Source organism: Mannheimia indoligenes (genome assembly GCF_036880405.1).
Lineage (GTDB): Bacteria > Pseudomonadota > Gammaproteobacteria > Enterobacterales > Pasteurellaceae > Mannheimia > Mannheimia indoligenes.
The window spans coordinates 1-57,671 of record NZ_JBAJJM010000023.1; the positions used below are offsets into that span (position 1 = coordinate 1).

The 57,671-nt window shown below is 40.9% G+C and carries 52 protein-coding genes (1 of these 52 running past the window's edge); 22 read left to right on the forward strand and 30 right to left on the reverse strand.

All coding sequences use genetic code 11. The annotated features are described in order from the left end of the window. The 3 genes from V6W77_RS10500 to V6W77_RS10510 all read right to left on the reverse strand — a co-directional run. A partial coding sequence (locus V6W77_RS10500; RefSeq protein ID WP_334254593.1) for a beta strand repeat-containing protein occupies positions 1-4,025 on the reverse strand: 4,025 nt, incomplete at its 3' end. Positions 4,026-4,309: 284 nt separating this feature from the next. Next, the gene (locus tag V6W77_RS10505) at positions 4,310-4,540 is read right to left on the reverse strand and encodes a zinc ribbon domain-containing protein (RefSeq protein WP_334254594.1); all 231 of its coding nucleotides are present in this window, start codon (positions 4,538-4,540) and stop codon (positions 4,310-4,312) included. 23 nt (positions 4,541-4,563) lie between these two features. Next, positions 4,564-5,283, reverse strand: a complete 720-nt coding sequence (locus V6W77_RS10510) for a hypothetical protein (RefSeq protein ID WP_334254595.1) — start codon at positions 5,281-5,283, stop codon at positions 4,564-4,566. A 368-nt stretch (positions 5,284-5,651) separates the two neighbouring features. Between V6W77_RS10510 and dnaK the strand changes: the two genes are divergently transcribed. The 5 genes from dnaK to V6W77_RS10535 all read left to right on the forward strand — a co-directional run bounded on the left by dnaK (position 5,652) and on the right by V6W77_RS10535 (position 11,518). Next, on the forward strand, positions 5,652-7,550 hold the full coding sequence (gene dnaK, locus V6W77_RS10515) for a molecular chaperone DnaK (RefSeq protein WP_025235209.1): 1,899 nt from the start codon (positions 5,652-5,654) through the stop codon (positions 7,548-7,550). A 128-nt stretch (positions 7,551-7,678) separates the two neighbouring features. Continuing rightward, positions 7,679-8,104 (forward strand): VapD, encoded by a 426-nt coding sequence (locus V6W77_RS10520; protein WP_334254596.1) that lies wholly within the window; start codon positions 7,679-7,681, stop codon positions 8,102-8,104. Between the two features lie 25 nt (positions 8,105-8,129). Further along, positions 8,130-8,438 carry a hypothetical protein gene (locus tag V6W77_RS10525; protein ID WP_428981790.1) on the forward strand — a complete coding sequence of 103 codons (309 nt, stop codon included), beginning with the start codon at positions 8,130-8,132 and terminating at the stop codon, positions 8,436-8,438. 184 nt (positions 8,439-8,622) lie between these two features. Further along, entirely contained in the window at positions 8,623-9,762 is a 1,140-nt protein-coding gene (gene dnaJ / locus V6W77_RS10530; protein ID WP_334232158.1) for a molecular chaperone DnaJ, read from the forward strand. A gap of 247 nt (positions 9,763-10,009) precedes the next feature. Then, positions 10,010-11,518 (forward strand): catalase, encoded by a 1,509-nt coding sequence (locus V6W77_RS10535; RefSeq protein ID WP_025235205.1) that lies wholly within the window; start codon positions 10,010-10,012, stop codon positions 11,516-11,518. Between the two features lie 62 nt (positions 11,519-11,580). On the opposite strand, the gene V6W77_RS10540 is transcribed toward V6W77_RS10535, so the two are convergent. From V6W77_RS10540 to rluC, 7 genes are all read right to left on the reverse strand, one after another. Then, positions 11,581-11,802 carry a sulfurtransferase TusA family protein gene (locus tag V6W77_RS10540; protein WP_025235204.1) on the reverse strand — a complete coding sequence of 74 codons (222 nt, stop codon included), beginning with the start codon at positions 11,800-11,802 and terminating at the stop codon, positions 11,581-11,583. A gap of 18 nt (positions 11,803-11,820) precedes the next feature. After that, positions 11,821-12,849, reverse strand: a complete 1,029-nt coding sequence (locus V6W77_RS10545; protein ID WP_334254598.1) for a YeeE/YedE family protein — start codon at positions 12,847-12,849, stop codon at positions 11,821-11,823. Positions 12,850-12,946: 97 nt separating this feature from the next. After that, complete coding sequence (locus tag V6W77_RS10550) at positions 12,947-14,281, reverse strand: cation:proton antiporter (RefSeq protein WP_025235202.1); 1,335 nt, start codon at positions 14,279-14,281, stop codon at positions 12,947-12,949. Between the two features lie 110 nt (positions 14,282-14,391). Further along, positions 14,392-15,540 carry a succinyl-diaminopimelate desuccinylase gene (dapE, locus tag V6W77_RS10555; protein ID WP_334254599.1) on the reverse strand — a complete coding sequence of 383 codons (1,149 nt, stop codon included), beginning with the start codon at positions 15,538-15,540 and terminating at the stop codon, positions 14,392-14,394. A 191-nt stretch (positions 15,541-15,731) separates the two neighbouring features. Beyond that, positions 15,732-16,082, reverse strand: coding sequence for an ArsC family reductase (locus V6W77_RS10560; protein ID WP_334254600.1), 351 nt, complete (start codon positions 16,080-16,082; stop codon positions 15,732-15,734). 14 nt (positions 16,083-16,096) lie between these two features. After that, positions 16,097-16,945, reverse strand: coding sequence for a dihydropteroate synthase (gene folP / locus V6W77_RS10565; protein WP_334254601.1), 849 nt, complete (start codon positions 16,943-16,945; stop codon positions 16,097-16,099). Then, positions 16,946-17,908 carry a 23S rRNA pseudouridine(955/2504/2580) synthase RluC gene (gene rluC / locus V6W77_RS10570; protein WP_334248417.1) on the reverse strand — a complete coding sequence of 321 codons (963 nt, stop codon included), beginning with the start codon at positions 17,906-17,908 and terminating at the stop codon, positions 16,946-16,948. It abuts the gene before it with no gap. A gap of 99 nt (positions 17,909-18,007) precedes the next feature. Between rluC and V6W77_RS10575 the strand changes: the two genes are divergently transcribed. Further along, complete coding sequence (locus tag V6W77_RS10575; protein WP_334232173.1) at positions 18,008-18,919, forward strand: mechanosensitive ion channel family protein; 912 nt, start codon at positions 18,008-18,010, stop codon at positions 18,917-18,919. A gap of 86 nt (positions 18,920-19,005) precedes the next feature. Then, complete coding sequence (gene rraA, locus V6W77_RS10580; RefSeq protein WP_025235196.1) at positions 19,006-19,503, forward strand: ribonuclease E activity regulator RraA; 498 nt, start codon at positions 19,006-19,008, stop codon at positions 19,501-19,503. A gap of 57 nt (positions 19,504-19,560) precedes the next feature. Here rraA and V6W77_RS10585 read toward each other — a convergent pair whose 3' ends face one another. The 4 genes from V6W77_RS10585 to menB form a co-directional block, all read right to left on the reverse strand. Further along, on the reverse strand, positions 19,561-20,268 hold the full coding sequence (locus V6W77_RS10585) for a tRNA1(Val) (adenine(37)-N6)-methyltransferase (RefSeq protein WP_334232176.1): 708 nt from the start codon (positions 20,266-20,268) through the stop codon (positions 19,561-19,563). Between the two features lie 64 nt (positions 20,269-20,332). Continuing rightward, a complete protein-coding gene (locus V6W77_RS10590) occupies positions 20,333-20,839 on the reverse strand; it encodes a Dps family protein (protein WP_334254602.1) in 507 nt (168 codons plus the stop codon). A 176-nt stretch (positions 20,840-21,015) separates the two neighbouring features. Next, on the reverse strand, positions 21,016-23,418 hold the full coding sequence (gene mrcB / locus V6W77_RS10595; protein ID WP_334254603.1) for a penicillin-binding protein 1B: 2,403 nt from the start codon (positions 23,416-23,418) through the stop codon (positions 21,016-21,018). 81 nt (positions 23,419-23,499) lie between these two features. Beyond that, positions 23,500-24,357 carry a 1,4-dihydroxy-2-naphthoyl-CoA synthase gene (gene menB / locus V6W77_RS10600; protein ID WP_025235192.1) on the reverse strand — a complete coding sequence of 286 codons (858 nt, stop codon included), beginning with the start codon at positions 24,355-24,357 and terminating at the stop codon, positions 23,500-23,502. Positions 24,358-24,854: 497 nt separating this feature from the next. Here menB and V6W77_RS10605 point away from each other — a divergent pair, with 497 nt between their 5' ends. Beyond that, complete coding sequence (locus tag V6W77_RS10605; protein WP_334254604.1) at positions 24,855-27,860, forward strand: glycoside hydrolase family 2 TIM barrel-domain containing protein; 3,006 nt, start codon at positions 24,855-24,857, stop codon at positions 27,858-27,860. 51 nt (positions 27,861-27,911) lie between these two features. On the opposite strand, the gene V6W77_RS10610 is transcribed toward V6W77_RS10605, so the two are convergent. Further along, positions 27,912-29,273 carry a patatin-like phospholipase family protein gene (locus V6W77_RS10610; RefSeq protein ID WP_334254605.1) on the reverse strand — a complete coding sequence of 454 codons (1,362 nt, stop codon included), beginning with the start codon at positions 29,271-29,273 and terminating at the stop codon, positions 27,912-27,914. Positions 29,274-29,459: 186 nt separating this feature from the next. On the opposite strand from V6W77_RS10610, the gene V6W77_RS10615 reads away from it, so the two are divergent. Then, positions 29,460-30,011, forward strand: a complete 552-nt coding sequence (locus V6W77_RS10615) for an NADPH-dependent FMN reductase (RefSeq protein WP_334254606.1) — start codon at positions 29,460-29,462, stop codon at positions 30,009-30,011. Between the two features lie 73 nt (positions 30,012-30,084). Here V6W77_RS10615 and V6W77_RS10620 read toward each other — a convergent pair whose 3' ends face one another. After that, entirely contained in the window at positions 30,085-30,978 is an 894-nt protein-coding gene (locus V6W77_RS10620) for a LysR family transcriptional regulator (protein ID WP_334254607.1), read from the reverse strand. A gap of 162 nt (positions 30,979-31,140) precedes the next feature. On the opposite strand from V6W77_RS10620, the gene V6W77_RS10625 reads away from it, so the two are divergent. From V6W77_RS10625 to V6W77_RS10640, 4 genes are all read left to right on the forward strand, one after another. Next, positions 31,141-32,952 carry a monovalent cation:proton antiporter-2 (CPA2) family protein gene (locus tag V6W77_RS10625; RefSeq protein ID WP_334254608.1) on the forward strand — a complete coding sequence of 604 codons (1,812 nt, stop codon included), beginning with the start codon at positions 31,141-31,143 and terminating at the stop codon, positions 32,950-32,952. 153 nt (positions 32,953-33,105) lie between these two features. Further along, positions 33,106-34,167, forward strand: a complete 1,062-nt coding sequence (locus tag V6W77_RS10630) for an NADH:flavin oxidoreductase/NADH oxidase (RefSeq protein WP_334254609.1) — start codon at positions 33,106-33,108, stop codon at positions 34,165-34,167. Between the two features lie 24 nt (positions 34,168-34,191). Beyond that, on the forward strand, positions 34,192-34,851 hold the full coding sequence (locus tag V6W77_RS10635) for an NAD(P)H-dependent oxidoreductase (protein WP_334254610.1): 660 nt from the start codon (positions 34,192-34,194) through the stop codon (positions 34,849-34,851). Positions 34,852-34,984: 133 nt separating this feature from the next. Beyond that, positions 34,985-36,043 carry an NAD(P)-dependent alcohol dehydrogenase gene (locus V6W77_RS10640; RefSeq protein WP_334248405.1) on the forward strand — a complete coding sequence of 353 codons (1,059 nt, stop codon included), beginning with the start codon at positions 34,985-34,987 and terminating at the stop codon, positions 36,041-36,043. A gap of 127 nt (positions 36,044-36,170) precedes the next feature. On the opposite strand, the gene V6W77_RS10645 is transcribed toward V6W77_RS10640, so the two are convergent. The 3 genes from V6W77_RS10645 to V6W77_RS10655 are packed head-to-tail and all read right to left on the reverse strand — an operon-like array spanning position 36,171 to position 37,749. Next, positions 36,171-37,061, reverse strand: coding sequence for a LysR family transcriptional regulator (locus V6W77_RS10645; RefSeq protein WP_334254611.1), 891 nt, complete (start codon positions 37,059-37,061; stop codon positions 36,171-36,173). After that, positions 37,061-37,483, reverse strand: coding sequence for a type II toxin-antitoxin system VapC family toxin (locus tag V6W77_RS10650; RefSeq protein WP_334254612.1), 423 nt, complete (start codon positions 37,481-37,483; stop codon positions 37,061-37,063). Before V6W77_RS10650 ends, V6W77_RS10645 begins: the two co-directional genes overlap by 1 nt. Beyond that, positions 37,483-37,749 (reverse strand): type II toxin-antitoxin system prevent-host-death family antitoxin, encoded by a 267-nt coding sequence (locus V6W77_RS10655; protein WP_334233625.1) that lies wholly within the window; start codon positions 37,747-37,749, stop codon positions 37,483-37,485. The genes V6W77_RS10650 and V6W77_RS10655 overlap by 1 nt, the downstream gene beginning before the upstream one ends. 231 nt (positions 37,750-37,980) lie before the next feature. Here V6W77_RS10655 and V6W77_RS10660 point away from each other — a divergent pair, with 231 nt between their 5' ends. Together V6W77_RS10660 and V6W77_RS10665 are read left to right on the forward strand one after the other, a co-directional pair. Next, positions 37,981-38,829, forward strand: coding sequence for an MBL fold metallo-hydrolase (locus V6W77_RS10660; RefSeq protein WP_334254613.1), 849 nt, complete (start codon positions 37,981-37,983; stop codon positions 38,827-38,829). Positions 38,830-38,876: 47 nt separating this feature from the next. Then, the gene (locus tag V6W77_RS10665; RefSeq protein ID WP_334254614.1) at positions 38,877-39,536 is read left to right on the forward strand and encodes an NAD(P)-dependent oxidoreductase; all 660 of its coding nucleotides are present in this window, start codon (positions 38,877-38,879) and stop codon (positions 39,534-39,536) included. 48 nt (positions 39,537-39,584) lie between these two features. Here V6W77_RS10665 and V6W77_RS10670 read toward each other — a convergent pair whose 3' ends face one another. Genes V6W77_RS10670 through V6W77_RS10680 form a run of 3 tightly spaced genes read right to left on the reverse strand, consistent with a single transcriptional unit; the run spans position 39,585 to position 42,237 of the window. Continuing rightward, positions 39,585-40,385: an ABC transporter ATP-binding protein gene (locus V6W77_RS10670; protein ID WP_334254615.1), complete on the reverse strand. Its 801-nt coding sequence runs from the start codon at positions 40,383-40,385 to the stop codon at positions 39,585-39,587. Continuing rightward, positions 40,385-41,371: a FecCD family ABC transporter permease gene (locus tag V6W77_RS10675; protein WP_334254616.1), complete on the reverse strand. Its 987-nt coding sequence runs from the start codon at positions 41,369-41,371 to the stop codon at positions 40,385-40,387. The genes V6W77_RS10670 and V6W77_RS10675 overlap by 1 nt, the downstream gene beginning before the upstream one ends. A gap of 11 nt (positions 41,372-41,382) precedes the next feature. Further along, on the reverse strand, positions 41,383-42,237 hold the full coding sequence (locus V6W77_RS10680; protein ID WP_334254617.1) for a heme/hemin ABC transporter substrate-binding protein: 855 nt from the start codon (positions 42,235-42,237) through the stop codon (positions 41,383-41,385). 124 nt (positions 42,238-42,361) lie between these two features. Between V6W77_RS10680 and V6W77_RS10685 the strand changes: the two genes are divergently transcribed. The 6 genes from V6W77_RS10685 to trpS all read left to right on the forward strand — a co-directional run bounded on the left by V6W77_RS10685 (position 42,362) and on the right by trpS (position 49,107). Next, complete coding sequence (locus V6W77_RS10685; RefSeq protein ID WP_334254618.1) at positions 42,362-44,521, forward strand: TonB-dependent hemoglobin/transferrin/lactoferrin family receptor; 2,160 nt, start codon at positions 42,362-42,364, stop codon at positions 44,519-44,521. 526 nt (positions 44,522-45,047) lie between these two features. Next, positions 45,048-45,692 (forward strand): RNA pyrophosphohydrolase, encoded by a 645-nt coding sequence (gene rppH / locus V6W77_RS10690; RefSeq protein WP_025235176.1) that lies wholly within the window; start codon positions 45,048-45,050, stop codon positions 45,690-45,692. Between the two features lie 2 nt (positions 45,693-45,694). Further along, complete coding sequence (locus V6W77_RS10695) at positions 45,695-46,483, forward strand: sulfite exporter TauE/SafE family protein (protein WP_334232208.1); 789 nt, start codon at positions 45,695-45,697, stop codon at positions 46,481-46,483. A 7-nt stretch (positions 46,484-46,490) separates the two neighbouring features. Next, positions 46,491-47,288: a prolipoprotein diacylglyceryl transferase gene (lgt, locus tag V6W77_RS10700; RefSeq protein WP_334254619.1), complete on the forward strand. Its 798-nt coding sequence runs from the start codon at positions 46,491-46,493 to the stop codon at positions 47,286-47,288. A 67-nt stretch (positions 47,289-47,355) separates the two neighbouring features. After that, positions 47,356-48,021, forward strand: a complete 666-nt coding sequence (locus tag V6W77_RS10705) for a phosphoglycolate phosphatase (RefSeq protein ID WP_334233609.1) — start codon at positions 47,356-47,358, stop codon at positions 48,019-48,021. Positions 48,022-48,075: 54 nt separating this feature from the next. Then, positions 48,076-49,107, forward strand: a complete 1,032-nt coding sequence (trpS, locus tag V6W77_RS10710; protein ID WP_025235172.1) for a tryptophan--tRNA ligase — start codon at positions 48,076-48,078, stop codon at positions 49,105-49,107. Between the two features lie 62 nt (positions 49,108-49,169). Here the strand turns inward: trpS and V6W77_RS10715 are convergent, their stop codons facing one another. From V6W77_RS10715 to V6W77_RS10740, 6 genes are all read right to left on the reverse strand, one after another. Further along, positions 49,170-49,721: a Crp/Fnr family transcriptional regulator gene (locus tag V6W77_RS10715; RefSeq protein WP_334254620.1), complete on the reverse strand. Its 552-nt coding sequence runs from the start codon at positions 49,719-49,721 to the stop codon at positions 49,170-49,172. 61 nt (positions 49,722-49,782) lie between these two features. Next, on the reverse strand, positions 49,783-51,156 hold the full coding sequence (locus V6W77_RS10720) for a sulfatase family protein (protein WP_334254621.1): 1,374 nt from the start codon (positions 51,154-51,156) through the stop codon (positions 49,783-49,785). A 1-nt stretch (position 51,157) separates the two neighbouring features. Next, the gene (locus V6W77_RS10725; RefSeq protein ID WP_334254622.1) at positions 51,158-52,660 is read right to left on the reverse strand and encodes a tripartite tricarboxylate transporter permease; all 1,503 of its coding nucleotides are present in this window, start codon (positions 52,658-52,660) and stop codon (positions 51,158-51,160) included. Between the two features lie 14 nt (positions 52,661-52,674). After that, positions 52,675-53,130 carry a tripartite tricarboxylate transporter TctB family protein gene (locus tag V6W77_RS10730; RefSeq protein WP_283386498.1) on the reverse strand — a complete coding sequence of 152 codons (456 nt, stop codon included), beginning with the start codon at positions 53,128-53,130 and terminating at the stop codon, positions 52,675-52,677. A 53-nt stretch (positions 53,131-53,183) separates the two neighbouring features. Next, positions 53,184-54,149 (reverse strand): tripartite tricarboxylate transporter substrate binding protein, encoded by a 966-nt coding sequence (locus tag V6W77_RS10735; protein WP_334232221.1) that lies wholly within the window; start codon positions 54,147-54,149, stop codon positions 53,184-53,186. A gap of 120 nt (positions 54,150-54,269) precedes the next feature. Next, positions 54,270-55,367 (reverse strand): anaerobic sulfatase maturase, encoded by a 1,098-nt coding sequence (locus tag V6W77_RS10740; protein WP_334254623.1) that lies wholly within the window; start codon positions 55,365-55,367, stop codon positions 54,270-54,272. Between the two features lie 129 nt (positions 55,368-55,496). Here V6W77_RS10740 and V6W77_RS10745 point away from each other — a divergent pair, with 129 nt between their 5' ends. Further along, entirely contained in the window at positions 55,497-56,312 is an 816-nt protein-coding gene (locus tag V6W77_RS10745; protein WP_334254624.1) for a sulfite exporter TauE/SafE family protein, read from the forward strand. A gap of 100 nt (positions 56,313-56,412) precedes the next feature. Here the strand turns inward: V6W77_RS10745 and V6W77_RS10750 are convergent, their stop codons facing one another. Continuing rightward, on the reverse strand, positions 56,413-57,168 hold the full coding sequence (locus tag V6W77_RS10750) for a M48 family metallopeptidase (protein WP_334233605.1): 756 nt from the start codon (positions 57,166-57,168) through the stop codon (positions 56,413-56,415). Between the two features lie 54 nt (positions 57,169-57,222). Further along, on the reverse strand, positions 57,223-57,671 hold the 3' portion of the coding sequence (gene ppa, locus V6W77_RS10755) for an inorganic diphosphatase (RefSeq protein WP_025235170.1). Its footprint extends 79 nt past the window's final position; 449 of the gene's 528 nt are visible here — the last part of the coding sequence; its start codon lies off the right edge, out of view; the stop codon is at positions 57,223-57,225.

Below are 57,671 nucleotides of genomic sequence, written 5' to 3' on the forward strand. Positions count from 1 at the left end.
TCTACACCGTCTTTACCATCACGACCTGCTGCACCAGTTTCACCTTTAGCACCATCTTGACCGTCACGACCATCTCTAATAGTGATATCTTCTGTTTGACCATCAGGGTAGGTAATGGTAATGGTATATGAATCACCATCTTTTCTGGTTTCAAACTTCGTGCCTTTTACCAGAATATCACGGATGCCTTCTTCAGATGTGCTACCCGTTACTGTTACACCATTGTCACCAATAAAGTTTACTTGGTTTGCGTTTTTAACCGTGTCTAAATAGTTATTGCCACTTGCAGACACAATCCAACCCATATTGCGTAAATCGCCTACAGTTGCAACAGTGTTGTTGTGTACTGCTGGGTTATTTAAGTTAAGTAGAGTATTTGTGTTTGCTGCAACAGTACCTGGACCATTTACATTAACAGTCTGCGTACCTAAGCCACTCACCACATTATTAATTGCAGTTGCTGCCCCAATCGCATTTGGTGCTGCCGTTGGGTTAGTAACGTTGATAACCAGTTGATCTGCAGGAATAGGATCACCTGTTGGGTTACCATCTGCATCTACTTTAAAGAATTGATCACCTACTTTCACTACAGGGTTACCATTTTTGTCAGTAAACTGAACTGGTAAGCCTGTTACATGGTAAGTTACATTGCTTGCTTTACCATCTGTATTAGTTACAACCGCTTTAGTATTACCACCATTAACGAAGTTAATGATGTCATCTTTGTTCACACGGTCTTTTTCATCACCGTTATTTTGAACTAAGAAGCTGCTGTCTGCGGCTTTAACTTTTAAGTCAATCTCCGTTGTATTTTGCTCAGTGGTCGAAGCCTTGCCTGTAATCTCAACAGAGCCGTCAGATGAAATGAAGTTTACTTTATCGCCCCATTTCACATCATCAAGTTTATTGCCTGATGCCTGTACTTCCCACGCACCATTATTCACTACTTGATATAACTGTGAACCATTGATTGCATCGGTAGAAGTTGCGTTAATTAAACCTGCTGCAACATTTTGGATACGGCGTTCTGCATTTGGCGCACCTACAGAAACCACACCTGTTGATGTGCTACCTGCAAAGCCTGAGTAAGTAACAGTATTGATCACTGCATTGCTTACTGCACCAATACCATCTGTGCTAGTACCTTTTTGGGTATAAGCAGATTCTGAACCTAAGAATACAGAGTTCTCTGCTGTTTCTGTCACTCGGTTACCAACAACAAAAGTTTCTTTTGTTGCTACAGTATTGTTATTACCTACTACACGAGAACCTGACGCATCAACTGTGCCAGCTAAACCACTTGTGGTTTGTAATTTACCAGCAGAATCATAGGTTGCTGTTGCACCAATTTGGTTATTGTTACCAAATGCACCAGTATTGGTTGATGTTTGACCAACTGCGTTGTCGTTACCTAGAGTATAAGAGCCTGCGCCAGAAACGATAGAAGGGTCACCAATTGCACCCGCATTTTCTGCATTGACTAAGTTACCTGTACCGATAGCGATAGCTTGGTCAGCAGTTGCTTTAGAGCCTTGACCGATAGCAATAGATTGGTTACCTGATGCTACCACTTCCGAACCAATACCAACGGCATTACTGATGGACTTGCCATTAAAGTCAGAACCACCGTTAACAAAGTTACCGATTAATACGTTTTTCGTATTGTTTGCCGTATTATGTCCAGACTGAGGTCCCATAATAATAGAACGGTCAGATGTCGAAGTAGAACCTGCTAAGTGGCCCATTAAAATATTGTTATCACCAGTAGTATCACGACCAGCTAAGTTACCCATCACAGCGTTACCATCACCGCTTAAGCGTTGACCTGCACCATCACCTACAAGGATATTAGCACCGGCGCCAAAGCCAGGGAAAGTTGTATTTCTACCGTCATTAGATTTTACAGCTTCACCAGCACTCGTACCAATAGCGATGTTACGGGTAGAATTGGTATCAACTACATTTTTTAATGCGCCCGTACCAATACCAACACCACCGTAGGCTGCAGTATCTTTACCTGCTTCTTTACCAATATAAACGCTAGGAGAGCGTTTGCTATCCTCTAACACGCTTGCTTGGGCAGTTTTTGATGCTTCAGACTTTAATGCACCGGCTTCATAACCGATAGCCACAGAGTAATCTTTGGTTGATGCTTCACCTGCATTGGAACCAATGTTGACATTGTGGATATTCCATTGGTCACGTACGTTAATACCAGCATTTTCACCAATAGAAATGTTGCGTCCACCAATAGCCTGTGCACCATCACCAATAGCGATGTTATTTTGTTTACCAATCAATGCACGAACTACAGGATTTGCAGGATTTGATTTATTTGCTTCATAGAAAGCAACTAAGGCATCTTTGCTTACGAATGCACGATTTGTACGAGGGTCAATAATATTTGCCCAGTTATCCGCACCTGTTAAATCAGCCGCACCAGCAACTGAGTTTTTGCCCATTGCGATAGAGCCGATTGTATTTGCTTTTGCAACAGAACCAAGTGCAATGGTATGGTTTTCTTTACCAAGAGAATCACGACCGATTGCAATAGATTGACCACCTGCAGCACTTGAATTCATCGCACCTGCGAAGGCATAAGTACCATTAGCATTTGCACCGTTACCTATTGCAGTTGAAGAGTTACCAGTTGCATTTGCACTATCACCCACTGCAGTTGCAGAGCCTTTAGTTGCTGTAGCTAAACGACCAATAGCAACTGTTGCATTTTCTGTTGCATTTGCGCCATTACCTACTGCTACTGCAGAAGTTTTGCTTGCAGTTGAGTTTGCACCCACCGCTACAGAAGACTCGGCCGTTGCGTTAGTATTAGAACCTACAGCAACTGCTGATAAACCAGATGCTGTTGATTGGTTACCTGCTGCAATAGAGAAGTTACCACTTGCAAGTGCATTAGCTGTTAATGCAGCTGCATTTACGGCTGATGCAACAGCACCCACACCAAGCGCTACAGTATTAACATTTTTAGCTTCTGCATTAGTACCAAGTGCAGTAGCACTTCCACTAGACGCTTTGGCACCTGAACCTACCGCTGTTGCCTGTTGTGAAGTTGCTTGAGTTGCAATACCAATTGCCACAGCACCCATTGCAGTTGCACCACCAGACTTATCAGCACCAGCTAAGTTAGTAGCTGGGTTGCCACCAATATTATTACCATCATTTACGTGTAGATAGTTTTCAATAACTGCTGGTGTTGTTACTTTATTTGCAATAGCATTCACAGCTGCAATTACAGAATACAGCTGTGAACCATTAATCGCATCCGTTGAACTTGAAGAAATAGTACCTGCAGCAACATTCTGGATCTGACGATATGTATATCTATCTGTACTTGCTGTGTTATCAACCCAATATGAACTTGCACCATTACGTGTTGATGTACGATTACCTTCAACAAATGCATTCACTGCCTGTCCTGAACCTACGGATAGTACAGAAGTATCACTCGTCGCCTTACCAGCGAATTCATAGGTTACACCACCGATAGTCACACGCTGAGACTCAGTGCCTGTATTACTAGTGCCTGCAATAGAATAAGCACCTAAAGCAACACTACCTGTTTTTTCAGTTCCTGTACCTTGCTCTACTTTTGCACCATACCCTAATACAACTGCGGCTGCAGTACTTTGGATACTCGTATTACCACCAATAGCAACCGAGTGATGGTTTGGTGCTGTAACATTAGCATAAGTATTAGTACCCGAGTAAGCTCGTGCTCCCCCCTCTGGACCCGAATTATCTGTTGTTTCACCCAAAATAACGGTTGAATAATCCCCAGCAGACCAACCACTTTGAGCAACAGGTACAGTAGCTGATGTGCTATTAGATAACACCAATCCGACTACTGTGGCCAATAAACTCAGCTTTAATGTTTTACCCAAGCTAGAACTTGGCTCAACACTCGTTATTGTAGATGACACTTTGCCTTGGTTTTTCGCCAATTCTGAGGCTACTTCCATTCTCTGGGTTGTTCGATTAAAAATAACCTTGAAAATTTTGTTCATAAGTTTAATACCTTAAAAGTAAGTATTTAATATAAAATCCATTTTTATCGACTAAATAAAAAAACAGACTAGTCTGATATTTAAATAGCTAAAAAAACATCCTTAAAAATCAAACAACAAGGAAATTTAGCCATTTTATAAATTAATAGTATTACTCCAAAAATTCCATATTATTTACTCAATTTTACTTAGCCCTAACGTGCACAGAGAAAGAGGCTGTAAAGCCTGTAAAAAAACAAAGGGCATTCATATCTGATGAATGCCCTACTTCGTTAAATACGCCATTAATTTACAATGAAATTTGCCACTCCAATCACGCTCACAAAAACCGCCAGCCAAATCAATTGTAACTTCATACTTTTACGATTAATTTCCTGATTATGTAGCCTACGCTGCTCTAATTTTTGCCGATAAATTTCTAAATCTGCTTCTTTAAATGAAAAACCACAATGCGGACAGCTTTCTACGCTGTCGCTGATACGTTTTCTGCACTCCGGGCAGCGGTGTAATGCCATAGTTTCCCCTTACAAGCGGTTATTTATTTCGAAAAATTTTCAATATAGATACGATAATAACTTTGATCATTTCGATTAAAGAAAATAAAATTATCATTATCTTTTTGTTTCTCCCCCATAATATAACCATTATCACTATTGGTTGAGAGAATATAATATTTTTGGTTCTCTATTTCTATATAATCATAGGTAGTACGTAAGCCAGCTCTTAAATAACCAATGTGTAGAGCTAATAGCGAAAAATAGAGGAAGATAAAGAGATTAAAGATATGGAGATCTCCTTTTAATATCATCTTTCTGACATCAAGATCAAGTTTCGTATCATTCCACTTTTTCTGGAAAAATAAAACACTTAGTGCGGTAACAAAAACATAGGTAATTGAAATGGAAATAGGCACAATACCCGTAAACACGTAGAAAGTGAGAATAACCGGTATGGTAAAAACAGAAACCAATACAATAACTCTTAACCAGCCTAAATGTTGAAAATAATGTAGTTTAAAAACTTTATTTATTAAAGCGTAGCCTAAAGCATAGCAGAAAAAGAGTAACACCGAAACAATGAATACATAAGCAAGACTTCTTGCCATACTGGCATTACCAACTTCAACGTGCCACCAAGGATAGCCGTGAAAAAGTGCTTGTCCCCAGCCATAGCAATAAGCTGTCGAAAAGCTGATGATAGTTAAAAATGCAAGAGAAAATGAGGAGTTTATAATTTTATTAATGTGAGTCTTGAGCATAACAACTTCTCTACCTTCACGAAAACCATAAAGAAGGAATGATACATTTTTTGACAACAAAAAGGAATATTCAATTGACTTTTTTAGATATAGATCCGATCTCATACTATAAATTGTAACATTTATTACCCATTTATTTTCTATGGGATTAATCCACCACAAACAAGCAAGCCTTGTTTTTTGAAGGTTGGTTTGTCGGCAACAGAGAAACTGTGAACAATCCTATAAATAATTTTTTCCAAAATTTTACAATTTTTTTTACTTTTCCTCTTGAACCGTTAAATTTTGCCCCTATTTATGGTTTCGTCTGAACGGGAAATTATCCCGTTTCTTTGTGAAACTGAATTTATAATTAGAGGAATCATAAAATGGGTAAAATCATTGGTATTGACTTAGGTACAACAAACTCTTGTGTTGCGGTAATGGACGGCGACAAACCACGCGTAATTGAAAATGCAGAAGGTGCACGCACAACGCCATCAATTATTGCTTACACAGATAAAGAAACCTTAGTGGGTCAGCCGGCAAAACGTCAGGCAATTACTAACCCGAAAAATACTTTATTTGCAATCAAACGTTTAATCGGTCGTCGTTTTACCGATGCTGAAGTACAACGTGATATCGAAATTATGCCGTTTGAAATCAGCAAAGCAGATAACGGCGATGCGTGGGTAACCGTAAAAGGCGAAAAATTAGCACCACCGCAAATCTCTGCTGAAATTTTGAAAAAAATGAAGAAAACTGCAGAAGATTTCTTAGGCGAGCCGGTAACTGAAGCAGTAATCACTGTGCCTGCATACTTTAACGATGCACAACGTCAAGCAACCAAAGATGCCGGTCGTATCGCTGGTTTAGATGTAAAACGTATCATCAACGAACCAACAGCAGCAGCCTTAGCTTACGGTTTAGATTCGAAGAAAGAGAACCAAACTATCGCAGTTTATGACTTAGGTGGTGGTACATTCGATATTTCAATCATCGAAATCGACAACTTTGACGGCGAGCAAACCTTTGAAGTGCGTGCAACCAATGGTGATACTCACTTAGGTGGTGAAGACTTCGATAACCGTGTGATCAACTACTTAGTGGAAGAGTTCCAAAAAGAACAAGGCGTTGATTTACGCAACGACCCAATGGCAATGCAACGTGTGAAAGAAGCGGCAGAAAAAGCGAAAATCGAGCTTTCTTCAGCACAAGAAACTGAAGTAAATCTTCCGTACATCACAGCGGATGCAAGCGGTCCAAAACACTTAAACATCAAAGTAACTCGTGCAAAATTAGAAGCGTTAGTGGAAGATTTAGTTAATCGTTCATTAGAGCCGTTAAAAACCGCATTAGCGGATGCGGGCTTATCGGTTGGCGAAATCAACGATGTGATTTTAGTGGGCGGTCAAACCCGTATGCCATTAGTACAGAAAAAAGTGGCTGATTTCTTCGGTAAAGAACCTCGTAAAGATGTGAACCCGGACGAAGCGGTGGCAATCGGTGCAGCAGTGCAAGGTGGTGTATTAAGCGGTTCTGTAACAGACGTATTGTTATTAGACGTAACTCCGCTTTCATTAGGTATCGAAACAATGGGTGGTGTAATGACGACCTTAATTGAGAAAAACACGACGATCCCAACCAAAAAATCGCAAGTGTTCTCAACGGCGGAAGATAACCAATCTGCGGTAACTATCCACGTGTTACAAGGTGAACGTAAACGTGCAGCGGATAACAAATCTTTAGGTCAATTCAACCTTGAAGGTATTAACCCTGCTCCACGCGGTATGCCACAAATTGAAGTAACTTTCGATATTGATGCGAACGGTATCATTAACGTGTCTGCGAAAGATAAAAATACAGGTAAAGAGCAACAAATCAAAATCCAAGCATCTTCAGGCTTAAGCGATGAAGAAGTAGAACAAATGGTGCGTGATGCGGAAGCGAACGCTGAAGCAGACAAAAAATTTGAAGAGTTAGTTCAAACCCGTAACCAAGCAGACGGTATTGCTCACGCAACCCGTAAGCAAATCACTGAAGCAGGCGATGCGTTAAATGCAGACGACAAAGCGAAAATTGAAGCTGCTGTTGCAGAGTTAGAAACTGCGGCAAAAGGCGAAGATAAAGCTGACATCGAAGCGAAAATCGAAGCGTTAATCAAAGCCTCAGAACCGCTAATGCAAGCCGCTCAAGCAAAAGCCCAAGCAGGCGAGCAACCACAACAAGCTCAAAAAGATGATGGTGTGGTAGATGCGGAATTTGAAGAAGTGAAAGACAATAAATAATCTTTCCCAGACCTGTAGGGGCGAAACATCTTTCGCCCCTTTTGCATAACGTGAACGTAGGGGAAAATTGCAATTTGCCCCTACAACAAGCGGTCAAATTCTAAGGAAATTTTGCAAAAGGCGGAACTATGAGCAGATACCTAATAACCTTCGATATGGACACCAATTGTCTAAAAGAAAACTATCACGGTAACACTTTCAATAATGCCTATTATGATATTCGTAATGTGCTAAAACAGCACGGCTTTGAAAATCTTCAAGGGAGTGTTTATTTAGGTAATGAAGGTATTAGTGAGGCTCACGCAACCATTGCAATTCAAGAGCTTACTGCAAAATTTAAATGGTTTTACCCTTGTGTATCGAATATCAAATTTTATCGGATTGAAAGCGATTTAAACGCAGATTTTATCGCTTACAATGTGCATAAAGCACGAGAGAAATTTGAAAAGCAGTTACAGGTTTTAGAACAAACATTAGTTGATACAGGCTTAAGCCGTATTCAAATTGATGAAATTCTGAAAAAACAGATATTTAGTTTAGAAGAACAACCGTAACAAACGGTCAAATTCTAAGGAAATTTTGCAAATGCTTAAGCTCTACCCTACAACTAAAAAAGTGCAAATTCCGTTTTATAAAATCTACAATCACAAAACAGGCGAAACGGTTATTGCAACGGAAACTGAAAACGGCAATGAGCCGATTTTGATGGAAGATTTTATGTGGTTTGAGAAAGTTCCAACCACTGAAGATCTACTTTCAGAAACGTGGTCGAGCATTGAAAACCGCTCCAAGCAAGGCTTGTTAAAACGAGCCTACACTGTGGATTTTGAAAAACATTTACCTGACGGCAAAGTCGAAATTTATATTGCGGTGAATCCGCATTGTTAATATAACTAGAGATCTGATCCCCCTCTTTAGAAAAGAGGGGTTAGGGGAGATTTGATTACGATTTCAAAGTTTCGTAGGAGCGTAAATCACTTCTGCCAAATCTCCCCCTTCCCCTCTTTGCTAAAGAGAGGAGTAAAACAAGCGGTCATTTTTTATAAAAATTTTGCAAAAATACGGAAAAACTATGGCGAAAAAAGATTATTACGAAGTCCTTGGGTTAGAAAAAGGGGCAAGTGAGAAAGACATCAAGCGTGCTTATAAACGTTTAGCGGCAAAGCATCACCCTGACAAAAACCAAGGTAGTAAAGACTCGGAAGAAAAATTTAAAGAGATCACTGAAGCGTACGAAGTTTTAACCGACAATGAAAAACGTGCAATGTACGACCAATACGGACACGCTGCTTTTGAACAAGGCGGGGGCGGTTCAGGCGGATTTGGAGGCTTCGGTGGCGGTGGTTTTGGCGGCTTTGAAGACATCTTCAGTGAAATGTTTGGTGGCGGCTTCGGTGGCGGTGGTCGCCGTAGCCGTGTAGTACGTGGCGATGATTTACGTTACGACATCGAAATCACTCTGGAAGAAGCTGTAAAAGGTTGCAAGAAGGATATTCGCATTCAAACCTTAGCGGAATGTGATACTTGCCACGGCTCAGGTGCAGAGGCTGGCAGCAAAGTGGAAACCTGTTCTCACTGCCACGGTACAGGTCGGGTTCGCCGTCAGCAAGGTTTTTTTGTAACGGAAGCGATCTGTCCAAGTTGCCACGGCACGGGCAAACGTATTGAAAAACCGTGTCGTTCTTGCCACGGCGATGGTCGTGTTCAAAAAGCGAAAAATCTCTCCGTTACTATTCCGGCAGGGGTGGATACCGGTAACCAACTTCGTTTATCCGGCGAAGGGGCTGCAGGCGAAAACGGAGCACCGGCAGGCGATTTATATGTGGTAATTCACGTTAAAGAACACGATATTTTTGAGCGTGATGGTTCAAATTTATATTGTGAAGTGCCAATCAGCTTTACCCTTGCGGCGTTAGGTGGCGAAATTGAGGTGCCAACCTTAGATGGCAAACTCAAACTTAAAATTCCGGCAGAAACCCAAACAGGCAAACTGTTCCGTGTGAGGGGTAAAGGGGTGGCAAGTGCAAGAGGTGGCTACACCGGTGATTTAATTTGCAAAGTTGTGATTGAAACTCCGGTTAATTTAAGCGAAGAACAAAAAGCATTACTTCGTCAATTTGAAGAAAGTTTAGAGGGTAAAGCGAAACACCGCCCGAAACACGAAGGCTTTTTCGATGGCGTGAAGAAGTTTTTTGATAATTTAGGTAAATAACGTATCACTTTATTCATTCAAAAGTGCCTGTTTCAGATAGGCACTTTTTCATTCTATTTTTGCAAAAAATTCACTAAAAGTAACCGCTTGTAATAGATTAATGAATACCTGATAATTACCATCAACTATTAAACAATAAATTTCAATAGCCCTAAATTATCAAATTAATAGATTGCGAAAAAATCTATAGCCTCTATAATCCCCTTTGAATTGATTACCTATCTTACTTTTTTATGAGGATTCTATTATGTCTAAATGTCCTGTAACACATTTGACAATGAACAACGGTGCACCTGTTGTTGATAACCAAAACAGCTTAACTGCCGGTCCACGTGGTCCACTATTAGCTCAAGATTTATGGTTAAATGAAAAATTAGCTAATTTCGTACGTGAAGTTATTCCTGAGCGTCGTATGCACGCTAAAGGTTCTGGTGCGTTCGGTACTTTCACTGTAACTAATGACATCACCAAATACACTCGTGCTGCAATCTTCAGCCAAGTGGGTAAAAAAACTGAAATGTTTGCTCGCTTTACAACTGTTGCGGGTGAGCGTGGTGCAGCTGATGCTGAGCGTGATATTCGTGGTTTCGCGTTAAAATTCTATACCGAAGAAGGTAACTGGGATATGGTTGGTAACAACACGCCTGTATTCTTCTTACGTGATCCACGTAAATTCCCGGATTTAAATAAAGCGGTTAAACGTGATCCACGCACAAATATGCGTTCGGCAACAAATAACTGGGATTTCTGGACTTTATTACCTGAAGCATTCCACCAAGTTACTATCGTAATGAGTGAGCGTGGTATTCCGGCTTCTTATCGTCATATGCACGGTTTTGGCTCACACACTTATAGCTTCATCAATGCTGAAAATGAGCGTTTCTGGGTGAAATTCCATTTCCGTACCCAACAAGGTATCAAAAACTTAACAAACGAAGAAGCGGCTGCAATTATTGCAAACGATCGTGAAAGCCACCAACGTGATTTATACGAAGCAATTGAGCGTGGCGATTTCCCGAAATGGAAAATGTATGTACAAATTATGCCTGAAGCTGATGCAGAAAAAGTACCATACCACCCATTTGATTTAACTAAAGTATGGCCAAAAGCAGACTACCCGTTAATTGAAGTGGGTGAGTTTGAATTAAACCGTAACCCTGAAAACTTCTTTGCTGATGTTGAGCAATCTGCGTTTGCACCAAGCAACTTAGTTCCGGGTATCAGTGTATCTCCAGACCGTATGTTACAAGCTCGTTTATTCAACTATGCGGATGCACAACGTTACCGTTTAGGTGTAAACCACCACCAAATCCCGGTAAACGCACCACGCTGCCCGGTACACAGCAACGCTCGTGATGGTCAAGGTCGTGTAGACGGCAACTACGGTAGCACAATTCATTACGAACCAAACAGCTTCGGCAAATGGCAAGAACAAGCTCAATATGCTGAGCCACCACTAAAAATCAACGGTGATGCAGCACATTGGAACTATCGTGAAGACGATGCAGATTACTTCAGCCAACCACGCGTATTGTTTAACAATATGAATGATGAACAAAAACAAGCATTATTCAACAATACTGCAGCTGGTATGGGTGATGCATTAGATTTCATCAAATACCGCCATATCCGTAACTGCTATGCCTGCGATCCAGCATACGGCGAAGGTGTTGCTAAAGCATTAGGTATGACTGTTGAAGATGCAATTGCAGCTCGTGCAACAGACCCTGCGTTAGGTCAGCCGGGTTTACTATAATTCTTAGGTAAAAACGCAAAAAGAAAAGCTCTACGAAAGTAGAGCTTTTTTATGCTTAAGATTTATTTAACCACCGTAATCTCCCATAATGCATCGCCGATTTGTTGATAATCGGTTACTTCATAGCCTTCTTCCTCTGCCCAATTTGGAATAGCTTCTGTTGCTTGGGTACAATCAAATTCAATTGTTAAGCTATCCCCTTTGTTTAATTTTGCCATAGCTGCTTTTGCTTCAACTAAAGGAAATGGACAAACAAGTCCTGAAGCCGGTAAACGAACATTCATTATAATACTCCTTAAAAATTAACTTTTTAAACGTTGCGGACGAATAATTGTAAAATATGCACCAACCGATGTACCTAAAATCATAATAGGTAATGAAATCCAACCTTGCCACGAGAAAAATGCGGTTTCAACTAAGCCGTTGCCGATAGAGCAACCGCCGGCAAGACTTGCCCCAATTCCCATTAACGCACCACCACCGGCACTACGAAGCATTGTGGTTGCATCTGGCACTCTAAAACGAAATTCATTGGATAATTTTGCAGCAACAAAAGAACCAATTAAAATTCCCAATACTAAAAACACACCCCAGTTAATGAATTTATCATCGCCAAATACAAAGTATTGAATAACATTTGCACTCGGAGAAGTAATGCCTAAGCCAAAATTTCGACCTGCTGCATTACTTAGAGGCCACGCTAACAGTGCAATAAGACCAACTAATACCGCTGTTACAAACGGATGCCAACGTTTTTCAAATAGAATATGGGCTAAACCTGTTTTTCGTGGTTTTAATACAATGGTTTTTCCTCTTGGTTTTCTTAAATGGCGAATAGCCAGTGTTAAAGTAACTACAGTTAAAATAAACACTAAAATCCAAGGTGAAATGCCAAATGTTTCATAGATAGTACGCTGTTCAATTACATTACTTTTTAATTCTTGATTAAGTGGAGCTAATACCCCTGTTCTCATTGAAGCTGAGAATAATGCATAAATAATTAACGCTACCCAACTACCAATTAAACCTTCACCGGCACGATACCAAGTCCCTGTTGCACAACCACCGGCATAGATGATACCAACGCCAAATAAGAATGCTCCGATAATCACAGCAAGTAGCGGTAAATTCTCTGCGGGAGAGTCAAAAGAACCCGCTTCATATAACAACCAAATGCCGATAGATTGAACAGTAATCGCAATTAAAAGAGCTACAAACATACGGCTGCTTTTAGTTACATAAAGATCACGAAACGCTCCCGTAATACAGAAACGTCCACGCTGCATTACAAAACCGAGTAGGAAACCACATAACAATCCTGTTAATAACATAAAAAATACCTCACTAAAATAAATAGAGAGGTATTAAAGTATAAAGCCGCCTAGATGGCTAATAATCTTTAGTGAAATAATATGCTATTCCGTTATATTAAATATGAGGAATAAAGTCATCTTTACCGCCAAGTTTATTAAAGGCTACTCGTCTTGGATCAACTGCTTTTGCCTTTTTAATCATCGGTTCAACGGTTGAGCCTTGCACTAGAATTGAGAAAGTAACTACGGCATAGGTCATTAACAAAATCAAATCTCGTACATCAATATTTCCTTCTGAGCTAGCGATTACGGCAGAACCCGTTGGTACAGCAAGTGCCATTGCTAATGCCAAGCCGCCACGTAAACCACCCCACGTCATAATCTTGAGCGTATAAGGGTTATAAGTGCGGAAGCGTTTTAACACTTGGTACGGAATCCATAAACTGATGTAGCGGGAAAGTAAACAAATTGGAATTGCCGCAATCATCAACACGCCACCAATAAAGGTAAAATCAACCAATAAGGTGCTTAATCCAATAAGAAGGAACAAGAGATAGTTAAGTGAATGGTCAATCATCTCCCAAAAGTGGTCTAGGTATTTCTGGCTCTGTTCGGAAAAGCCTGAGCGGCGTGTCCAGTTTCCAATCATAATCCCTGCCACAACCATTGTTAATGCTCCTGAAACGTGTAAGTAATTAGCAATCACAAAGCCAACAGTTGGAATGGTAAGTGTGATTAAAATCTCAAGGCTTCCGTCATCAGTGGCAGAAATAAATTTATGAGCAATAAAACCCGTTAATAACCCAAATAAAATGCCCCCAACAGCTTCTTGTAAAAATAGCCCTACTACACCACCCAATGTAGGCTCTTGCCCCCCAAATGCTACGGCAAAAATGGTGGTAAAAATCACTAAACCGATACCGTCATTGAATAAAGATTCCCCTTCAACGTGCATAGAAAGACGTTTTGGAGCTTTGAGACTTTTAATAATTGCAAGCACAGCAATAGGGTCGGTTGGAGAAATAAGCGAGCCAAATAATAAACAGTAAACAAATCCAATATCTAATCCGCATATTCTTGCTACCGCATAAATTAAACCGCCTATTAAAAAGGTAGAAATCAAGGTAGAAATTAAGGCATAAACGGCAATCTCACGGCGTTGCTCTTTCATTAAGGGGAGCTTAATACCCAATGACCCTGCGAAAAGTAAGAAACCTAACATACCGTTTAATAAGAAGCTTTTGAAATCAAGTTGTTCGAAAATGGAAATGGCAAGTTGATCAACATTAAACCAGCCAAGAGAACCGAAGGTAAGGATAAGGAGAGAACCGATAAGAGCAGAGGCTGTGATTGCAATGGTCGTTTGAATATTTTCATTCAATTTTCTTGTAAAAAACGAAATGAACATTGCAAGCCCAAATAGCAAGCAGATATAAGAGTAAAGCTGCATAAAATTTACCTATAAATATGAAAACTGGCGTTAGTGTAAACCTTCTCCGATTGAATATCTATATAAAAAATAAGCAGAATTTACTTTTATTCAATTCTGCCTATTTTGAGTTATGCCTTAACGAGCAACCTTTCTAAAATTTGGTAATAAATCTCACCACATTTCTCTAAATCTTCCACACTCACACATTCATTGACTTTATGAATAGTTGCATTGAGCGGACCAAACTCTACTACTTCAGCTCCCATTAATGCGATAAATCTGCCATCTGATGTACCACCACTGGTATCTAAGCGAGGCGTAATTTTTGTGACATTTTCAACCGCTTGTACCGCAGCTTCCACCAATTTTCCGTTACCAGCAAGGAAAGGCTTTCCTGATAAATTCCAATTAATACGATATTTCAAACCGTGTTTTTCTAACATTTCCGCCACTTTGGCTTTAATGATTTCATCGGTTACTTCGGTGCAATAACGTAGATTAAACTGTATATAAAGCTCGCCCGGAATCACATTATTGCTACCTGTACCCGCTTTAATGTTCGCCACCTGTAAGCTGGTTGGTGGGAAAAATTCGTTGCCGTTATCCCATTGATAAGTAGTCAATTCGGTTAAAAAGCCCAATGACGTATGCACCGGGTTTTCCGCTAAGTGTGGATAGGCAACGTGCCCTTGAATGCCTTCAATATATAAATCAGCGGTAATTGAGCCACGTCTGCCGTTTTTAATAACATCGCCCAGCACCTTACCACTTGAAGGTTCGCCCACTACGCAATAATGCACCGCTTCATTACGATCCATCAAGGTTTCCACCACTTTTACCGTGCCGTCTTTTGCTGCGGCTTCCTCATCAGAGGTGATCAGCAACGCTACTTTGCCTTTATGATTTGGGTTATTTCTCACAAAGGTTTCTGCGGCAACTACCAATGCTGCGAGCGAGCCTTTCATATCCGCAGCTCCTCGCCCATAAAGCATTCCATCTATAATTTCAGCAGAAAATGGCGGATATTGCCATTGGCTTTCTTCGCCGACAGGCACAACATCGGTATGCCCTGCAAAGGCAACGCAGGGTTCATCTTTGCCATTTTCTGTGCCGTATGTTGCCCACATATTCAGCGTGTCGCCAAACGGCAGCCATTCGATTTGGAAGCCGACTTTTGCCAAGCGTTCTGCAATTTCCTGTTGGCAACCTTTGTCTTGCGGGCTGATAGAATCACGACGGATTAGGTTTTGTGCGAGAGAGATGATTTCGTTTTTCATAAGATTACAAGCGGTTAGATTTTATTAATTTTTTGCAATGTTGATTTTATGCTCGATCTAGTCCCCCTCTTTAGCAAAGAGGGGTTAGGGGAGATTTAGCAGAATGTCGATACGCTCATAAGAAATATTGAAATCGTATCAAATCTCCCCCTGCCCCTCTTTTCTAAAGAGGGGAGAAGATCTCAGGTTAATTAAAGGCTAAACGCAGCCAAATACTCTTTTTCCGTAAAACCAATTAAAGCAACATCATCTTTAATCACAATCGGACGTTTAATTAATGTAGGTTGTTCGATTAAAACTTTTAATGCCGTTTCACGATTCAGATTATTTTTGGTTTCATCATCTAAATTTCGCCAAGTGGTGCTGCGTTTATTTACCAAATTTTCCCAACCGAATTTAGTTTCCATTTCCACCAACCAATCTGTATTTAAACCATCTACACGGTAATCGTGTAATTGAGGTTGTTGATTGTTTTCTTCCAGCCACTTCAAGGCTTTTTTCACGGTATCACAATTTTTAATGCCATAAACTAAGGTTGTCATTTTTACTCCTAAAATTAATTATCTGAGTCAATCGTTGCGTGCCAAATTTTCAGCATATCAGCGGTTTCTGCTACATCGTGAACGCGTAAAATTTTTGCCCCGTTTTGAACGGCAATCAACGCAGCCGTAACAGACCCGACAACACGTTGCTCTACAGGTTTATCTAATACCGCCCCAATCATTGATTTACGAGAAAGCCCGGCAAGCACAGGAAAACCTGAATCCACAAAGGCTTTAAAATGTTTCAATAATTGATAATTATGCTTAACTGTTTTACCAAAGCCAAATCCGGGGTCTAAAATAATATGTTCCTTCGGAATGCCGGCATTGATACAAACAAAAATGCGTTGATTTAAAAAATCCGCTACTTCTTCCAATACATCATCATATTCCGGCTTTTGCTGCATTGTTTGCGGATTACCCTGCATATGCATTAAACAGACCGGCAAGCCAAGCTCAGCTGCTGTTTCTAATGCATTTGGCTCCGTTAAAGCTCGGATATCATTAATTATATCCATACCCACTTTTGCCGCCTGCTTGAATACTTCCGCTTTAGAACTATCTACCGAAATTAAGCAATCAAAACGGTTATGAATGGCTTCTACCACAGGCACAACACGCTCAAGCTCTTCTTCCAGCGTTACAATCGCTGCATTCGGGCGAGTAGATTCTCCTCCCACATCAATGATGCTTGCTCCTTCATTGAGCATTTTCTCAACTTGGAATAAAGCTTTATCAAGGGAGAAAAACTTCCCTGAATCCGAGAAGGAATCAGGCGTGAAGTTTAAAATCCCCATAATTTGTGGCTTAGTTAAATCTAACAAGCGGTCATTTTTTTGAAAATTTTTGAAATGGATTTGCATCTACTTTTCAGCTCTTAATTTTGCCAAAACCCCTTTGAGTGTTTTATCCAACGGTGCAGTAATCACCATCTCTTCACCACTTTTCGGGTGTTCAAAACGGATAGAATAAGCGTGTAGAAATAAACGGTGCAAGCCGGCTTCTTTCATTTTGCTGTCGAAATCGTTATCGCCGTATTTGTCGTCCAATGCAATCGGGTGTCCTGCATATTGAGTATGTACACGGATTTGATGGGTTCTCCCCGTAACCGGCGAGGCTTTCACTAAAGTCGCATTTGCATAACGCTCTTCAATACTAAAGCGAGTTTCTGAAGGTTTTCCCTCTTCGCTCACTCGCACAATACGTTCACCACTTGCCAATTCGTTTTTCAGCAACGGAGCTTTAATCACTTTGGTGTGAGCTTGCCACTGACCACGCACTAATGCCAAGTAATCTTTTTGCACCACTTTTTCACGCAGTTGTTCGTGCAGGCTACGCAACGCCGAGCGTTTTTTGGCTACCAACAAAATGCCCGAAGTATCACGGTCAATTCGGTGCACCAGTTCTAGAAAACGGGCTTGTGGGCGTAATGCTCGTAATGCCTCAATTACGCCAAAACTCAAACCGCTACCACCGTGTACCGCAATGCCAGACGGCTTGTTGATCACCAACATCACTTCATCTTCATACAGAATTTGATCTTCCAATTCCGCTACTTTATTCAGTTTGGTAGAAATAGGGGCTTCGTTTTTCTCGGCTACACGCACCGGCGGTACACGTACCACATCATCGGCTTGTAATTTGTAGTCGGGCTTAGTTCGTCCTTTATTTACCCGTACTTCACCTTTACGCACAATGCGGTAAATCAAACTTTTCGGCACGCCTTTGAGTTTTGCCAATAAAAAATTATCTAAACGCTGCCCGGCTTCATCTTCACTGATAGAAAAAAACTGAACACCGGCACTAATTACTTTTTCTGTTGTCATTATGTTGTCTTTTAGGGAGAATACTGCCCTGAATTTTAGCACAAAACCGCCAACCTTTGCAGATTGGCAAAACTTTTCATTTTAATTTAAGGAACCAAAATGACCGATAAAGCACAACCGGCAGCCAATATTGATGTCGTCGCAGAAACCGAAAAAGTAATCGACAAAGTGAGTAGTATGAACTTTGAGACGATGCTCAATGAATGGATTATCCCTTACGGTACTAAGATTTTACTTGCCATTGCGATTTTTGTCGTCGGTAAATTCTTAGCTCGTATCATTAGTAATTTATTAGGCAAAGCGGCATTAAAATCAACCAAAGATGAAATGCTACAAAGCTTTATTTCCTCTATCAGCTACTTTTTACTACTCTTAATTGTCGTGATTGCCTCGCTTTCACAAATCGGCATTAATACCAGTTCATTAGTCGCATTAATCGGTGCTGCCGGTTTGGCAATTGGTTTATCACTGCAAAACTCGCTACAAAACTTCGCAGCCGGTGTGATGTTGTTGATCTTCAAACCATTCCGCAAAGGCGATTTAATTGAAACCGGCGGAATGACCGGCGTGGTAGAACAAATGGGCTTATTAGTGTTAGAGCTCCGCACCGGCGATAATAAAACCGTGTTATTACCAAACGGCAAAGTGTTCTCAGACAGCATTGTAAACTACTCAAACAACCCAACCCGCCGAATCGATTTTACCTTTGATATTTCTTACGATTCTAATATCAAAGAAGCCAAAGAGATTATTGAGCGTATTTTAGAAACGAATGAATATGTTCTAAAAGAGCCGAAACCTGTTGTTGCTGTAGGTGCTTTAGCGGCAAATAGTGTACAACTGGTTGTTCGTCCTTGGGTTCAAACGCCAAACTATTGGTCTGCTTATTGGGAAATTACCGAGCAAATCAAATTAGCATTTGATAATGCAGGTGTGGAAATCCCTTATAATCAAATGGAATTACATATTAAAAACAACTTGTTAGATAATAAAGAACAAGAGAAGTATTAAACAAGCGGTCTTTTTTCAATAAAATTTTGCAAATTGAAAGCGAAGGTTTATACTTTAGCTAAATGACTTAAGAACAGGAGCATATTATGCGTATTGATACCTCTGAGCTTTGCGATCTTTATTCTGACCAAGTGGATGTTGTTGAACCGATTTTTTCAAGCTTCGGTGGAGCATCATCATTTTTCGGTAAAATTACCACCGTTAAATGTTTTGAAAGCAATGGTTTAATTGCCGAAGTATTAGAAGAAGAAGGTGAAGGGCGTGTATTATTAGTCGATGGTGGCGGTGCAGTTCGCCGTGCATTAATTGATGCGGAGCTGGCTCAACTGGCAGTGGATAACGGCTGGGAAGGAATTATCGTTTATGGTGCTGTTCGTCAGTTAGATATTTTAGAAAGATTAGATATCGGCATTCACGCACTCGCTCCAATTCCTGTGGGGGCAGATAATACCGATATTGGCGAAGTGGATACGCCGGTTAATTTTGGTGGCGTAACTTTTTTCCCTGAAGATTATGTATATGCTGATTTAACCGGTATTATTCTTTCGCAAGAATTGTTAGATTTAAACGAAATTAGCGAATAATTTGCAAAAAATTCACAAAAACCGACCGCTTGGTCGGTTTTTTTATTAAGGAAATCGTTAGAAGTTTAAATAAAAATCTCGCGTGAGTTGTTTAAATTCAGATGTATATTGACTGTTCAGATCGTAAATCATCAGATCTTTTTGTTCGCACACTTTACTTTGCAAGCAGAAGCTCACAATACTTCGCTTCGGCTCTTTACCTACTTTAGTAAAAATCAACCACTGCTCAATACAATACAAACCGATATTGGGACTTTGTGAAATGAGTTTTTCTGCCGCTTCTGTGGGTAAAATCATTGTAATTCTACCACTTTGGGCTAACCAGTTTTTTGCTTGTTTTAACCAATCAAAATGGCTGGCAGCATTTACCGAACGAGCTAGATCTCGTGCTTCAGTTCTCGTTGCTAAAGAATCTTCAAAATAAGGGGGATTGCTGACAATTAAGTCAAATTTCTGCTCAAACTGTTGCTGCATTACATCACCTTGTAAAACCGTAATACGATTTGACCACGCAGAATTTTCGGCATTTTTGACCGCTTGTTGGTAAGCATTTGGCTCAAGTTCTAGTGCTGTAATTTTACAATCGTTGTTTGTGCGTTGAGCAAGCATTACTGCAATCAAGCCAGAACCTGTGCCTAAGTCTAAGATTTGCTGAACATTTTTGATGTGAGCAATTGCCCCAAGCAAAATCCCATCAGTATTGACCTTCATCGCACATTTATCGTGCTGAATAAAAAACTGTTTAAATTGAAAACCGTTCGACATCACTTTATTTCAACAATAAAAAACCCCGATAGATATTATCGGGGTTAATTCGGATGATTGCAAATTAGTTACAAGAACAGCCTTTTGCATAGTTGGTGCAGTCTGCACAAGCAGCAGTGAACATCCACACTAATTTTTCTTGCTCTTTGATGTAATCGCTCATTTGAGAAGCAGTACCTTCATCATTTGCTTCATTTGCAATCGCAAGAATACCACGTTGCTGACCTAAAAGGGTTTTGAAACCTTCCAACGTGCCGTATAAACACTCTTGAGCCGCAGATACACCAATGTGTTCTTTGATTTGTGATTGGGTTAAGTATTGGCTGAATCCGTTATTTGGCGTATGACCTAAAGTTAAAATACGCTCTGCAATTTCATCGACTTTAGAGACTAAATCATCGTAGATTTCTTCAAATTTTGCGTGTAATTCAAAGAAGTTTACGCCACGCACGTTCCAGTGGTAACCACGCACGTTAGTGTAAAATACTTGGTAAGTTGCTAATAAACCATTTAACTCATCTGCTAATTTTTTTGCGATTTCTCTATCTAAACCGATATTTGACATTGCCATAATATGCTCCTGTTATTAATAGTTAATTATTCAAATTAAATTGCATACTGCTTATTTAATTTATGGTTATCTTACTCCTCAAATAACAAAGAGGCAAATGGTTATAATATATACTTATCATAGCCAAAACCTATCACAAAAATTTATTTGAATGATAATAGCTATCAAATTTATTCCTATTCTTTCGGTGCAACTTCTTCAATTGGGATAGATTGCTTACCTTCTGCCTCTTCAGCTTTCGGGTTTGGATTATTTTCTTTCTTCAATGAAAGAGCATCCCACACACTTGGTTTAGCCGCAACCACGGTGCCTGTGCTGGTACAATAACGCTGTCCTTTATCACGCCAAACAGGAATTTGTCTGCCGCTGTCGCAATTCCAACTACCGTAACTGTTGATCCCTACCCATTGCATAGTATCGAGTTTTGGTAATTTGTACGCCTGCGGTAACGCACGTTCCAAATATTGCTTATAAACATATAACGCACCGCTTGAACCAGTTAGATTGGTATCCGTATTGTTATCTTTACCTAACCATACGGTAGTAACGTGTTCGCCATCAACCCCCACAAACCAAGTATCTCTTGCATTATTGGTTGTACCTGTTTTACCTGCTAATTTTAACTTCGCAAAATCATTTTGCAGACTACGAGCCGTACCTCGTTCTACTACCTGTTGCATTGCGTACATTGTTTGCACTGCTGCTTCAGGTGGAAGCACTTGCTCACTCGCTTTGTCGTTATCACGCTGGTAGAACATTTCGCCATTATGCGAAATAATTGCCTCAATGGTCGTTAATGGTGTTTTTAACCCTTCATTTGCAATGACTTGGTAAGAACGGGTTACATCATAAGGTGAAATCGAGTAAGAACCTAATAATGTTGATGGATATGGCGGAATTTCTGCATTATTCCAGCCCATCTCTTTTTGCTTAGCAATCACTTTCTTCAAGCCCACTTTCATACCGATATTAACCGTTGGAATATTCAGTGAGCGAACAAGAGCATCCATAAACATTACCGAACCACTAAAGCTACGGTCATAATTTCGAGGTGTCCAATAGGTTGAGCCAACTTTAATGGAAATCTGTCTATTTTGAATAGGTGTATTTAGGCGGAAAAGTTCTGGCTGAGCCAACGCAATGGCGTAAATAGACGGTTTTACCAAAGAACCAATCTGACGTTTTGACTGAATTGCTCGGTTAAAGCCGGCAAATTGGGTTAAACGGTCGCCCACAATCGCACGCACTTTACCTGTACGGTACTCTGCCACCACAATGGCAGATTGCAAATCGGTAACTTTTTTATCTTTGCTCTCTAAATCTTCCAAGCCAATAATAACTGCTTGTTCCGCTGAACGTTGCTGTTTACGATCTAGGGTTGTAAAAATTTTCGTACCGGAAAGCTGTGCTGCTTTCACTTCGCCTAACTCATTTTTCAAATCAAGCGTTAATGCCTGCATAAAGGCAGGTTGCTCACGATAAATTGTGCCTTTTTCACGCACATTTAATGGGCGAGCACTTAATAAATCGTACAGTTCTTGGTTTATCACTTGATGTTCAAGCAATAAACGTAATACCACATTACGGCGTTCCGTTGCCCCTTTAGGATTTTTCCACGGATTATATAGCGACGGACCTTTTACCATTCCCACCAACAAGGCAATTTGGTCAAGGCTGATTTCTTGAATAGGACGACCAAAATAGAATTGGCTTGCCAATGCAAAACCGTGAATTTGATAGCTACCATTCTGCCCTAAATAAATTTCATTCAGATAGGTTTCTAAAATACGGTTTTTTTCATATCTGAAATCCAAAATAACCGACATCAAGGCTTCATTGATTTTACGCACAAGCGATCTTTCGTTAGTTAAAAACAAGTTTTTAACTAACTGTTGCGTTAGAGTACTTCCACCCTGAACGGTTCTACCTGCTTGATAGTTAGTGATTAATGCTCGAGCAATCCCGATTGGACTAATGCCATCGTGCTGATAAAAGCGGCGATCTTCGGTTAAAATAAGCGATTCAATCAACAAACGAGGGTATTCTTGCAATCTTAATGCTTGGCGTTCCTCATCACTATCGGAGTGCAACATCGCAAGCAATTTCGGATCTAAACGAAATTCCTCGATCAACTTACCCTGCACCAAATCTTCAATATAAGTTAATTTGTCATCTTTGAAGGTTAAACGCAGCACACGTTGAGCTTCAGGGGTTTCAGGGAAAGGGAAAGCACGACGTAGCAGCACTAAACGATTTTCTTCAATTTTGAAATCGCCCGGTGTGGCAACCTGTGAAACTTGACGATAGCCGTTATCTAACAATGCCTGTTTTGCTTGTTCAAGCGTTAAATTATCTTCAATTTTAATGCTTTCAATGCGAGCATAAACCTCAGCAGGCAATTCCCATACTTGCCCGTCCATTTTGCTACGGATTTTTCCGTCTAGGTAAATGCCGTAAAAGGCAACACTACAAGCCCCGATCAATCCGAGTTTAAATAGGGTAGTAAGAATGTAACTTCTTTTTTTCGGCTTACGCTCAAGCTCTTCTTGGCTATGCTCGTTTAGATCAACGTCTGACATAAAATTAACTTAAATTAGAAAAGGTAAGCGGTCAAATTTTACAAAAAATTTACAAAAAACAACCGCTTGTATTAGCATAAATTACGGATTACGGCGGAATTTGCTGAAGTCCGGCTCACGTTTTTCATTAAACGCATTACGCCCTTCTTGACCTTCTTCTGTCATATAGAACAACATCGTTGCGTTGCCTGCCAACTCTTGAAGACCGGCTTGACCATCACAATCTGCATTTAACGCCGCTTTCAAGCAACGTAAAGCAATCGGACTGTTTTGTAACATTTCACGGCACCAACGCACAGTTTCTTTTTCCAAATCTGCGTAAGGCACAACAGTGTTTACCAAGCCCATATCTAATGCTTCTTGAGCGTTGTATTGACGGCATAAGAACCAAATTTCACGGGCTTTTTTCTGACCAACAAGGCGAGCCATATAGCTTGCACCCCAGCCACCATCAAAAGAGCCTACTTTAGGACCTGTTTGACCGAATTTTGCGTTATCTGCTGCAATAGTTAAATCACATAACATATGTAGAACGTGTCCACCGCCGATAGCATAGCCAGCCACCATTGCCACTACCGGTTTAGGACAAGTACGAATATCACGTTGGAAATCTAATACGTTTAAGTGATGCACACCGCTTTCATCTTTATAACCGCCGTAGTCGCCACGCACTTTTTGGTCGCCACCCGCACAGAAGGCATATTCCCCTTCACCGGTTAATACGATCACGCCGATCTTCTCATCAAAACGAGCATCAGAAAATGCTTCGATCATCTCTTTTACAGTGTGAGGGCGAAACGCATTACGCACTTCAGGGCGATTGATCGTAATTTTTGCGATACCGTCTTTAGATTTATGGTAACGAATATCAGTGTAACCTTCGCTATGATCAGTCCATTGTACAGGAGCGTATAAAAATTCTTCACTTGGGTATAGCATTCTTCAATTCCTTAAATGAGGTTTAAATAAAAACTAAGCGATTATAACGGAATCAACCGAAAAAGAAAAAGGCTAGGGATGATTTTAATATTTCTAACGAGGCTTTCTCTTTATTAATTCTCTTCGTTAATTTACTCTGCCACAAACGCTTACGTTTGAACGTTGCGTAAGCAACGGCACGCAGTGTGAGCGAAGCGAATAAATCTCCCCCTCCCCTCTTTGCTAAAGAGGGGGGTAAATCACACAAAATTTAAAACTCATCTTTATTCATTACAATCTTAAATAGCCAGATGAATTTGAAATTATCACAAATGGATCACCCCTCTTTAGCAAAGAGGGGAGGGGGAGATTTGGCAGAGTATCAAAAACAAACATCTAACTATAATCTTATCGATTTTTTGTGATCCCTCTCACAATTCCACACATTACCTATTGTCGTATTTTATAACTGAATTAATGTTATTATAGTTTCAGTATTTTTTGACGTTGAGGCTTTTATGTCATTACCGAATTATTACCAAGATCCAAACGTGCTACACATTAATCGCATTCCACACCACGCCTATTTCATTCCGTTTCAAAAAGGGCAAACGCCTAATCAATTAGAACGAGAAAAATCGAATCAATTTACGTTACTCAATGGTGAGTGGCATTTTAATTTCTATGAAAGCCTTCACAATCTACCCGATAATTTCCTAAACACTACCTTTGCTCACAAAATCCTTGTGCCGTCTAACTGGCAAACACAGGGCTTTGATACTCATCAATACACTAACATCAACTACCCGATTCCGTTCGATCCGCCTTATGTACCACACAATAATCCGTGTGGCGTTTATCAGCGTGAAATCGACTTTGAACTCAAACCAAACAAACGTTATTTGCTCAATTTTGAGGGCGTGGATTCCTGCTTGTTTGTCTATGTGAACGACGAATTTGTCGGCTATGGGCAAATCAGCCATAGCACTAATGAATTTGAGATTACGAAGCATCTGAAACACGGTAAAAATAGCCTTGTGGTTGTGGTGCTGAAATGGTGTGATGGCAGTTATTTGGAAGATCAAGACAAATTCCGAATGTCGGGAATTTTCCGTGATGTATACATTTTGGAACGTGAGCAAAATTACCTGCAAGATTTCTTTATTCAGTATCAGCTTAGCGAAGATTTAAGCCAAGCTCATTTAAGCGTAGAAACCCAATTTGCTAATCAGCCTGAGGAAGTGCATTTTCAACTTTTTGATCCGCAAGGCAACCTTGTTTGTGAGCAAACAAGCGGTGATTTTTCTGCAGAAATTTGCAATTTAACGTTATGGAATGCGGAAGAGCCAAAACTCTATACATTGCAATTGAGCTATCAAACCGAAATCATCGAGCAGAAAATCGGCTTCCGCCAAATTCAAGTAAAAAACGGCGTGCTGTTATTTAACAACAAGCCGATAAAATTCAAAGGCGTGAACCGCCACGATTCCGACCCAGTAACAGGTTATGCCATCAGCCGTGAGCAAGCCTTAATTGATTTGCGTTTGATGAAAGAACACAACATCAACGCAATCCGCACCGCTCATTACCCAAATTCTCCTTGGTTTACCGAATTGTGCGATCAGCTCGGTTTTTATGTGATTGCCGAAAGCGATATTGAATCCCACGGCTCAAGTGCCGTGTATATTGAAAGCCCTGAAAACAGTATTTTCTTAAATGTGCCAAACCCGAATAAACAGGAAGAGATCCGCCAACAAGCGGTCGATAATTTCTGTTATTTTGCAAGAGATCCTAATTTTAAAGATGCTATTTTAGATCGCAATATCGCCAATGTGGAACGAGATAAAAACCGTACATCGATTATTATTTGGTCGCTAGGAAATGAATCAGGCTTTGGCGAAAATTTTGAGGCGGCAGCTCGTTGGGTAAAAGAGCGAGATCCGAGCCGTCTAACCCATTACGAAGGCTCAATTTACCAACATTCGCAATATCAAAACGACCTCTCCAACTTGGATTTATACAGCGAAATGTACCCAAGCACCGAGCGACTTAATGAATATTTTGCCGATCCGAACAATCGCAAGCCGTTTATTCTATGCGAATACTCACACGCAATGGGTAACTCTTGTGGCGATATGGAAGATTATTGGCAGACGTTCCAACAATATGCCGGTTCTTGCGGCGGCTTTGTATGGGAATGGTGCGACCACGCTCCTCTGCTACCAAATTCTGATAAATACGGCTACGGCGGCGACTTCGGCGAAACCCTGCACGATGGTAATTTCTGTATGGATGGTTTGGTTTCGCAACATCGCATTGTGCACAGCAATTTGCTTGAAGTGAAAAATGTGAACCGCCCTGTGCGAGCAGAGCTGAAAGAAGGTAAAGTTTGGCTAAAAAACCATTTAGATTTCACCAATCTTGCCGATTATCTGACCGTGCATTATTGCTTGAGTGAAAATGGCGAAACCGTGCAGAAGGGGCAACTTTTGGTAAATTGCGAGCCAAATCAGACCGCTTGTTTGCCGTTGGAATTACCTACTTCAAGCGAAAAATTACAGATTTTAACCCTTGATTATCGCTTACGTGAAGGCTCAGCTTTATTAGAAAAAGATCACCATTTGGGCTTTGACCAACTCGTTTTCAGCGAAAAAATGGTGAAACCCGAGCTTCCCTCTCGTCCACAAGCGGTGATTTTTGTGGAAAATATTGCAAATGGCTGGCAGATCATAAATGGGGAATATCGCTACCGCTTCGATAAACTCAAAGGCATTTTCACCGCAATCGAGAAAAATGGCGTGCTGATGATTGAGCAGCCGCTTGATTTCAACATCTGGCGAGCTCCAACAGATAACGACCGTTTAATCCGAGAGTTTTGGCAAAAAGCGGGCTACGACAAATGCTACACCCGAGCCTATTCCACCTCGCTTTCGCAAGATGAAAACGGTGTGAAAATCGTAGCAGAATGTGGCATTGTCGCCACCGCTCAAAGCCGAATTTTAACGCTGAAAGTGGTTTATCATATTTTGCCGAGCGGCGAAATTGAGCTAAACGTGCAAGCGAAACGCCCAACCCATTTGCCGTTTTTACCACGCTTTGGGCTGCGTTTCTTCCTCCATAAAGCAAATCATCAAGCGGAATATTTCGGCTACGGCGAGCGAGAAAGTTATATGGATAAACACCATTTAGCGAAGCTCGGACGTTATCAAACCACTGCATCAGAAAACCACACAGCTTACCTCAAACCACAAGAAAACGGCAGTCATTTTGGTACGCATTATCTGCAATTACCGAATTTAACCGTTACCGCAGAAAAGCCATTTAGCTTTAATTTCTCGCCTTATACACAGGAAGAATTAACGGCTAAAACCCACAGTTATGATTTAGTGGAAAGCGATTCAACGGTTTTATGTGTCGATTATAAAATGAGCGGCATCGGTTCAAATTCCTGCGGTCCGAGTTTGAAAGAGCAATATCGGTTAAATGAAGAAAATTTTGACTGGAAAGTGAAAATTATATTGTAATCATAAGGGCGAATTGCAATTCGCCCTTACCTTTTATAATAACAATATACTTTATTGCAAAGCCATTACTGCTTTTTTATAAACTTCAGATTGTTCTAACAAAATGCGAGCAGATTCACGCAATTTATCAATGTCTTTTTCCGGCAAATAAAAAGAGGTTGGAATATTTAATACTTCTTTTTTCAACTGACCATCAGGCAGTTCTTTTAAGCCTAAATTGACAAAAAACATCTCAATTTTGGTTTGCTGTTCGTTGGCATATTTATTCCAACTATCGCTAAATTGACTATAGCGTTGAAGGTTAATTTGCGTGGTGCTATCAATAGGAACATTGACAATCGTATTCACCACATCTTTCAAGCCGGGCACATTGGGGGATTTATCAATTTCACTTGATACTTCATTTTGAGCATTGACGTTAATAACGATGACATTCTTAACCCCCAGCTCGCCGGCACGTTTATACATATCTTCAATACCAACCAAATCTGAAATATCTAATATAGAAGCCAAACCTAAGTTATCCGTTAGTCCACCATCCACTAAATGGATAAACGGGCGTTCTTTGCTATCTTGATAAAAGCTCAGTGTATGTTCCGTTTCTTCAATCTGCTTAGTGGTTAAACCATCAACTACTTTTTCTTGTTCAGTAAAGGCTTTCGGCAAGCTGAAATGACAATTTCCCCCATTGTTATTCAATGTAAGCGGAGCAAAAATCAGCGGCACAGAACTTGAAGCCGCCACTGCTCGGGCAATTTCCAAATCATTTAGGTTAAGGCAAAGCCCGTCAAAGGTTTCTTGGGTGAACGTAAGTTGCTGCCCGATATTCATATCCGTCGCACTAATTACGGCAAACGGTCCTTTGCGGTTTCTCACTAAATCGCCAAATTTTTTGCCCTTATAAAGGGCTAAATTAAAGCGTTCTTGCAATAAATCTCCTCGCCCAAATTGCGGTGAGCTTAAGCGAGGTAAATTAGAGAGCGAAAACACTTCTGTGAGAATATCTTTCTGAAAATTTGATTTTAAAAAGTTATTCGCAAATTTAGGAATAATCGCTTTTCCTTCCAACGCAAAATAAGTGGCTAATACCGAACCGCCCGACACACCAAAGGTTATATCAATATTATCTAATAACGTATCTCCCTTCTCTGTGCCCTTCACTTTTGCTTTTTGTAACTCTTCCAACACACCATAACCCAGTGCGGCAGCTCGTGTGCCACCACCTGAAAACATTACAACAATAATGTTGCCGTCTTTAGCCCCTTCTTTGAATACGCTCTTTTGGCGGTATCCACTATCAAGGCTCACTTGTTTAATGGTATTAACAGGTTTATAAGTAACCAAACTACAAGCCGATAACATTGTTACTACGCCTAAAGTTGAGACAGATTTTATTTTCTTTAAAACAGACATAAGAACCTCTACGCTAATCTGTAACGATTATAATGATTTTATTATACAAGCGGTCGAAATTTACTAAAAATTTGCAAGATTATTTATTATGAGTAAAGAGTAACTTTCACTATATGGGCTTTATTCCATAAACAGAAAGGGATAAAATAGGCACAAATTTAGTTACTCTTTTAAGGAATTTATAAAATGGCAAAACAAATTGCAGTATTAATCGGCAGCGGTAGCAAAACTTCATTTAGTCAATTAACGGTTCGCCACTTACAAAAAATGGCACCGGCAAGCATTCAATTAAACATTGTTGAAATTGCAGATCTTCCACTTTACGACCGTGATTTAGACGAAAACAGCCCGGCACAATACACTCGTGTGCGTGAAGCAGTTTCAACGGCAGACGGCGTTTTATTCGTTACCCCTGAACACAATGCAGGCATTTCAGCAATGTTAAAAAATGCAATCGATGTGGTTTCTCGTCCAATGGGTGAAAGCAAATGGATTGGCAAACCGGCTGGTATCGTTACAGTTGGAGCAAGTGCTGCTGGTGGTGTACGTGCAGCGGATCAAATTCGTACTATCACCTCCGGTGCATTCGTGAATATGCCAACTCTACCATTTGCATTAAATGTAGGTAACCTATTTGGTGGCGTATTTGCAGAAGATGGTGAAATTGCAAATGATGCGTTAAAAGGCTCAATGCAAAACTTCATTAATACTTATGCTGATTTTGTAGAAAAATTTTAATTTTTTAACATAATGAAAGCCGTTTATCTCAAAAAGATAAACGGCTTTTTTAGTGCGTAAAATACAAAAATGCTTATTTCACTACATCTTTCAAAATATCTCTTAACCAACGATGGGCAATATCTTGCTCGGTTCGCTCGTGCCACGCCATCATCATCGTAAAGCCTTCTACCTCGATAGGTGGAGCTTGCAAATGCACGTTAGGTAAGGTCTTGGCTAAATGTTCAGGCAGCACAGCTACTAAATCTGAACCTTGTAGCAGTTGTGGTAAAAGTGAAATATGATTTACTGAAACCATTACCTTGCGTTGTTTACCTAATTTCTGCAAGGCAATATCTGTTGCTCCGCTAAATTCACCACCGTTATAAGAAAGCATCGCAAAAGGCAGCTCACAAAACTGCTCTAAGGTCAGTTTTTTATTGGCTAGAGAATGCGTATGGCTCATCGCACAAACATAGCGTTCTTCATACAGCACGGTTCTTGGCATATCTGCACTTAAATGCTGCTGACTAACCAATGCCAAATCAATTTTATTCTGCTCAAACAAAGTCTTAATATTCTGTCCTTGCACAGGCAATAACGCCACCTGTATATTTGGAGCGAGGCAGCGAAGGCGTAAAATCAACGGCAGTGCGATAATTTGTTGCACATAATCCATAGCAGCAATACGGAGCGTCATCGACAATTTTTCCGGCTCTAGCTTCGGTGGTTGTAACATCGTATTAATTTCTTGCAAAATTTTACGAGCAGTCTGCCCCAATTGTAATGCCCGTTCGGTAGGTTGCATACCGTGTTGCACTCGTACGAATAATTGATCGTTAAAGCTCTCTCGTAGCCGATTCAAAATCCCACTCATCGCAGGTTGCGTAACTGAAAGCCGCTTCGCCGCACGGCTCACATTACTTTCGTCTAACAATACGACAAAGGCTTTTAGCAAGTTTAAATCAAGGGTTCTAATATCGCTCATCTACTTCTCCATTTGCAAATTATATTGAAAAATCAACCGCTTGTATCCAATAAAAAGCCAAGCCCTATTTTGGCTAATAAATATTTTATTCCCAACCCTAGCCCTATTTTAAATTATGCTAAAATCCATCTCAATTAAGGTGCTTAATTTGATGAGGACGTTATGGCAACGGAAAATGTAGGGCAACTTGCGAGTGTGGTAAGTTTGTTAGGTGCAGCACTTATTGCTGTTCCATTATTTAAGAAAATTGGGTTAGGTTCGGTATTGGGCTATTTAGCTGCAGGTTTAGCCCTTGGACCTTTTGGTTTAGGGCTATTTAATAATGCCGCAGCCATCATTCATTTTGCTGAATTGGGTGTCGTGATGTTCCTCTTTTTGGTTGGACTTGAAATGCAACCAAAGCATTTATGGGGTTTGCGAAAATATATTTTCGGTATGGGTAGCCTACAAATTTTAGTTGCGATTGCAGCACTTACGTTGATCGGTATAGCTTATGGCTTCTCATTGCAATTTTCGTTTATTGCAGCGGCAGGTTTTGTGCTTACTTCCACTGCAATTGTGATGCAAACATTAAGCGACAGAGGAGAAATGACAAGCGATCGTGGCAGACGCATTATTGCCGTGTTGCTTTTTGAAGATTTATTGATTGTGCCACTTCTCGCGTTTGTTGCATTCTTAGCACCGACTAACCCCAATATGGTACAAGAGGCAGTTCCAATTTGGCAGAAATTTCTACTTCCGATTGGCTCTGTAGTCATTTTAGTTGTCAGTGGCATTTGGTTGCTTAATCCGTTATTCCGGATTTTAGCCAAAACCAAAATTCGTGAATTAATGACGGCAGCCGCATTATTTATCGTGCTAGGGGCATCACTACTAATGGAAGCAGGCGGTTTATCGATGGCAATGGGTGCTTTCTTAGCCGGTGTATTACTCTCTAACTCTGCATTCCGCCACCAATTAGAAGTAGATATCGATCCATTCAAAGGCTTGCTTCTTGGGCTATTTTTCCTTGGTGTAGGAATGAGCCTAGATATTTCGCATATTCTGAAAAATTGGGCAGTTATCATTTCGTGTGTATTTGCGATGATGTTTGCTAAAGGCTTAGTCATTTACTTAGTTGCCCGTTTAACAGGTTCAAATAAAGCTGATTCACTCGACCGAGCAATACTTATGGCACAAGGGGGCGAATTTGCTTTCGTGCTCTTTGCAGCAGCAACACAGCAAGGTGTTATTAGTGAAGAGGTTAATTCAAATATGACAGCTATAGTGGTGCTTTCTATGATGCTTACACCACTGTTTATTATTGCACATCAAAAATGGCTAGCACCTCGTTTTATTGCTGGTGAGTTGCAAACGCCCGATCATATTGATGAACAAGGCGAGATTATCTTAATTGGATTAGGGCGATATGGTCAGATTGTTAATCACTTGCTGGCTGCTTGTGGTTATACTCCAACAATTATTGAGCAAGACACGAAACTGATTGCCGGAATGAAACGCCGTGGTATTAAAAGCTACTACGGCGATGGCTCTCACCCGGATTTGCTACACAAAGCCGGTATTGAGACCGCTAAACTATTGATTGTTGCCATCAATGATATGAAAAAAGCGATCAGCATTGTTAAGCACGCCCGCCATAGCAATCCGCACATTAAAATTATTGCCCGAGCTTATGACCGAGTCAGCGTGTTTGAACTGGCTCAAGCCGGTGCGGATGTACAAGTACGCGAAACATTCGACAGTGCATTACGAACAGGCAAGCAAGCCTTACGAGCGTTAGATTTTGCACCAGAAAAAGTCCACCGTATTGGAGATATGTTCTTCGGTATGGATAGACATAATGTCAAAGTAATGGCGGAATATTATGATCCAAATCAACCTCGTTTTACAAATGACGAAATGTTGAAAATCGCTATTGAACACGATCAAGAAATGATGAAAGCAATACGCCAAATTTTAGACGAAGAAACATAAATAATGAAAAACAAGCGGTGCATTTTCGCAAATATTTTGCAAATGCACCGTTTTGTATTACGTCAAATTATATCTTAATATCAAAATAATCTATTTGTCTTAATAAATGATTTTCTCTACTATGCTCTAGTTTTTTCATAGGAACTTAAAAAAATGGCAAAATTTAGAAAATTATTCACTCCATTTACTATCAAAAATCTTGAACTCAAAAACCGCGTGGTAATGCCCCCAATGTGCCAATATTCCGCCACAGACGGCGTACCAAATGATTGGCATTTTGTGCATTACACCAGCCGTGCCATTGGTGGTGTTGGATTGATTATTGTTGAGATGACTAATATCGCTCCAAACGGTCGTATCACCCCAAACTGCTTAGGTTTATGGAACGATGAGCAACAAACAGAATTTAAACGCCTTGTTGATAGCGTTCACGCTCAGGGAACAAAAATCGGTATTCAAATCGCCCACGCAGGACGTAAAGCTCAAGACGAACCAAATGCAGTTGCACCTTCAGCCATTCATTATGGTGAGTTAGATTATGCAGGGCAAAACCTGATTACCCCACGTGAATTAACCACAGAAGAAGTCAAAGAGCTGGTAGTCGCATTCCAAAATTCAGTAAAACGTGCCGTAGCAGCAGGATTTGATACGATTGAACTTCACGCCGCACACGGCTATTTAATCCACCAATTCTACTCGCCAAAATCAAATAAACGCACAGATGAATACGGCAAAGATCCAATGCTATTCGGTGAACAAGTCATCAAAGCCGCAAAAGACGTAATGCCTGCGGAGATGCCATTAATCGTGCGAATTTCAGCACAAGAGTACGGCAAAGACGGTTTTGATAGTGATTATGGTGTTGAAGTTGCTAAACGCTTTGCGGCAGCCGGTGCAGACGTGCTGGATGTGAGTGGCGGAGGTGATGGTGTGCTTCACGCCGGTAATCACCCGGAATTTTACGCAGGTTATCAAGTTTACTTAGCAGAGAAAGTTAAAAAAGCGACCAATCTGCCAGTGATAGCAGTGGGAATGTTGGACAATCCAGCCGTTGCCGACCACGTTTTAGGCTTAGAAAATGCCGACTTAATCGCCGTTGGGCGTGCATTATTGCGTGATCCGAATTGGGTGCTGAACGCTCAATATCAGCAAAATCAATTTGACGGCAGTCCAATGCAATTTGTACCACGCCAGTATCAACGTGGGTTTATGTAAACTAATTTTTATCGGAGAAACAAAATGAATTTTTTAAACAAAGATGACGTGTTAAACGCCTTCCACTACCGTGCTTCAACTCGTTCTTACGATGGTAATAAAAAAATCCCGGCTGAAGATATGAACTATATTTTAGAACTGGGTCGTTTAAGCCCAAGTTCAGTAGGCTCTGAACCGTGGCAGTTTATCGTGTTACAAAATCCGGAACTTCGCCAAGCAATCAAGCCATATTGCTGGGGCATTCCAACGATGGAAACTTCAAGCCATATCGTGGTAATTTTAGCCAAGAAAAATGCTCGCTTTGATAGCCAATATTTTGCTGAAATTATGGATAGACGTGGTTTAGAAGGCGAGGCTCGTGAAAAAGCAATGGCGGTGTATAAAAAATTCCAAGAACAAGATATTGGTATTTTAGACAACGAACGTAGCCTGTTCGACTGGGCAAGTAAACAAACTTACATCGCACTAGGTAATATGATGACCGGGGCGGCAATGATTGGCGTAGATTCTTGCCCAATCGAAGGTTTTGCTTATAAAGAAGTAAACCAAATTTTGGCTGACGCAGGCTTATTCGACCCGAACGAGTGGGGCATTTCAGTGATGTGCACCTTTGGCTATCGAGATAAAGAAATCCGCCAAAAATCCCGCAAAACCTTTGAGCAAGTTGTGCAATTTGTAGAATAATTAAAAAATCAGACCGCTTGTAACAAACAAGCGGTCTATTTTGTTTAATATTTTGCAATTCAGATTTATCAGCGAACATATTGAATTTCATTCAAGAACATTACATTCACTTTAAGTTTAACGGAGAAAACCTATGACTTACCCTGTAAAATCCTATGCTGCATTTAGTGCAACAACTGACCTTGAGCCCCACTCTTTTGAACGCCGTGAATTGCGTGAAGATGATGTGTTAATTGATATTTTATATTGTGGCGTGTGCCATTCCGACTTACACACAGCTCGTAATGACTGGGGATTTACTCACACCTATCCTATCGTTCCCGGACACGAAATTATTGGTCGAGTAACCAAAGTGGGGAGCAAAGCAAATAAATTCCAAATCGGTGATTTAGTGGGCGTGGGTTGTATGGTCGATTCGTGCCGTACTTGCTCGCCTTGTCAGCACGGCTTAGAGCAATACTGTGAACACGGACATATCGGTACTTATGGCTCAAATGACCGCTTTGATGGTTCACTTACACAAGGTGGTTACAGTACAGGCGTGGTAGTGAGCGAAGATTTTGTGTTAAAAGTGTCTGAAAAACTTGATACCAAAGCAGTTGCTCCACTACTTTGTGCGGGCATTACCACTTACTCACCACTGTGCCACTGGAATGTGCAAAAAGGCTCGAAAGTCGGTGTTATTGGCTTAGGTGGTCTTGGACATATGGCGGTAAAATTAGCGGCTGCAATGGGAGCAGAAGTTACTCTGTTCACTCGTTCGGCAGGAAAATCTAATGATGCGTTCCGCTTAGGAGCAAGCCGTGTTGTGCTTTCAACCGATGAAGCTCAAATGCAAGAAGTGGCTAATACTTTTGATGTGATTATCGATACCGTGCCATACACTCACGATTTAAAGCCTTATATTCCAACTCTAGCATTAGATGGCACATTGGTTCTAGTCGGCTTAGTCGGTGAGCTAGAACAAACAATCAACACCGTACCGATGATTATGGGCAGACGCTCAATTGCGGCTTCTGTCATCGGTGGAATTAAAGAAACTCAAGAAATGCTGGATTTCTGTGCGGAGCACAACATCGTACCAGATGTGGAAATGATTGATATGCAAAATATCAACAATGCTTATGAACGTATGTTGAAATCAGATGTGAAATATCGTTTTGTAATTGATATGGCAAGTTTAAAGGCTTAAATTGAGCTGATACCAACAACCGATTGAGTGTTAAGCTCAATCGGTTTTCTTTTGGAAAAAGTAACGATTTTAAAAAAACGCTTAAATTTATGCTATGGATATTAGCTTGCTTAGTGCTAATTGCAACCTACCAATTCTGCTTCGCAAAATACTCTGCCAGAAAATCCACCAAAGCACGTACCGTTAGCGGTAAATGATGACGAGTTGGGTAGAGAGCATATAGAGGATAAATCGGCAATTGCCAGTCGGTCAGCAAAGGTTGCAAACGTTCTTGTTTGAGCAGCTCTGTCAGCATATAGTTTGGGAGCATTGCAATTCCGCCATCTGCCATAATGGCATTAAGTAACGCATTCGTATCATTCACGCAGAAAGGACTTACTAGCTCTAAAATCGTTTCTTGTCCATCTCGATAAAACTTCCAGCTCTTACGGTTTACATTAGCGTGAGCAAGATAGCGGTGATGAACCAAATCTTCGGGTTTATTTGGCACACCATATTGAGCAAGATAAGTAGGTGTAGCAACCAGTCGTGAATGAATAGTGCCTAATTTTCGAGCGACTAAACCTGCATCCGGGTTATCGGTAAAGCGTAGAGCGAGATCGATACGTTCATCAAACAAATCTACTTTCTGATCTGAAAGCTGTAATTGCACCGACACTTTTGGGTGCTTTTGCATAAAAGCTTGTAACGCAGTAACCAGGTGCGAGCCACCAAACGAAATTGCGGCAGAAATCCGCAATGTTCCGCTTAATTCCCCCGAACGGGCGAGGAAATCTTGCTCTATATTCTCTGTTAAGTTTGCAATTTTTTGGCAATATTCAACTGCTTGTTCCCCTGCTTCAGTAAGCGAAACTTTGCGTGTGGTACGTTGTAACAAACGAGCATTGAACCACTCTTCCAACATCGCCACTGCACGACTTACCATCGGTTTAGATAAATCTAATTTTTCAGCAGTGGCAGTAAAACTGCCGGTTTCGACAATGGTTAAAAAGATATTAATTGCTTGAATTCTGTCCATTATTGTGGCTCAAAGGGGTTAAACAATTTTGCCCCGGTTTTGGCGAAATCAGCCGTATTGCGGGTAACCAAAATCAAATGGTGTTGAATAGCGGAGGCTGCAATCCACGCATCATTTTCAGGGGCGTGATCGGGAATATGCAGTTTGGTACAGATTTGGGCGGTGGTTTCGTCAATGGGTAAAATCGGCTTATGCAAAATTTGGTTGAGAAACAGATTTTGCCAATGGCGTAGATGAACACCTTGCGTAGGATCTTTTCGCTCCATCGCCAAAACGCCCCGTTCCAGTTCCATTAGCACAATAGAATTAATGTAAAAATCATTCGGATTTTGCTTTGCCAACCACGCTACTACATTTGGATTAGCCATCCCTTTTTTCACTTTTCGCAGTTCGCTGACCACATTAGTATCGAGTAAAAACATCACTCATCTCCAAAATCGACCGGCGGACGTTGGGCTCGACTACGGGGCTTTAACTCCAACTCAATATCCGCCACATCGGGGGAATGATCCAGATCTAACAAAGCGTCTAAGGCACTTCGAGCGGTTTTTTGCGGTTGATAATCCTCATACTTCAACAACACAAAAGTCGGCTTACCTCGATGGGTAATAATCACCGGTGCGGTCTCCGCATATTTTTGGGCAAGGCTGGTTTTTTGATTAAATTCACGGCAGGTCATTACACTCATAGTCACTCCTTATTTGTAGATACATATAGACAAAGTGTAGTCTTTTTTTATGCTCTTTTCAATTCTGATGATAAAGCAATCCATTTAATGTTTCAAATAATGAAACAATCATATTCACAAATCGCTATTTTTCCCATTTTTTATTTCACTATAATGCACCACATCAAGTCGTTTGGTGGGCGTTGTTGCTGACCAAACAAAAATAAATCAACCAACAAAAGGAAACAAAAAATGAAAAAATTACTATTGGCAACTTTAATGATGAGTGCAAGCATTGCCAATGCGTTAGAAATCAAAACGTATTCAGCCGATGAAAACAGTTTTTCTGTGCAATCCACATTGGTAATGGGCGAAAAAGAAGCGATTTTAATTGACAGTGGCTTTACTCGTGCCGACGCAATGCGAATTGCGGCAAACATTCTGGATAGCAAAAAAACATTAAGCACGATTTTAATCAGCAATGCCGATCCTGATTACTATTTTGGGGTTGCGACACTCAAAGAAATTTTCCCTAATGTGAAAGTGGTGGCATCGCCTGCGGTGTTAGAAAAAATCGAAAGCAAGGTAGAAACGAAATTAAGCGTTTGGTCGCCAAGAATGGGCGAAAATGCCCCGAAAAATGTGGTTCTTCCGGAAGTAATGAAAGAGACCGTTTTAACGCTTGATGGAGAAAAAATTGAACTGCGTGGTACAACTGGCGAACTGGCACACCGCCCTTATGTTTGGATTCCATCACTCAAAACCATTGCCGGCAATGTAGGCGTATTTAATGATATGCACCTATGGCTTGCCGACACGCAAACTGTGCAATCACGTCAAGCGTGGTTGGCTCAACTCGATGAAATGATCGCTTTAAATCCTGAAAACATCGTGGCAGGACACTCATTCAAAGGCAAAGCGAGCGATAAAACAACCCTTGAATTTAATAAGGCTTATTTACAAAAATATGAGCAAGTTTTAGCCGAAAGCAAAGACAGTGGCGAAGTGATTGCCAAAATGAAACAGGCTTATCCAAGCTTAGCGGCAGAAGGTAATCTTGGCTTAGGTGCAAAAGTAAATAAAGGCGAAATGAAGTGGTAATTTGCCCTTTGTTTCGTGTAAAACCTCTCTCAAATTAGGAGCAAAAAATGAAAAAAATCGCAGTCATTGGTGCAACCGGTTATGTGGGTTCAGCGGTAGTGAAAGAGCTGGCGGAGCGTGGTCATCAAGTGGTGGCATTTGCCCGTAACGTGGAAAAGGTAGTGAAGGCCGACAACGTACAAGCGGTCGCTTTTGACGTAGAAAATGCAAATTTTGCCGAACAGTTAAAGGGCGTGGATGCGGTGGTGAGTGCGTTCAATCCGGGCTGGACAAACCCGAATATCGGGGCGGATTTCACCCGTGGTTCAAAGGCGATTGTTGAAAGTGCCAAAACTGCCGAAGTGCCGTATTTATTGGTGGTTGGCGGTGCTGGGAGTTTATACGTTGCCCCGAATTTACAAGTGATCGACACACCTGATTTCCCGAAAGCGATTTTTGACGGCGCAAATGCGGCTCGCCATTTATTGAACGACCTGCGTGATCGCCGTGATGTGAACTGGGCGTTTATCTCCCCACCAGCCAGTTTAGGAGCTGATGGCGGATTTAGCGAAGAACGCTTAGGTTCGTACCGTTTAGGTAGCGAAGAATTGCTAATGAATGGTGATATTCCAGCTGGCATTTCAGTTGCTGATTTAGCCATTGCGATTGCTGACGATGTAGAACAACAAGCACATCTGTTTAAACGCTTTACTGTAGCTGCAAAATAAAATTCTCCATCTCATTTAAGGCTGCTTTGGCAGCCTTATATGTCATTACTAACTTAATCTAGGGCAAAGATAGTATTGGTTAGTATTTACGCAGTAACGACACCCCATTTTCATTTCATACAAACTATCTAATAAGGCATTTTCGGCTACTTCTGCTGCGGTATATTTGCCAAATTTCTCCCCGTTTTTTAACATCAGAATATAATCAGATTGATTGATTGCTAATGCTGGGTCGTGGAGAATAGCGATAATCGTTAAACCTTGCTGTTTTAGCTTTTGTAGCAGAGCAAAAAGTTGATATTGATGATGAATATCTAAATGGTTGGTGGGTTCATCAAGTAAAAGCCACTTTCCACTCAAATCAGCATTCGGCTCAGGAACGAGTTGAGCCAATACCCTTGCAATCTGGGCTCTATGTTGCTCTCCGCCAGAGAGCTGAATACTGCTTCTTGCTCGCAAGTCAGTTAAAGACATAACCTCTATTGCCCAAGCGGTTATTTTTTCATTAAATTTTGCAAATTCACTATGGCGATACGGCTCTCGCCCTAACCTCACGAGTTCTTCTACATTAAGTGGGAAAGCTATTTGGCTTTGCTGGCTCAGCATTGCACGTTTTTGTGCTAATAAAGCACCACTTAAATGTTGTAGACTGTTATTTTGATAAAAAACCGCCCTGTTAGAGCTTGCATTACAACCACTTAAGGCTTTCAGTAAGGTTGTTTTTCCTGCTCCATTTGGACCAATTATGGTAGTAAATTTGCCTTGTTTAAAAGAGACATCTTGAATATGCAACAACCGTTTTTGTTGATAGTAAACCGTTAAATCTTGGCAAGTTAATAAGTTTGTCATTATAGATTTTTCCCACTTTTCCATACCATTACTGCAAGGAATGGTGCACCGCATAAGGCAGTAAAAATACCAATAGGAATTTCTGCCGGTGCAGCTATTGTTCTTGCCAGAGTATCTGCAATCATTAATAAAATAGCACCACCAATTAAGCTGTTTACTAACAAATAGCGATGATTACTTCCCCCGATTAATCGCATTAAATGCGGAATAACCAGCCCAACAAAGCCGATAGCTCCAACACAGGCAACGCTCGCTCCTGTTAGTAATGCTACATAAAAGACAAGGCGGCGTTTTACTTTCGCAATCTCAAAACCAATATATTGGGCATCTTCTTCGCCTAATGTTAGGGCATTTAATGCTCTATGCTCTCGCCAAATTAGAGGGTTACAAATAACGACAATAACTGCCATCATCGCTACCATCTGCCAATTCATTCCTGCTAAAGATCCCATACTCCAAAATGTTAAAGAGCGAAGTTGGTTGTCATCGGCAATATAAATCAGTATGCCTGTCAAAGCTCCTGTAAATGCTGCTAATGCAATACCAATCAATAACATAATCGCAATGTGTAATTGCCCATTCCGCTGAGAGAGCAGATAAAGCATAAAAGTAACCAGCCAACCGCCTAAAAAAGCGGCTACGGGTAAGGCATAAAGAGTGATAGATTGAGGCATTAGCGGCTGAATAATGACAATATATAAAGCAGCAGCGAGTGCTGCACCAGACGACACACCAATAATACCGGGATCAACTAATGGATTTCGGAATAGGCCTTGCATCGTCGCACCGCTTATGGCAAGAGCAGCCCCTATTAATAATGCTCCAAGTAAACGAGGCAGCCGAATTTGCCACAAAATATAAGCAGCACTTTCACAGTCGGAAGAACTGCAATACCAAGCAGATAGAGGCAACGAGGTTGCCCCTAGATGGCTACAAATAATGAGACTGATAATAAGCGTGAAAATAAAGATTAAATGTAGTTTCAAAGCTGATCCCATTATTTTAAACAAGGTTGAATAGCACTTAAAATTTGATGAGCATAATGAGCGGTGTGAGGCCCAAAGCCTAACGCATCTAAAATGTTAATGGTAAAAATACACCCTTTTTTGCCCGCTTGTGTATTGAGCAACTGTTCATATTGAGTATGTGTTTGTGGTAATTTTGCAATAGTTGCGGCTTCCTTTGCTTGATTGCGAGAAGCAAGCAGAATAATATCTGCTTTACTGGCTGCTAAGGCTTCTCTTGATAATGGTTTATTCCCTTGTGCATCAAAGCTATTATTCAGTTTTAATAAGCTCAAAAAATGTTCGCCAGCACTATCCTTTCCTAAACCAAATACACCTTGTGTTGGGGTATCGATTAATACTAACGCATTTATATCTGCTGAATGTTGGTTACGCAGAGCAATCAATTTTTGCTCATCTGCCAAAATTTTTTCTGTTAATAATTTTGCCTCTGTCTCTGCTCCAATCGTTTTAGCGATTTGAGCAATATCATCACGAATGCCTTCTAAACTTTGTTTATTTTCTAAGTGAAGCAATGCAATACCACTCGCTTTTATTTGATCAATCACGGCTTGAGGGCCTGCATCAGGTGCAAGAATAATTAAATCAGGTTTTAATGAAAGAATACCTTCCGCAGAAAGCTGGCGACGATAACCGATTTTAGGTTTTTTCTCCATCTCTGCTTCGGGTTTAATCGAGGTGGTATCAACACCCACTAAATTATCCCCTCTACCTAATTCCGCTACAATTTCAGAAGCATAACCTGCCGTAGAAACAATTTTTTCAGCCGCTTGTGCATTGATCAAAGCCAAAGTCATTGTAATTAATGACAAAAGAAAAGATTTCATTTTCATAACTCCATTGATTTTTATTTTTTACTAAATGATAATAATTCTTGTTTTGCTTTTCAACAAAAATGATATGATATTAACACTTTTATAACATTTAAAATCACTTAAGGAGCTATCAAATATGCATATCAAGCGAACCACATTAGCGATAGTTATTACTACTGCTATTTCCCAACTTTCACTTGCTCAAGAAACGGCCGTAAACTCTGTTGAACTAGAGACAATTGAAGTCAATGAGCAACATAAAAATCTGCTCAAACAGCAAGTTATAAATAGCAATCAAGATTTAGTACGTTATAGCACTGATATGGGTGTTCCCCAAACAGGTCGCTTTGGTTCGCAAGGCTTTAATATTCGCGGTGTTGAAGGCAATCAAGTGGCAGTAACTGTTGATGGTGTTTCGCAAGCAGCTTCACATAACTATGCTACATTTAGTCGCTATAGTTATTACAACAAATCTCGCCCTGAAATTGATACTGAATTAATGGGTAATGTGTCTATTGAAAAAGGCTCAAGCACATCAGCAGGTAACGGTGCATTAGGAGGAGCGGTCAATTACACCACTAAAACAGTTGATGATATTTTAATGAAAGATCGTAAAGCTGGCGGAATGCTAAAGTATGGCTATAACGGTCAAAATAAAGAGCATATTAAAACGGCAGCTATAGCTTCAGACGGACAATATGCAGATGCACTTTTTGTCTATAGCCACCGTCAGGGTAATGAAGTGCAAACCACCTCAAATGGGCCTAATATTATGGGAACCGGGCGTGGATTACCAAATCCTTACAAAAATAACCAATACAGTTACTTAGCCAAAATGGGTCTAAAATGGAATGATGAAAATCGCCTTGAACTGAAAGCCTTAAAACAACGCCGTAAAATGGTCGGTCAGGAACTTTCCTACTCAGAAACAACATTGCGTGATTTCACTGATGTGCAAGAAATAGACATCTATGGTGTTACCTATTTATATACGCCAAAAGCAACTATTTTTGAGAATATTAAGTTCTCTGTAACTAAACAAGACACCGAAATTTCGGGTAGAAATGATCAAATTAATACAACAAGAGGCGTAAAAACAGATAATACCAAGCGTGCCTTTCATACCAACACGGTTGAAGGCAGGTTAGCAAGCACCTTCAAGCCAGCCCATCTAGGGAGTACAGAACATAGATTTTCAACTGAATTAGGCTATGGAGTATCTGATTTCCGTTTTGATATGAAAACCTATACAGCAGGTATTACGCCAACCGATCAAAATATGCAGTCGCCAGCAAAAACAAAAAACTTCCATATTTTATTAGGAGATTCAATCCTGTTAAATCAGCGATTATCAAGCCATATTAATGCAAGATATGAAAGAACAGCTTTAAGTTCTGATGATAATCAAGTTTCAAATAAGCAGTTTAATAATTGGGCTGGCGATATTGGTTTAAATTATCAACTCTCCCCTGTATGGCAACTTGGCTATAAGATCAGTCGTGGCTTTAGAACACCAGCTGCAAGTGAAATGTTCTTTAACCGTGAGGTTCAAGGGCGTGGTATGAGCCAAATTTTCCTAGCAAATACCAACTTGAAACCAGAAACCAGCTTAGGTAATCAAATTTCACTGGTAGGTAATGGTTCATTAGGCAATTTGAGCGTAACGGCTTACCACACCCATTATAGAAATCTGATTGATCTTGCAACTGTTGGGAGAAATATTTACCAATCGCAAAATGTCCACCGAGCCAAAATCAAAGGTGTTGATATTAACGGAACTTTAGACTTAAACGCTGCGTGGAATGCGATCCCACAAGGCTTTGAGCTGAATGGCGGAATTGGCTATGCTAAAGGGAAACGTGATGATGGCTCTGATTTACTGACTGTTCAACCCCTAAAAGCCTTATTTGGTATAGGTTATCGAGCTTCAAACAATGACTGGGCAGTTCACCTAAACGGCACATATACACAAGGTAAAAAGGCTAAAGATGCAAAACAATATGCGATTTTAGCCAATACTGGTTATTTAAGCTACGATAGCTCGCTGACTACTTACCCATACTTAAGTAATTCTGCAACCGTATTTGATTTGGTTGCACACAAAAAATTTGGGGAAAGAGCAATTGTTAAAGTAGGCGTTTATAACCTCTTTAATAAAAAATATTGGACTTGGGATAACCTAAGAACTATTGGTGTTACGAGCCCAGGAGTTGCAAATAGCATAACAGGTGAGGGGTTAAATCGTTATCTCGCCCCTGAACGTTATGCGATGGCTTCAGTAGAATTTAAATTTTAACAATTAAAGGGGCTTTGCCCCTTTTTAGGCTATTTTGTCTAATTCATCATATAGAACAAAAAACAACCAATAAAATCCCTGCCTATTCACAGCCCTATGAAATAAAGATAACTATTTGATTTTAGTTTATATTTTCAAAATATCGAATAGTTTTTTTAAGTTATTCACGCCTATTTTGAAAAACTATCACATCTTTATCCACAAATGGTGGGGATAACTCAATACGCTTTAGCAAGTAAAAATTTCTCGGTTTACTCATTTTAAAATTTAACCTTATTTTGATGAGAAAAAAATCAACAACTTGATCTTTATCCAGATCATTGCTTAAGAAAAAGATCGTATTTTCAGATCTGATTAACTACTTTATTTTACAACGTTCAGCATAGTTATCCTCAGCTTATACCCTTGAAATTCAATAGTTATCCACAAAGTTATTCACAAGCGGTCGGATTTAATGGATTTTTTGCAAATCAACTCAAAGTATGAAACAATTCTCTTATTCTAAATTTATTCATTAGGTGGTCGAGTGATCGATTTCGATGGCTACCGCCCAAATGTTGGAATCGTAATCTGTAACAAGCACGGACAAGTTCTGTGGGCAAAACGGTTTGGTCAAAACTCTTGGCAATTTCCGCAAGGCGGCATTAACGAGGGGGAAAACATTGAAACAGCAATGTACCGTGAGCTTTATGAAGAAGTCGGCTTAACAAAGAAAGATGTGCGATTGCTTTGGGCGTCTAAATATTGGCTGAAATATAAACTGCCAAAACGCTTGGTACGCAATGAAGGATCTGGTCCTGTGTGTATTGGGCAGAAACAGCGTTGGTTTTTATTGCAACTTATTAGTGATGAAAGTCTAATTAATCTAAAAACGACGAAAAATCCGGAATTTGACGGCTGGCGATGGGTAAGCTTTTGGTATCCTGTTCGTCAGGTCGTTTCTTTTAAACGAGATGTTTATCGTAAAGCAATGAAAGAATTTGCACAGGTTCTGCAAAATAATATGCAAAAAAATGCTGAAGATAGACCGCTTGAGAAATCTCGTACCGAGCGTGATGAAAAATTTTCTCACGCGACTAGAAAATCCTTTCAGGACTCCGCCAAACCTTATAAACAGGAAAATCGCAAGCCGTATCGGGGTTGGCATCAACATAACCAAAAAGGAAAATAATAATGACTATTTTGTTAAGCTGTCTATTTTTAGGGGTATTTGTTGGCTTTTTAGCAGGATTATTCGGTATTGGGGGCGGTTTAATCATCGTCCCGAGCTTGGTTTTTTTACTACCAATGGCAGGCGTGCCGCCTGAATATATAATGTCCACCGCATTAGGCACGTCGTTCTCAACCATTATTATTACTGCATTTTCGTCTGCTCAACGCCATCATAAGTTGGGAAATGTTGATGTACAAACCAGCAAATCTTTTATTCCAGCACTAATGATCTCAGTATTTTTATCGGGCTTGGTAGTAAGTAGGCTCGATCCGCAAATAATGTCTAAAATCTTCGCCGTAATGGTGTTATATCTTGCCGGAAAAATGCTTTTTACTTTGAAAAAAGCTCCCAAAAATAAACCCCTTACCTTAAAAACTACACTTGTGGGTGGCAGTGTGATTGGAGCATTATCCAGTATGGCTGGTATCGCAGGCGGTGCATTTATTGTACCGTTTTTAAGCGATCGTGGCTTAGATATTAAACGAGCTATCGGCACATCTTCATTTTGTGGTGCATTTTTAGGCTTATCCGGCACAATCAGCTTTATTCTAAGCGGTTGGGGCTTAGAAGGAATGCCTGATTACTCTTTAGGTTATGTTTACTTACCTGCACTCATAGGCATTACCTCTACTTCGTTTTTTACCTCAAAAATGGGAGCAAGTGCCGCCAATGCGTTACCGGTTCCGATGCTAAAAAAAGCCTTTGCAATGTTGCTTGTGGCTATCGCCATTAATATGTTTTTAAAATAAGGAAGCTATGAACGAACAATTTATTCAATTTCCACAAATCAGCCCTATCGTCTTTGAAATTGGTCCGATTGCCTTGCGTTGGTATGGCTTAATGTATTTAGCCGGCTTCGCTTTTGCTTACTGGTTAGGAATGAGAAGAGCCAAAAATTCTAACGGCGTGTGGACAACCGAACAAGTCGATAGCTTAATATACACCGGCTTTTGGGGCGTCGTATTAGGCGGACGTATTGGCGATGTGTTCTTCTACAATTTCGACCGTTTTTTACAAGATCCACTCTACCTTTTCCGTATTTGGGAAGGGGGAATGTCGTTCCACGGTGGCTTAATTGGTGTGATTGTGGCGATGATTTGGGTTTCCCACCGCCAAAAACGCAGTTTCTGGCAAACGGCTGATTTTATCGCACCGCTCGTACCATTCGGACTAGGAATGGGGCGTATCGGCAATTTCATTAATGATGAACTTTGGGGGCGTGTAACCGATGTACCTTGGGCGGTATTATTCCCAAGTGGAGGCTATCTACCCCGCCACCCATCACAGCTCTACGAAGCCTTTTTAGAAGGTGTGGTGCTACTCTTTATCCTCAACTGGTTCATCAAAAAACCTCGTCCGATAGGTTCTGTTGCAGGCTTATTTTTAATTGGCTACGGCACGTTCCGCTTTATTGTGGAATACTTCCGAGAAATCGACCCTAACGTAAATACTACTGCTGATTTAATCACGCGCGGGCAATTGCTCTCTTTACCGATGATTATTGGCGGAATCTTGATTATGGCGTGGGCGTATAAAATAAACAAAGTGAAATAATGACAAGCGGTCGAAAATGGCAAAAAATTTGCATAAAACGACCGCTTGTGTTTTTTAAGGAGATACAATGAAAAAATACAAAGTAATTGGTTTTGACTTAGACGGAACGCTAATTAACACCCTTCCCGACCTCACTCTAGTCGCAAATGCAATGTTTTTAGAAGCTGGTCTGCCAACGGTTACACAAGAAAAAGTGCTAACCTGGATTGGAAAAGGCGGAGATATGTTCTTCCAAAATGCCATTGCTCATACCGGTAAAATCTTCCAAGCGGAAGAACTCGTCAAAATGCGAATGAGCTTTGACAAATACTATGCCACCTATGTGTGCGAAGAAAGCACGCTCTTCCCGGATGTAAAAGAAACCTTAGAAGCACTCAAAGCGAAAGGCTACCCACTCGTAGTCATCACCAACAAACCAACTAAATTAGTTGAGCCGGTGCTGTCTGCATTCGGTATTTATCATCTCTTTGATGAAACCTTGGGTGGACAATCCCTCCCTAAAATCAAACCTCATCCGGATCCAATGTTCTTTATTTGCGAAAAATTTGGCATTACACCACAAGAATTTCTTTTTGTTGGCGACTCTGAAAATGATGTCATTGCGGCGAAAGCAGCAGGCTGTGATGTAATTGGTTTGACTTATGGCTATAACTATAATATTCCAATTGAGCAATCAGAGCCGACTTTTGTAACATCCGAATTTAAAGACGTGCTGAAAATTGTAGGCGAATAAGGCGACAAGCGGTATAATTTCCACAATTTTTTGCAATTAAAACGAGAAAATAAAATGACCAAACCTATTGTATTTAGTGGCGTGCAGCCCTCTGGTGAATTGACGATTGGCAACTACTTAGGGGCGTTACGCAACTGGGTAAAAATGCAAGATGATTATGACTGTGTGTATTGTATTGTCGATCAACACGCTATTACCGTGCGTCAAGATCCGGAAGCACTACGCAAATCTACGTTAGATGTATTAGCTCTTTATTTAGCTTGTGGTATCGATCCGAATAAAAGCACGATCTTCATTCAATCTCACGTTCCGGAACACGCACAGCTGGCGTGGATCTTAAACTGCTACACCTATTTTGGCGAAATGAGCCGAATGACTCAATTTAAAGACAAATCAGCTCGCTATGAAGAAAATGTGAACGTGGGCTTATTTACTTACCCTGTATTAATGGCAGCGGATATTTTGCTCTACCAAGCCAACCAAGTTCCGGTAGGCGATGACCAAAAACAGCACTTAGAAATCACCCGTGATATTGCTAACCGTTTCAATGCGTTATACGGCAAAAAAGATGCGGAAGGCAATGTGATTGAGCCGGTTTTTGCCGTGCCGGAAGTCTTTATTGCGAAATCAGGGGCGAGAGTGATGTCTCTCCTTGAGCCGACTAAAAAGATGTCAAAATCAGACGATAACCGTAATAATGTGATTGGTTTGTTGGAAGATCCGAAAGCAGTAGCGAAAAAAATCAAACGTGCAATGACCGACGGCGATGAGCCACCTGTAGTACGTTATGACGTGCAAAATAAAGCGGGCGTATCTAACTTATTGGATATTCTCTCTGCGATTACCGGCAAAACTATCGCTGAATTAGAAGCCGAATTTGAAGGTAAAATGTACGGACACCTCAAAACCGAAGTGGCAGATAAAGTGTCTGAACTTTTAACTAACCTACAAGAACGCTACCACCACTACCGCCAAGACGAAGCCTTGCTTGAAAAAATCTACCGTGAAGGTGCAGACAAAGCCCGAGCGAGAGCTAAAGCGACTTTAGATAAGGTCTACGAATTAGTCGGCTTTGTGCGTTACTAATTAAGTAAAAACCAAAAATGCTCTTGAATTATCAAGAGCATTTTTTATGGCTAATCAGCATATTATTTCTTCAACAAACGGCTAATTCTAATCGCTGTTTCAGTTTCACAACCCGAGAATTCCGCAATCTCACGATATGTCCAATGGTAGTTCGGGTAATTTTCGGTTAAATAAGAAATGCTACTGCTCACCCGCTCTTGCGTACGCTGATAAGAGGCTTGTGAAAGACGATGTTCAGCATCTTGCAACTCACCAGCAAGTTGTCGAATTAAATAAGTGGTCAGCTTAGGATTTTGCGTAAAAAAAGAGGAGAGTTGTGATGGCTTAATCCGCACCACTTCTGCCGGTTGCAGGACTTTAGCCGTACAGTGATAAAAATGATCACCAAAAAATGTCCGGAAACCAAAATATTCCTGATCTTGATAAATCCGCACCAGGCTTTCTTTACCATTGTCCAGCATATGATATAGCCCGATTAATCCTTTTTTTAAATAGTAAAACTCTTGGGCTTGGCTACCTTGGGAATAGACAGTTACGCCTTTTTCCAAATAATTTAAAGAACTTAGCTGGCAGTCTCTCAACATTTCCGGAGTGGGGAAATCTATTGCATCCATTACAAATCCTTAATATTTATTCCTAAAATTATATTACCGTAATGGATGCGATACTGCCAAACTAAATTTGTGTTCCGGCAGGGAAAATTTGCGGTCGTTGCTCTTTGGCAATTTCCATATGGTCGCCCAACTTCTCACGCAATTTGATACGGGCTTGTTCGTAAGCCGGATCTTTCACTAAGTTGTTCAGCTCAAACGGGTCTTTTTCGAGATCGTAGAGGAAATCTTCCACATAAACCTCGCTGCCTGCCGCTTCGCCACCGCCTAAATGAGGGGCAACGACGGCATAGAGATATTTTTCGGTGCGAATTGCACGTCCGACACGGCTTTCGCTGATTTGAGTGAAGACTTCATTGCGACGGTTCGGATCTTTTTTCTCCACTACATTGTAGAGGTCTTCGCCGATCATTTTATCGCCTACATCAATGCCTGCCATTGCCAAGAAAGTTTTTGGCAAGCTAGCGGTGCTAACTAGCTCTTTAATACGTTTGCCGCCCACATATTTTCCGCCCGAAATGACGAGTGGAACGTGGCAAGATGAAGAGTGGCAGGAGCGTTTGTAGTCGTCATAACCGTTTAAGTTTTCATCTTTGTTACGAGTCATAAAGTGTGAGCCGTGGTCGGAGGCGAATACGATAATGGTGTTATCGTAAATGCCTTTCTCTTTGAGTTTGTCGATAATTCTCGCCAAATTATCATCCAAGCTGCGGCAACAACCGAGATAGTCCGGATACATTTCATCCGCATTACCTTTCAAGACCGCCAAGTCGTGTGGTAATTGATAATTCTGGAAACGGGTTTTCGAACCAATCGGGCCTTCGTAACAATTACGGTCGTTTTGGTGGTGTGGCTCGATATGTGAAATGGTCATAAAGAACGGCTTGTCGCCTCTATAGCCGTCAAGGTATTCCAACGCATAGTCGGTAATGCAATCCACACGGTAGCCTTTGAACTCGCACTTATTCATATTTTCATCGAACACAAAGCCGTCATAGCCGTGAGAGGTAAATTCCAGCACGTCTGCGGCACGCCAGAAACCTTCGTAGCCGCCACGGCGTTCCGGTGGAATGGCGGTAACGGTGTAGTCAATAGTCGGTTCTTCTTCCAACTCGCCGTCACTGGCTAAATGCCATTTGCCGATATAGGCGGTGTCATAATCGTTTTCGGTGAAGTAGTTGGCGATAGTTTTCACCCCTTCCGGCAATGCTACGTTATTGCGGAAACAGCCGGTTTCTGTCGGATAAAGTCCGGTTTGGAAAATCGAACGGCACGGGCCGCACACCGGTTGGGAAGAGAACGCCTCTTCAAACAATACGCCTTCTTCGGCAAGTTTATCTAAGGTTGGCGTAATGTTTAGCGGTTGTCCGTAGGCACCGATCGTGTCCCAACGTTGTTGGTCGGTAAAGTAAAAGAGTATATTTGGTCTTGCTGTCATATTAAACCCTCTGAGCTTTAGATTTTTTATAATTGGTGTAAATAATGCTGATGATCACGCCGAGTATCAGAACACATAGTACTAATGAAATCGGACGTTCGATGAAAATGCTCCAATCGCCGTCAGAAATCATCAGTGAACGGCGTAAATTTTTCTCGGTTAATGCTCCTAGTACCAAGCCGAGCAAGGTCGGTACGGCAGAGAAACCAAATTTATCCATCACATAAGCAATCGCCGCAAAGCTAATTGCCGCACCGACATCAAACATATTCTCTTTTAACGAATACGCACCAGCGAAACAGAAAATTGCGATGATTGGAATCAACACGACTTGCGGAATTTTGACCACTTTCACAAATAATTTAAGCAAATACTTGCCTTGAATCAGCATAAAGATATTCACGAAAATTAAGCCGATCATAATTGCATAGACCGCTGTGCCGTGTGTGGTGAACAGGTTCGGGCCCGGTGTTAAGCCATTCACCATTAACGCCCCGAGCATCAATGCCACTGCCGCATCGCCCGGGATCCCTAAGGTCAATAACGGAATGAGAGCCGTGCCGGTAATTGCATTATTTGCCGATTCCGCTGCTGCAATCCCTTCAACCGAGCCGTTACCAAACTCTTCCGGTTTTTTCGAGGCTTTGCGGGAGAAGTCATAGCTTAAAAAGGAGGCAATCGAAGCACCGGTGCCGGGAATAATCCCAATCAAAATCCCAGAAAGTGACCCAATGCTGATCGGTTTTGGTAAACGCCACCATTCGGATTTGCTCAACGTGCCTTTATCCAAGCTGATTGCAGAGGAATTTGCATTATTTTCGCTTTTTTTGACCGCTTGTCCTTTGTGGATAATCTCAATTAGAGCAAATAAACCGATCAGCACCACGACTAAATCAAATCCGCTATATAAATTCAGATTATCAAAGGTAAATCGCATCGTATCGCCGCTCATCAGGTCGATACCGATAAACGAGAGGAACAAACCTAAACAGCCGGAAATAATCCCTTTTAACAGGCTGTCGCCACTTACACCGGCAATAATGGTTAAACCAAAGGCACAAATTAAGAAATACTCAGGCGACCCCATTTTCATCGCAATTTTTGCCACTTCGGGTGCTAAGAAAAGCAGCACTAAGGCACTGACTATACCACCGGCAAAAGAGGCGTAAAGGGCAACATTCAACGCTTTTTGTGCTTGTCCACGCAGGGCGAGTGGGTGTCCGTCCATCATTGTGGCGGCGGCGTGCGGTGTTCCCGGTGTTTTAATTAAAATCGCCGAAATTGAACCGCCGTAGCTGCCTGCACAATAGATTCCCAACAGGAACATAAATGAGTGAATGGCATTTAATGAATAGGTAATCGGCAGGAATAGCACCAAACAGAGCATCACGGTTAAACCCGGAATTGAGCCAAACACAATCCCGAGAAATAACCCCAAATTCATATAGAGGAAACTTTCAAGATTAAAAAATTCATAAAATCCTGAAATCATTAAATCAAACATCGGTTACTCCTTGTTTAAGGTAATGAGATATGGAGTAAATTTTGGAAAAAGAGCGACAGTAAAACCGAAAATATCGCCACGGTGGCGTAATACTTCCAATTTTTGCAGCGGAAAAATGCCAGTAATAAAAAGGCAAAGAGAATGGAGGAAACCATAAATGGCAACCAATGCAATAAGCCCCAATAAATCACAAGCGACAATAAAATAAAGGCAGAGTGCATCTCTTCAACAAAGCGGATTTCAACCGTTTTTGTCGGCTGTTTGCGTACCCATTTGATCAGCTCTTTGATCAATAAAATCAGGCTACATACTGCCATTAAGCCAATAATCAGACGGGGAAAGGTTTGTGCGGTAATGATCTCTTCGTCATCAGCAATCACAATTTGTGACGGCATTAACCACCACAAAACAAGGGAAAGTATCAGAAAAATCAAGGAGCCGACTAAATCTTGTCTAAGCGTAATTTTCATCGTGATTTCCTTAGGTAAAAAGAGGGCAAACAGATATTTGCCCTCCAAAATGATTATTTCACTAATTTAGAGTATTTTTCAGCTTTTGCCATAGTTGAATCAATGTACTCTTTCACGGCTTTACCGTCCCGAATATCTAAGCGGATACCGATATTTTTTGCGGTTTGTTGTAATTTCGGATTTTCTAAAATCGCTTTGAGTGCATTGTAGTTTTTATCCACGATTGCTTGGTCGGTTCCAGCACGGATAAACACCGCACAGACGTTGGTCATCCAAGTATCAAAACCGTGATCCACTACACTGTCTAAGTTATAGACTTCGTCCTGTAATTTCTTCTCATCGAAGGCAACAACCGGTTTTACATCGCCGTTTTTCACAAATTCACGGGCAAGTGAAGCGTGGGTAGTTGCGAAAGTCACTTCACCGGATACTACTGCGGTTAATGCCTCATTCGCACCTTCATAAGGGATCAGTTTAAATTTACCGCCCATTTCGGTAATCAATGCCGCAGTTTGCAGAGCCTCAGAAGAGTTTGTACCGTTTACACCGACTTTAATTAATTTGCCTTTGGCAATGTAGTCTTTCAGCGTTTCCATACTATCAACTTTAGTTTTCGGGTTTGCCAAAAGCACAAAAGTGGAAGAGTAAATGTTAATCACCGGCACGAAATCATCAAATTTATATGCCACGTTCATTGTGAGAGGGGCAATCGCAAAGCTACCTTCACCGCCTAAAATCAATTTGTGGGTGTTTGGTTTTTCTTTCACATACTCGGTTAAAGCAATTGCACCGCCAGAACCCAGAATGTTATCCGCTAATAGCGGCTGACCATACTGCTCTTTGCCGTATTCCGACATTGCACGGTTAATTTGGTCGGCAAGACCGCCCACCGCCCACGGGGTAATAATGGTGACCGGTGCCGTTGGCCATTCAGTGTTTGCCACCGATTGATTGGCGACCGCAAAAAGTCCAACTGTACAGGCTAAAGCCGTTTTAATACGTTGTTTCCAAGTTTTCATCATCAACTCCTAATATGTGTGATTAAGTCATCCATAGAATATAAACAAATCATATCAGTCTGTATGACAATGATCATATTTTTGATGTGACATAGTTCACAAATTTAACATTTTGTTTGGCTAAACGGCTCTCCGCTGGCGGATTTGGCTCGCCAACTGCTTTAAATAGGGAGCCATATAGGAAAGAGCGGAATAATACGCCTCGCAAAGTTGATTGTGTGGTTCGCCAAAACCTTGCACCGTGCGATGTTTTGGGCAGCCGCCATTGCAGGCAAAGCGAAATTCGCAACACTGGCAACGGGAAGAAACATTTGCCTTGCTCAACCCAAATTTCTGCTGTTTGTCGGAATAGGTGAGATCTAACAGCGGTGTTTCAATCAAATTACCGAGCTTATATTGCGGATAAACATAGTGATCACAGCTATAAATATCGCCGTTCTGCTCAATAATCATCTGATCGCCACAGGTTTTACGGAAAATACACAAACTCGGCTGATAGCCCAAAAACGCCATCATCCACTGCTCAATAAACTGCACGCCGATTTTGCCGATGTCGTGCGGATACCACTGCTTGAAAATCTCAATCATCATCTGCCCATAATCTTTTGCGGAGGCTTGCTGTGAATAATCGCCCATCAACGGAATAAACTGCATATAGGTCGAACCGATGGATTTCAAATAGCGGTAAATTTCCGCCCCGTGTTGCACATTTTCCTTATGCACCACCGTCAGTGTATTAAATTGCACCTGATGTTTTTTAAGTAGCTCTAATGCCTCGAACACTTGTTGGAACGACCCTTTCTGACTTTTTGTGAGCCGATAGGCATCGTGCATCTCCTGCGTGCCGTCAATCGAAAGCCCCACCAAAAAATGGTTTTCTCTTAAAAATTCACACCACTCATCATTCAATAAAATGCCGTTGGTCTGCAAGGCGTTATAAATTTGCTTGCCATTTGCATATTTTTGCTGAAATTCGACCGCTTGTCGGTAAAAATCCAGCCCTGCCAACGTTGGCTCGCCGCCTTGCCATAAAAAAGTCACCTCTTTTTGCGGACTCTTAGCCAGATAATCCTGAATATATTTTTCCAAAATCGTCTCATCCATTCGGCGTTGGTTTAAATGCGGTTTTTCTAAATAGAAACAGTATTTGCAGTCTAAATTACAAATTGAACCCGCCGGCTTTGCCATTATTTGAAACGCATTAAAAATAGGTTGCATACATCACTCCGTACCAAACGACTCAATCATAATCAAAATTATTTTAAGGGGATATGACAATCATCATAACCTAAGGCAAATCAGAAGTCGCACAATAGACTCAAATAAAAGTTTAGACGAGGAAAAAGAATGGCACTCAGTGTAATTTTTATTCTGATTGTATGTGGTTTGTTGGTCAATGTGATGTCAGCCCTATTCGGTATTGGCGGCGGCATATTGATGGTACCGATTTTGCGAACCCTATTTCCCGAACTACCCTTTCAGGTCATTGCTGCCTGTTCGCTCACGATTGTGATGGGCAGTGCCTGTCTTAATTTGATCCGCTTTCGCCAAGAAAAAGAGCAAATTGATAAATCTAACTTGCTTTTTTGGTCCATCAGTATGATTGCAGGGGTACAAATCGGCTTTGAGCTGAGTTTTTTACTTTCTGATCTTGCCATTACTACCGTCTTTTCCGGCACCTTAGCCTTGCTTGCCGTTCGCATGCTATTTCAAAAACGGCGAAATACCGATTATCAGCAGACTAAAAGCCTGAAAGATCTCAGTTATGGTATGGCAAGTTGTGGCTTTGGTGGATTTATCGCCGGCATTACCGGCATTGGTGGTGGCTCGATTATGGCACCATTAGTCGCCCAAATTCGCAGCGTTCACCCAAAACAAATTGCGATTTATACCAACTATATGATGGTTTTTGGCGGTATCGGCAATCTTTTCGGCTACCTTTCCCGAGATCTAGACAAAACGCTCTATCCCTTACCCGGCGGACAAGTTGGTTATGTCAATTTTTCGATTGTGGGGATTGTGATCATCAGCTCTTTTTGCACAAGTTTTATGACACAAAGACTTCGCAGTCACTTAAGTGCAGAGATGATTAATCGCGCCCTTGGCACTCTCTTATTTTTCATTGCAATCTATTATTTCACATTAAATTATTGGTATATCTAATGAGTCACTGATTAGCTTTGAACAAAAAACAAAAATGCTCTTGAATTATCAAGAGCATTTTTTGCAAAAAATTAGTAAAAATCAACCGCTTGTCGTCATCTTATTTACGTGCGTTATAAACTTTCATTGCTTCCGGTACAAGACGAGCTAAGTTAGCTTGGCGATCTGCATTTGACGGGTGGGTTGAAAAAATCGATAAACCTGAATCTCCGTTTGCTTTACTCATTTTAATCCATACATTTGGTGCCGCTGATGGGTTATAGCCTGATTCAGCCATCAACATTAAACCAACTTCATCTGCTTCATTTTCTTGGCTGCGAGAGAATGGCTTAGTAGCAATCAAATCAACACCGGTACTTAATAAACCTTCGGTGCTTATACCTGTTGAAGCTGTTACTGCAATATCTGCAATCGTGCCTACAATGCCACTAATCATCGTTACTGTACGATCCGATTTTCCGTGTTCTTTTAAGGCGTGAGCCATCTCGTGTCCCATCACTACCGCAATTTCATCATTAGATAAATCAAGTCTTTCCACTAAACCGGTATAGAATGCCATTTTACCGCCCGGCATTGCCCACGCATTGAGTTCATCCGATTTTAAAACCGTGATTTCCCAATGGAAAGGCGTACCTGTTGCATTTGACTTTTCTGCGTAAGGCTTCATCTTATGAAATACCGCGTGAACACGTTTTGCGGTAGAAGATGTAGTATCAATCGCATTTTGCTGATGAGCTTGTGATTTTACTTGAGCATAACTGTGAGCCGCCTCTTGGTTAATACTTTCCGTTGTAGCACAAGAGACCATTGCAGTGGCTAAAAAAACTGAAAGACCTAATTTTTTAATAAAATTCATATCGATTTCCCACAAAAAATGCCAAACAAATCTGCTTGGCATTCAGATCAAAAATTATTTTTTAGCACGCTCAAAAGATTCTAAGATTTCTTGGCGGGCTTCATTTACATCACCCCAACCTTCAACTTTTACCCATTTGCCTGCTTCTAATGCTTTATAGCTTTCGAAGAAGTGCTGGATTTGTGCTTTTAATAATGCTGGTAAATCACCTACATCTTTAATGTGGTCGTACTCTTTGCTTAATTTCGTATGCGGAACTGCAACTACTTTTGCATCACCACCTGCTTCATCGGTCATTTTTAATACACCAACCGGACGGCAGCGAATTACTGAACCTGGTTGTAATGGGTATGGTGTTGGTACTAATACATCAACCGGGTCTCCGTCTGATGATAATGTATGGTTTACATAACCGTAGTTTGCCGGGTAGAACATTGCGGTTGCCATAAAGCGATCCACAAATAATGCACCTGTCTCTTTGTCCACTTCATATTTGATTGGAT

Bases quoted from the DNA above. Each gene is read 5' to 3' on its own strand.
- V6W77_RS10505 (WP_334254594.1), bottom strand. From the start codon at position 4,540: ATGGCATTACACCGCTGCCCGGAGTGCAGAAAACGTATCAGCGACAGC.
- V6W77_RS10510 (WP_334254595.1), bottom strand. From the start codon at position 5,283: ATGCTCAAGACTCACATTAATAAAATTATAAACTCCTCATTTTCTCTT.
- dnaK (WP_025235209.1), top strand. From the start codon at position 5,652: ATGGGTAAAATCATTGGTATTGACTTAGGTACAACAAACTCTTGTGTT.
- V6W77_RS10520 (WP_334254596.1), top strand. From the start codon at position 7,679: ATGAGCAGATACCTAATAACCTTCGATATGGACACCAATTGTCTAAAA.
- dnaJ (WP_334232158.1), top strand. From the start codon at position 8,623: ATGGCGAAAAAAGATTATTACGAAGTCCTTGGGTTAGAAAAAGGGGCA.
- V6W77_RS10535 (WP_025235205.1), top strand. From the start codon at position 10,010: ATGTCTAAATGTCCTGTAACACATTTGACAATGAACAACGGTGCACCT.
- V6W77_RS10540 (WP_025235204.1), bottom strand. From the start codon at position 11,802: ATGAATGTTCGTTTACCGGCTTCAGGACTTGTTTGTCCATTTCCTTTA.
- V6W77_RS10545 (WP_334254598.1), bottom strand. From the start codon at position 12,849: ATGTTATTAACAGGATTGTTATGTGGTTTCCTACTCGGTTTTGTAATG.
- V6W77_RS10550 (WP_025235202.1), bottom strand. From the start codon at position 14,281: ATGCAGCTTTACTCTTATATCTGCTTGCTATTTGGGCTTGCAATGTTC.
- dapE (WP_334254599.1), bottom strand. From the start codon at position 15,540: ATGAAAAACGAAATCATCTCTCTCGCACAAAACCTAATCCGTCGTGAT.
- V6W77_RS10560 (WP_334254600.1), bottom strand. From the start codon at position 16,082: ATGACAACCTTAGTTTATGGCATTAAAAATTGTGATACCGTGAAAAAA.
- folP (WP_334254601.1), bottom strand. From the start codon at position 16,945: ATGCAAATCCATTTCAAAAATTTTCAAAAAAATGACCGCTTGTTAGAT.
- rluC (WP_334248417.1), bottom strand. From the start codon at position 17,908: ATGACAACAGAAAAAGTAATTAGTGCCGGTGTTCAGTTTTTTTCTATC.
- V6W77_RS10575 (WP_334232173.1), top strand. From the start codon at position 18,008: ATGACCGATAAAGCACAACCGGCAGCCAATATTGATGTCGTCGCAGAA.
- rraA (WP_025235196.1), top strand. From the start codon at position 19,006: ATGCGTATTGATACCTCTGAGCTTTGCGATCTTTATTCTGACCAAGTG.
- V6W77_RS10585 (WP_334232176.1), bottom strand. From the start codon at position 20,268: ATGTCGAACGGTTTTCAATTTAAACAGTTTTTTATTCAGCACGATAAA.
- V6W77_RS10590 (WP_334254602.1), bottom strand. From the start codon at position 20,839: ATGGCAATGTCAAATATCGGTTTAGATAGAGAAATCGCAAAAAAATTA.
- mrcB (WP_334254603.1), bottom strand. From the start codon at position 23,418: ATGTCAGACGTTGATCTAAACGAGCATAGCCAAGAAGAGCTTGAGCGT.
- menB (WP_025235192.1), bottom strand. From the start codon at position 24,357: ATGCTATACCCAAGTGAAGAATTTTTATACGCTCCTGTACAATGGACT.
- V6W77_RS10605 (WP_334254604.1), top strand. From the start codon at position 24,855: ATGTCATTACCGAATTATTACCAAGATCCAAACGTGCTACACATTAAT.
- V6W77_RS10610 (WP_334254605.1), bottom strand. From the start codon at position 29,273: ATGTCTGTTTTAAAGAAAATAAAATCTGTCTCAACTTTAGGCGTAGTA.
- V6W77_RS10615 (WP_334254606.1), top strand. From the start codon at position 29,460: ATGGCAAAACAAATTGCAGTATTAATCGGCAGCGGTAGCAAAACTTCA.
- V6W77_RS10620 (WP_334254607.1), bottom strand. From the start codon at position 30,978: ATGAGCGATATTAGAACCCTTGATTTAAACTTGCTAAAAGCCTTTGTC.
- V6W77_RS10625 (WP_334254608.1), top strand. From the start codon at position 31,141: ATGGCAACGGAAAATGTAGGGCAACTTGCGAGTGTGGTAAGTTTGTTA.
- V6W77_RS10630 (WP_334254609.1), top strand. From the start codon at position 33,106: ATGGCAAAATTTAGAAAATTATTCACTCCATTTACTATCAAAAATCTT.
- V6W77_RS10635 (WP_334254610.1), top strand. From the start codon at position 34,192: ATGAATTTTTTAAACAAAGATGACGTGTTAAACGCCTTCCACTACCGT.
- V6W77_RS10640 (WP_334248405.1), top strand. From the start codon at position 34,985: ATGACTTACCCTGTAAAATCCTATGCTGCATTTAGTGCAACAACTGAC.
- V6W77_RS10645 (WP_334254611.1), bottom strand. From the start codon at position 37,061: ATGGACAGAATTCAAGCAATTAATATCTTTTTAACCATTGTCGAAACC.
- V6W77_RS10650 (WP_334254612.1), bottom strand. From the start codon at position 37,483: ATGTTTTTACTCGATACTAATGTGGTCAGCGAACTGCGAAAAGTGAAA.
- V6W77_RS10655 (WP_334233625.1), bottom strand. From the start codon at position 37,749: ATGAGTGTAATGACCTGCCGTGAATTTAATCAAAAAACCAGCCTTGCC.
- V6W77_RS10660 (WP_334254613.1), top strand. From the start codon at position 37,981: ATGAAAAAATTACTATTGGCAACTTTAATGATGAGTGCAAGCATTGCC.
- V6W77_RS10665 (WP_334254614.1), top strand. From the start codon at position 38,877: ATGAAAAAAATCGCAGTCATTGGTGCAACCGGTTATGTGGGTTCAGCG.
- V6W77_RS10670 (WP_334254615.1), bottom strand. From the start codon at position 40,385: ATGACAAACTTATTAACTTGCCAAGATTTAACGGTTTACTATCAACAA.
- V6W77_RS10680 (WP_334254617.1), bottom strand. From the start codon at position 42,237: ATGAAATCTTTTCTTTTGTCATTAATTACAATGACTTTGGCTTTGATC.
- V6W77_RS10685 (WP_334254618.1), top strand. From the start codon at position 42,362: ATGCATATCAAGCGAACCACATTAGCGATAGTTATTACTACTGCTATT.
- V6W77_RS10695 (WP_334232208.1), top strand. From the start codon at position 45,695: ATGACTATTTTGTTAAGCTGTCTATTTTTAGGGGTATTTGTTGGCTTT.
- lgt (WP_334254619.1), top strand. From the start codon at position 46,491: ATGAACGAACAATTTATTCAATTTCCACAAATCAGCCCTATCGTCTTT.
- V6W77_RS10705 (WP_334233609.1), top strand. From the start codon at position 47,356: ATGAAAAAATACAAAGTAATTGGTTTTGACTTAGACGGAACGCTAATT.
- trpS (WP_025235172.1), top strand. From the start codon at position 48,076: ATGACCAAACCTATTGTATTTAGTGGCGTGCAGCCCTCTGGTGAATTG.
- V6W77_RS10715 (WP_334254620.1), bottom strand. From the start codon at position 49,721: ATGGATGCAATAGATTTCCCCACTCCGGAAATGTTGAGAGACTGCCAG.
- V6W77_RS10720 (WP_334254621.1), bottom strand. From the start codon at position 51,156: ATGACAGCAAGACCAAATATACTCTTTTACTTTACCGACCAACAACGT.
- V6W77_RS10725 (WP_334254622.1), bottom strand. From the start codon at position 52,660: ATGTTTGATTTAATGATTTCAGGATTTTATGAATTTTTTAATCTTGAA.
- V6W77_RS10730 (WP_283386498.1), bottom strand. From the start codon at position 53,130: ATGAAAATTACGCTTAGACAAGATTTAGTCGGCTCCTTGATTTTTCTG.
- V6W77_RS10735 (WP_334232221.1), bottom strand. From the start codon at position 54,149: ATGAAAACTTGGAAACAACGTATTAAAACGGCTTTAGCCTGTACAGTT.
- V6W77_RS10740 (WP_334254623.1), bottom strand. From the start codon at position 55,367: ATGCAACCTATTTTTAATGCGTTTCAAATAATGGCAAAGCCGGCGGGT.
- V6W77_RS10745 (WP_334254624.1), top strand. From the start codon at position 55,497: ATGGCACTCAGTGTAATTTTTATTCTGATTGTATGTGGTTTGTTGGTC.
- V6W77_RS10750 (WP_334233605.1), bottom strand. From the start codon at position 57,168: ATGAATTTTATTAAAAAATTAGGTCTTTCAGTTTTTTTAGCCACTGCA.